Origin of the sequence: Streptomyces sp. NPDC059897 (genome assembly GCF_042730865.1) — a bacterium.
In the GTDB taxonomy this organism is placed as follows: domain Bacteria; phylum Actinomycetota; class Actinomycetes; order Streptomycetales; family Streptomycetaceae; genus Streptomyces.
Genome location: NZ_JBHWKQ010000025.1, coordinates 54,295 through 110,144, shown reverse-complemented (window position 1 = coordinate 110,144; position 55,850 = coordinate 54,295). Strand labels below are relative to the sequence as shown.

The window sequence follows — 55,850 nt, the reverse complement described above, 5'->3', positions numbered from 1 at the left end:
GGCGGTGTCGCTCGCGTGGCGCGCGGCGACGGACGACCGGGGCATCGCCTCGTACGACATCTACCAGGGCGCCACGAAGATCCACAGCGTCGGCGGCAAGGAGACGCGGGCCCTGGTCACCGGGCTGCGGCCGGGCACCGCGTACGCGTTCAGCGTGCGCGCCCGGGACGCCGCCGACAACACCTCCGCCGCGAGCGGGACCCTGCGCCTGACGACCGCGCGGGGCAAGGGCGAGACGGGTCCTGGCACCGCCCCCGCGGACTTCGAGGCCTCGACGCGGCGCTCGAAGGGCGCGTACTACATCGACCTGGCGTGGACGCCGCCGCGGACCGGCGGCGAGGTCCCGGCGTACCAGGTGTTCCTGGACGGCCAGGAGGCGACGACGGTGATGTGGGGCGAGGGCGCGCCGGCCGACTCGGCGACGTACAGCTTCTACACCGGCAAGAAGCCGCGCGTGACGCACCGCGTGAAGCTGCGCGCGCAGCTGCCGGACGGGACGTGGGGCGCCTTCTCGGCGGAGCGGACCGTGGTCACGGGGCGGGACTGAGGTGCGCGGGCCTCAGTCCAGTTCGGCGATGGTGCGCTCCAGCCAGTCCACCCAGAACCGTTCGAGATCGATGCCTCCGCGCAGCACCGCGTGCTGGAGGCGGTCGGCCTCGCTGTTCTTCTCCGGCGGGAAGTCCCGCTTCTCGATGTCCCGGTACATCGCCAACTGCTCCCGGTGCAGCGCGAGATGACGTGTCAGGTCCTCGGCGATGCCCGCCGTGCCGACCACCGCGGCCGAGCGCAGGCGCAGCAGCAGGGGATCGCGCAGCGGCCTGGGGTCCTGGGGCGTGGCGGTCCAGCGGGCGAGTTCGGCGCGGCCCTGGGGCAGGACCTCGTACTCCTTCTTCTGGCCGCGCGCGGGGGTCTCGGTGGGCAGCGCGCGGATCAGGCCCTCGCGTTCGAGTTTGCCGAGCTCCCGGTAGATCTGCTGGTGCGTGGCCGACCAGAAGTAGCCGATGGACTTGTCGAACCTGCGGGTCAGTTCGAGTCCCGACGACGGCTTCTCCAGGAGCGCCGTGAGGATCGCGTGCGGGAGTGACATGTGCCCAGAGTACGAGGAAGTGGGGAGGCAGGGAGGTGGTCACGTGTCCGGCGGGCCCGGACACGTGACCACCGGTCTCTACAGGGCCGCCGCGACCTCGGTGCCCTGCTTGATGGCCCGCTTGGCATCGAGCTCGGCCGCGACGTCGGCGCCGCCGATCAGGTGCGGGGTGCGTCCGGCGGCCACCAGGTCGTCGTAGAGCGAGCGGTGCGGTTCCTGGCCCGCGCACAGGACGACGGTGTCGACGGGGATGAGGGACTGCTCGCCCTCGACGGTGATGTGCAGGCCCGCGTCGTCGATCAGGTCGTACGTGGCGCCCGCGACCATGGTGACTCCGCGGTGGCGCAGTTCGGTGCGGTGGATCCAGCCGGTCGTCTTGCCGAGGCCCGCGCCGACCTTGGTGGCCTTGCGCTGGACGAGGTGCACCTGCCGGGGCGGGGTGGGGCGCTCGGGCTTGGCGAGGCCGCCGCGGTCGGCGTAGTCCATGTCGACACCCCACTGGCGGAAGTACGTCGGCGCGTCCAGGCTCGCCTTGTCGCCGCCGTCGGTGAGGTACTCGGCGACGTCGAAGCCGATGCCGCCCGCGCCGATGATCGCGACGCGGTCGCCGACGGGGGCGCCGCCGCGCAGGACGTCGAGGTAGCTGACGACGCTCGGGTGGTCGACGCCGTCGATCGCCGGGGTGCGCGGGGAGACACCGGTGGCGACGGCGACCTCGTCGTAGGAGTCGAGGTCGCCGGCCTCGACGCGGGTCTCCAACTTGACGGTCACACCGTGCAGTTCGAGCTGCGTGCGGAAGTAGCGCAGCGTCTCGTTGAACTCCTCCTTGCCGGGGACCTGGCGGGCGACGTTGAGCTGCCCGCCGATCTCGGCGGCGGCGTCGAAGAGGGTCACGTCGTGGCCGCGCTCGGCGGCGCTCACCGCGCAGGCGAGGCCGGCGGGGCCCGCGCCGACGACGGCGACGCGCTTGCGGATCCGGGTCGGCGACAGGACCAGTTCGGTCTCGTGGCAGGCGCGCGGGTTCACCAGGCAGGAGGTGATCTGGAGGCTGAAGATGTGGTCGAGGCAGGCCTGGTTGCAGCCGATGCAGGTGTTGATGGTGTCGGAGCGGTCGGCGGCGGCCTTGTTCACGAACTCCGGGTCGGCGAGCATCGGGCGCGCCATGGACACCATGTCCGCGGCACCGTCGGCGAGCAACTCCTCGGCGAGTTCCGGGGTGTTGATGCGGTTGGTGGTGACGAGCGGGACGTTCACCTCGCCCATGACCTTCTTGGTGACGAAGGTGTACGCGCCGCGCGGCACGGACGTGGCGATGGTGGGGATGCGCGCCTCGTGCCAGCCGATGCCGGTGTTGATGATGGTCGCGCCCGCCGCCTCGATCTCCTTGGCGAGCTGCACGACCTCCTCCAGGGTCGAGCCGCCGGGGACCAGGTCCAGCATGGACAGGCGGTAGATGAGGATGAAGTCGGGGCCGACCCGCTCGCGCACGCGCCGCACGATCTCGACGGCGAACCGGATCCGGTTCTCGTAGGAGCCGCCCCAGCGGTCCTCGCGGTGGTTGGTGGCGGAGACGATGAACTCGTTGATGAGGTAGCCCTCGGAGCCCATCACCTCGACGCCGTCGTACCCGGCGGACTTGGCGAGCTCGGCCGCGCGCGCGTAGTCCTCGATGGTCCGCTCGATCTCGTCGCCGGTGAGGGCGCGCGGGACGTGGGCGCTGATCGGCGCCTGTACGGCGCTGGGCGCGACGAGGCCCGCGTGGTGGGCGTACCGGCCGAAGTGCAGGATCTGCATGGCGATCTTGCCGCCCGCCGCGTGCACGGCGTCGGTGACCTCGCGGTGCTGCGCGGCCTCCGCCTCGTCCGTCATCTTGGCGCCGCCCTCGAAGGAGCAGCCCTCGGCGTTGGGCGCGATGCCACCGGTGACCATGAGGCCGACGCCGCCGCGGGCGCGGGTGGCGTAGAACTCGGCCATGCGCGCGAACCCGTTCGGGGCCTCCTCCAGGCCCACGTGCATCGAGCCCATCAGGACGCGGTTGGGGAGCGTCGTGAAACCGAGGTCGAGCGGGGCGAGAAGGTGCGGGAAGCGGCTCATGGGGCCCTCCGTGAGCGGTGAACGGTCGAAACAGTTGTAGAGGACACCGCAGGTGTTTTGCAACAAGTTGCAAAAGAGATCCGCGCCACGTCCGACCACCCCGGGGCCGGGCTGGGTTGTAGAGTGCAACGAGCATCCCGAAAGGAACCGCCGTGGCACAGCCAGATCATCCGGCCGCAGATCACCCGGCCGACCGCGAGGCGGCCGTGGAGACCATCCAGCGCGAGCTGACCTCGTTCGCCCGGCGCGCGCGGGCCACCGCCGCGCGGATGCACCCCGAGCTCTCGCTCGTCTCGTACTCGCTGCTCGCCCACCTCGACGAGCGGGGCGGCTGCCGCGCCACCGACCTGGCGGCGCACTACGCCCTCGACAAGTCCACGGTCAGCCGCCAGGTGGCCGCCCTGCAGCGGGCGGGCCTGGTGATCCGGCGCGTCGACCCGGACGACCACCGGGTGCAGGTCCTGCACCCGACCGAGGCCGGCGCGGACGTGCTGCGGCAGGTGACCGTCAACCGCCGCCAGATCTTCGGCGAGCGCCTGGCGGACTGGCCGGAGGAGGACCTGGAGCGGTTCGCCGACTATCTGGTGCGCTACAACCACGCGGCCCAGGAAGAGCCGGACGCGTAGGCCGCCACGGCCTATCGCGGCGCGCGCACCGTCCGGAAGCGGGTCGTGTCGCGCAGGTGGAAGCCCAGGGACTCGTAGAGCCGGATCGCGTTCTTGTTGCCCGCACCGGTGTGCAGGAACGGGGTCTCGCCGCGCTCCTGGACGACGGCCGCGACGGCCTTCACCAGCCGTCCGGCGAGGCCCTTGCCCCGGTGGTCCGGGTCGGTGCACACGGCGCTGACCTCGGTGTATCCGGGCAGGTGCAGGCGCTCCCCCGCCATGGCGATGAGCTTTCCGCCCTCGCGGATGCCCAGGTATGTGCCGAGTTCTATGGTGCGCGGCGTGAACGGGCCCGGCTGGGTGCGGGCCACCAGGTCGAGCATCTCGGGCACGTCGTCGGCGGTGAGCAGGACGGTCTCCGGGTCGGGGGTCGCGGCCACCGCGTCGCCGACCATGCGCACGCCCTCGTGGTCCACCGTCGTCTCCCAGCCCTCCGGCAGCTCGACGTCCGTGCCGAGCAACGGCAGGGTTCCGTCCGGGGCGGCGAAGGCGGCGAGGCCCGCCCAGTCCTCGGGACCGGGGTCGGGCGGCAGCGCGGTCCACGGCGTGACGGCGGCGGGGTAGCGCAGGGCCCGGCCGCTGCGCTCGGCGAAGTGCGCGTGCGGTCCTGTGAGCGCGGCGTACGCGGGGTGGTCGAGGGGGTGGAACCCGCGCTCGGTGTGCGGGGCGGGACCCGTGGTGCCCTCGTGTGCTGCGTACGTCTGCGTCTGCGCCTGCGTCATCCGTCGGAACCTTCGAACCTTCTCCTGTGCCACGGCCGGCCCATCCGTAGGGGACGACCACCAGGTCAGAACCGCAGGTAACGCCACCGCATTCCCGGACCCCGCACGACGCGTCCGTGATCACACTGGCATCCTGGCGCGATGCCGTTCACGTCACTGAGTGATCACGTCGAGTCCCTGCTCGCCACCGAGGGACCGCTCCCGATCGTCGCCGCGGGCGACCCCGTGCTGCGCCGCCCCGCCGAGCCCGTCGACGGGCAGCTCCCGGACGAACTGCTCGCCCGGCTGATCGCCGCGATGCGGGTCACGATGCACGCCGCCCCCGGTGTGGGCCTGGCCGCGCCGCAGATCGGCGTGCCGCTGCGGCTCGCGGTCATCGAGGACGCGGCGGCCGTGAGCGAAGACGTTCGGGCGGCGCGGGGACGGACGCCGCAGCCGTTCCGGGTGCTGCTCAACCCGTCGTACGAGGACGCGGGCGGGCGCCGGGTCGCCTTCTACGAGGGGTGCCTGAGCGTGCCGGGCTACCAGGCCGTGGTCGCCCGGCACGAGCGCGTGCGGCTGCGCGCCCTCGACGAACAAGGGCGCGCGGTCGACGAGGAGTTCACGGGCTGGCCCGCGCGGATCGTGCAGCACGAGACGGACCACCTGAACGGCATGCTCTACCTGGACCGGGCCGAGCTGCGGTCCCTTTCGTCCACGCAGACACCCGAAGCGGTGGAGCGCTGGGCGCAGCCGACACCCCAACTCGCCGCGCGCGAGCTGGGGTTCGACCTGCCGCCGTCCGACTGACCGTCAGCTCAGCTGCGGCATCTCGCCCTTGGCCGACGTCACGTCGATGACCGAGAACGCGGCCCCCTGCGGGTCACCCACCGCCGCGAACCGTCCGAAGGGGGTGTCGACCGGCCCGAAGTGCAGCTGGCCGCCCAGGCGTTGGACGGTGCCGACGGCCGCGTCGCAGTCCTCGACGACGAAGTACACGTTGACGTAGCTCGGCACCTGCGGCGGGAAGTCGTCCGTCATCTGCATGCGGCCCATGGCGGGTTCGCCGTTCAGCTCCCACACGTTGAAGTCGATCTTCTCGTCCTCCATCTTCTTCACGTCGTAGCCGAAGACGGCCGGGAAGAAGGAGTCGGTCCGCGCGGCGTTGCGGGTGTTGACCTCGGCCCAGCAGAACGCGCCGGGCTCGTTGACCTTCTCGAAGCCCTCGTGGGTGTCCGGCTGCCAGACGCTGAAGACCACGCCCGCGGGGTCCTGGGCGGTGAGCATCGTGCCGAACGACGCGACCTGCATCGGGTCCATCATGAGGCTGCCGCCCGCGCCCTTGATCCGCTCGGCGACCGACTCGATGTCCGCGGTGGCGAGGTACAGGTTCCAGGCGGGGTGCACGCCCTCCGCGCCGGGCATCTGCGGCACGAGCGCGGCCACGTGCTTGCCGTCGGGCGCCTTGGCCTGCGTGTAGTTGCCGAACTCGGCGCTGCCCTCGTCGTAGGTCCAGCCGAACAGCTCCGTGTAGAAGCTCTTCGCGGCCTCCAGGTCGGGGAACATGGCGTCGGCCCAGATTGGCGCGCCTTCAGGACGAGCGGACATGACGCGACACCCTTCCGTCGGTCACCGGGCACGACGCGGCCCGGCAGGTATGGGTCCACGCTAGGCGCGACGGGCGCGCGGCGCGATCCGGCGGAGCCGGTCGGGAGACGGAATTCCGGGCCCCGGGCGCGGGCACCGCATCAGCCGGCGAACGGCGCCGCGCCGGCCTGCTGAGCCCCGTTCAGCGGCGCGTGGCCACGACCAGCCTGCACCGCGGGCTGCCGTCGGGGCGCGCGCCGAGGTCGGGCAGCGCGTACAGGGTGACGTCGAATCCGGCGTGGTCCAGTGCGCGGCGGACGTCGGAGAGGCGGAACGGCCGGTAGTACATGACGAACGGGGGCCGCCACACCGCGTTGCGCACGCGCATCGCGCCGTCGAAGCCGAGCATCGCCCAGTAGGCCATCGAGCCGGGGCTCGCGGGCGCGGGCAGCGGGAACGCGAACTGCCCGCCGGGGCGCAGCACTTGGCACACTTCGGAGAACAGCCGCGGCCATTCGCGCGGCAGGAAGTGCCCGAACGCCCCGAAGCTCACCACCAGGTCGAAGGCCTCGTCGAAGGGCAGCGCGAGGGCGTCCGCGCGGACGTGGTGGGCGGCCGGTTCGGCGCGCCGCGCGACGTCCAGCATTCCGTCGCTGAAGTCCACGCCCACGGCCCGGCCGACGCCCGCCTCGCGCAGCACGCGCAGGCCCGCCCCGGTGCCGCAGCACAGGTCGAGCCCGGTGCCGTAAGGGCCGAGCGGGGCGAGCGCGCGGCCCACCGCGTCGAGCACGACATCCGGGGTGCGGAACGGCGTGTGGTCGAACTTCGGCGCCAGCAGGTCGTAGCCGCGCTCGACCGAGGACAGCGCCTGAACGGCCAGCTCGCGGAGGGTGGGACCCTGATCGGTGAACATGGCGGATCAGCATAGGGCGGACGCGAGCCGAAGCCGGGGCTTGCCGCGCGGCAGGTGTCGGGTGGTACGGTCTTAGCGGTACATGTGCTCGCCCGTTTCGAGGCGCCGGTACCGAATCTCTCTTTTCAGCGCACTTTCAGCGCACGCGGTTCGACCGTCTCTCTGTCACCGCACAGCGCACGTCATTCCTGGTCAGCGGCTTCTGGCGGGCTCTTCACCCGTTGCCGTGGCACCACGGTTCTCCCCGGCCGCGGGGCGCGCTCTGCCGCCCCCGCCCTTCGCCGGATCCCCTCCCTTCCCTGCCCTTGTACGCCTGCCGCTGGACGCCTGCCGCGTCCGGCCCGGCCCCGCGAAAGGACCTGTGATCGTCATGACCACGGCCACCACCACGAGCACCGTCACATCCGAAGAACCAGCACCCGTCCGCGCCGCCGGCGTCCTCGACATCGGCGGGAACGGGCACGGTTTCCTGCGGGCGGCCGACCTGGAACCCGCGTCGCACGACGTCCAGGTGCCCGCCCACCTCATCCGCCGACTCGGCCTGCGCAAGGGCGACTTCGTCGAGGGAACCTGCGGCAAGCCGCACAGCCTCGCGCACGTCGAGACCGTCGGCGGCGCGCCCGCCGACGCGAGCCGCGACCGCCCGCGCTTCGCCGACCTCACCCCGCTGCACCCCAGCGAGCGCTTCCGCCTGGAGCACCCGGCCGCCGGGCTCGCCGGACGCGTCGTCGACCTGTTCACCCCCATCGGCAAGGGGCAGCGGGGCCTGCTCGTCGCGCCGCCGAAGACCGGCAAGACGGTGCTGCTGCAACAGCTCGCCGCCGCGTTCGCCGCGAACCACCCCGAGGTCCACCTCATGGTGGTGCTCGTCGACGAACGCCCCGAGGAAGTCACCGACATGCGCCGCTCCGTGCGCGGCGAGGTGTACGCCTCGACGTTCGACCGCCCGGCGAAGGCGCACATCGCGCTCGCCGAACTCGCCGTCGAGCGCGCCAAGCGCCTCACCGAGCAGGGCCGCGACGTGGTGATCCTCCTCGACTCCCTCACCCGGCTGTGCCGGGCGCACAACAACGCGGCCTCCACCAGCGGCCGCACCCTGTCGGGCGGTGTCGACGCCGCCGCCCTGCACGGCCCGAAGCGCTTCTTCGGCGCGGCCCGCGACGCCGAGGAGGCCGGCTCGCTGACCATCCTCGCGACCGCCCTCGTCGACACCGGCTCCCGCGCCGACGACTACTACTTCGAGGAGCTCAAGAGCACCGGAAACATGGAGCTGCGCCTCGACCGCGTCCTCGCGCAGCGCCGCGTCCACCCCGCCGTCGAGCTCACACCCTCCGGCACCCGCCGCGAGGAACTCCTGCTCCCCGCCGCCGAGTTGACCGTCGTACGCGGACTGCGGCGCGCCCTGCAGAGCCGTGACCCGGCCGCCTCCTACGAGGCCCTCCTCGACAAGCTGCGCCAGACCCCGGACAACGCCGCGTTCCTGCGCCAGGCGCACTCCACGGTGCCCGTCGCCTGACCCGCACCGCCCGACCCGCACCGCCCGACCGCACCCCCGAGTGCGTAATACTCGACCTATGAACGCGAGCATTACGCGCCGTGGTGGCCCCCCGGCCGTCACCGTCCGGCGGGCCACCGCGCGGGACGCCCGGCGCCTCACCCGCCTCGTACGCGGCTCCAGCGCCTACCGGGACCCGTACGCCTCCATGGTCGCGGGCTACCGGGTGGGCCCCGACTACATCGAGGCGCACCACGTCTACGTGGCCGTGGATCCGGCCGACGAGCGGGTGCTGGGCTTCTACGCGCTGCTCGCCGAGCCGCCGGAGCTGGACCTGATGTTCGTCGCCGACGAGGCGCAGGGCCGGGGCATCGGGCGGCTGCTCGTCGACCACATGCGGGAGCGGGCCCTGGCGGCGGGCCTCGACCATGTCCGGGTCGTCGCGCACCCGCCCGCCGAGGGCTTCTACCGGGGCATGGGAGCCCACCGCACCGGCACGGTGCCCGCGCGTCCGCCGGTCGCCTGGGACCGGCCCGAACTCGAATTCCCCATTCCCCCGGCCGCCTGAGGGGTTCCGCCCTCGGCCCGTACGGCGCACACTCGTGGGCGTCGGAATGCGGCAAGGAGGCCACATTGGGCAGCAGTCAGGCACGCGCCGAGGCGTTCGACGTGATCGTGGAGATCCCGCAGGGGTCCCGGAACAAATACGAGATGGACCACGATCTCGGCCGGATCCGGCTCGACCGGATGCTGTTCACGTCGACGCAGTACCCCGCGGACTACGGCTACATCACCGGCACGCTCGGCGGCGACGGCGACCCGCTGGACGCGCTCGTCCTGACCGGCGACGCGACGTTCCCCGGCTGCGCCATCGAGTGCCGGGCGATCGGCATGTTCGTGATGAGCGACGAGAAGGGCCCGGACGAGAAGGTCCTGTGCGTTCCCGCGCACGATCCGCGGCACGACGCGACCCGGGACATCGAGGACATCCCCGAGTTCGACCGCCTGGAGATCACCCACTTCTTCGAGGTCTACAAGGATCTGGAGCCGGGCAAATCGGTCGACGGCTCCCACTGGGAGGGCCGGGAGAAGGCCTACGAGGAGATCCGCCGGGCCCGCGAGCGCGCTACGGGCAGGTAGTAGGGTGGTCGGGCCGTGGTGCTCGGGAAGACCGGTGACGGCCCCTCAGGGGCCCATTCCGGAGCGGCCCTCGCCACTGTGATCGGGTTCCGGACAGCGACGTCCGGAGCGCGCCGTTCCATCCTGTACGCCACTGGCGGCCGTCGGCCGCTGGGAAGGCCGGAGCGGCGGGCACGCCCGTAAGCCAGGAGACCGGCCGCGGCATCTCACGAAGTGATCCACGAGGTGCTGGAGCGTGATCGACGCATGACCCTGCCCGGGAACTCCCCGACCCCTGCCCTGAACTCCCCTCCCCCTGCCTTTCGTTGGCGCCGCGAGGACACGCTGCGCACGGCCGGACTGATCGCGGTGATCGCCGCGCTGCACGTCGTCGCGTTCGGCGTGCTGTTCCTGCTCGTCGTCCCCGAGCACTACGAAGTGGGCAACAAGGCCTTCGGTATCGGCCTCGGCATCACCGCGTACACGCTCGGCATGCGGCATGCCTTCGACGCCGACCACATCGCGGCCATCGACAACACCACCCGCAAGCTGATGGCGGACGGCAAGCGGCCGGTGTCGGTCGGCTTCTGGTTCGCGCTCGGCCACTCCAGCGTGGTGGTGGCCATGGCGGCGCTCGTCGCGGGCGGCGCGGCGCTCGCCGGCACCCTCATGAACGACAACTCGGCCACCCACCAGGTGCTCGGCGTCGTCGGCACGACCGTCTCCGGCACGTTCCTGTACCTCATCGCGGCGCTCAACCTCGTCGCTCTGATGGGCATCCTCAAGGTCTTCAAGGCGATGCGCGCGGGCTCGTACGACGAGCGGAAGCTCGAGGAGCACCTGGATTCACGGGGGTTCATGAACCGGATCCTCGGCCGCTTCACCAGGTCCATCACCCGGCCCGGCCAGATGTTCCCGCTGGGCTTCCTCTTCGGTCTCGGCTTCGACACCGCGACCGAGGTGACGCTGATGGTGATGGCGGGCAGCGGCGCCGCGGCGGGCCTGCCGTGGTACGCGATCCTGTGCCTGCCGCTGCTGTTCGCCGCGGGCATGAGCCTGTTCGACACCCTCGACGGCACGTTCATGAACTTCGCCTACCAGTGGGCCTTCTCCAACCCGGTCCGCAAGGTGTTCTACAACCTCACCATCACGGGTCTGTCGATCGCGGTCGCGTTCTTCATCGGGACGATCGAACTCGTGGGCGTGCTCCACGACAAGCTCGACCTCAGCGACGCGGTCACCGGGTGGATCGCCGGGCTCGACCTCGACAACGTCGGGTACGTCATCGTCGGCCTGTTCGTGGTCGTGTGGGCGGCGGCCATCGCCTACTGGCGGCTCGCGCGGGTCGAGCAGCGATGGTCGGCGCGGGTGGCCGACGGGGCGTAGCCCGCCCGTAGCGAATAAATCGGTTGCCGGGGTGCGCGGCGCGCTGCTGCACTGGTCCCTGTGCGGCAGTTGCCGCGCATGCCGAGCGTGAGGACCGATTCATGCGCACTGCAGTCCAGTTCCTTCCGAGGGCCACCGCGGATTCCGCCGCCGTGGCATTCCCTTCCCTCAAGGACCCGACTGCCAGTGGCATTGCTGAATCTTGGAATTCTCGCGCACGTCGACGCCGGTAAGACCAGCCTGACCGAGCGGCTCCTGCACTCGGCCGGTGTGATCGACGAACTCGGCCGCGTCGACGACGGGAGCACCCGCACCGACTCCCTCGACCTGGAGCGGCGGCGCGGCATCACCATCAAGTCGGCCGTGGTGTCGTTCCCGGTCGGCGGCACGGACGTGAACCTCGTGGACACGCCCGGCCACCCCGACTTCATCGCCGAGGTCGAGCGCGTGCTCGGTGTGCTCGACGGGGCGGTGCTCGTCGTCTCCGCCGTGGAGGGCGTGCAGGCGCAGACCCGCGTCCTGATGCGCACCCTGCGCCGACTGCGCATCCCCACCGCGGTGTTCGTGAACAAGGTCGACCGCGGCGGCGCCCGCGAGCCGGAGCTCCTCGACGATCTGCGGCTCAAACTCGCGCCCGCCGTGATCCCGATGAACACGGTCGCGCACGGCCTCGGCGGCCGGGACGCACACTGCGTTCCCTACGCCGCCGGGGACACGGCCCATCGCGCCCGCCTGGTCGACGTGCTCTCGGCCCGTGACGACGCGCTTCTGGAGGCGTACGTCAAGGACGAGGAGTCGGTCACGTACGGCCGGCTGGGCGACGTGCTCGCCGAACAGACGTCGCGCGCCGAGGCGCATCCGGTGTACTTCGGCTCGGCGATGACGGGCGCGGGAGTCGACGCGCTCGTGGACGGCATCACACGGCTCCTCCCGACGGCCGACGAGCGGCCCCAACTGCCCTTGTCTGCCCGCGTGTTCAAGGTGGAGCGCGGTCCGGCCGGCGAGAAGGTCGCGTACGCCCGCGTGTTCACGGGGACGCTGCGGGTCCGTGAGCGGCTCGCGCTGCCCGGCGGCGGGGAGGACCGCGTGACGTCGGTGCGTGTCTTCGCGGACGGGGCGGACACACCGTGTACGGAAGCGGGTCCCGGGCAGGTGGCGCGGCTGTGGGGGCTCGGTGGCGTGCGCGTCGGGGACGATCTGGGAGAGCCCCAAGTCCCGGTCAAAGAGCACCACTTCGCGCCGCCGACCCTGGAGACGGTCGTCGACCCCGACCGGCCGGGGCGGCGCGGCGCGCTGCTCGCCGCGCTCACCCAGCTCGCCGAGCAGGACCCGCTGATCGGACTGCGGCAGGACGACATCCGCCAGGAGGTCTTCCTGTCGCTCTACGGCGAGGTGCAGAAGGAGGTCGTGCAGGCAACCCTCGCCGAGGAGTTCGGGCTCGACGTGACGTTCCGGGAGTCGACGCCGCTGTGCGTCGAGCGGCCGACGGGCTCCGGCGCGGCGGGCGAGGCCATGAAGGACGAGGGCAACCCGTTCCTGGCGACCATCGGCCTGCGGGTCGACCCGGCGCCGGTCGGCTCGGGCGTCTCGTTCCGGCTCGGGATCGAGCTCGGCTCCCTGCCCCTGGCCTTCATCAAGGCCATCGAGGAGACCGTGCACAGGACGCTGCGCCAGGGACTGCTCGGCTGGCAGGTCACCGACTGCACGGTGACGCTTGCGCGCTCCGGCTACGCCCCACGGCAGAGCCACGCGCACGCGATCTTCGACAAGTCGATGTCGAGCACGGGGGCCGACTTCCGCGGCCTCACCCCGCTGGTCCTGATGAGCGCCCTCGCCCGCGCGGGCACGACGGTGTGCGAGCCGATGCACCGGTTCCGCCTGGACATCCCGGCGGATCTGTACGGGGCGGTGCTGCCGGTACTGACCCGGCTGCGGGCCGTACCGACGGGACAGCGCACGGACGGCGGGCCGTGGACCACGGTCGAAGGGCTGATCCCCGCGGCCCGGGTGCGTGCCCTGGAGCAGCAACTGCCGTCCCTCACCCGGGGCGAAGGCGTTCTGGAGGCCTCGTTCGACCACTACGCCCCGGTCCATGAGGCGGCGCCGCGCCGCTCGCGCACGGACCACGACCCGCTGCACCGCAAGGAGTACCTGCTGCGGGTGGTGCGCGGGGCGGGGGCGCGGCCGGCGTAGGAGCGGGGGGGCTCGCGCCCGGCGGTTGAATCCGGGCCGTTCGGCCCACCACGAGGGCCCCTTGGCCCCGTCCGTCGTGGGGCCGCGCACTGAGATGCTGCGGTATCGAGCCTCCCGTGCCCTCGCCCTCCCGCCGCGGCGCATGGTCGAGGCCGAGGGCCGGGCCCGCTGTTCGCAGAAGGGGGAGCCGCGAATGGCGGGCCCGTCCGTGCCCCGGCCAGGACGGGCCACCGCGGCTTCGTACACGTGTCCGGCGCGCCGCTGTGGCAACTCGCGCGCAAAACGGCCCAATCGGAGCGATAAAGTGGCTCGTCAACCCACACGTGCCCGATCACTCAGGAGTGCTTACGTGTCCGTAGCCATCGACTCGTCCGACGCCGCTGTCCAGTCCGGCGCCGAGGCCACCGCGGAGCCCGTGCCCGCTCCGGCCGTCGCCCCGGACGGCGCCGTCGCCGTGCCCGCGAACGAGGAGACGGCCGAGCCCGGGGACACCGCGAACATGTGGACCCCGCCGACCACCACCGAGACCCCGGACGCCGCCGCCACGGAAGACACCGCCCCGGCCGCCGAAAGCGCGCAGGACAGCTCGTCCGACAGCTTCTGGACGCCGCCCACCGAGGTCCCCTTCGCGGAGAGCTCCGAGGCCGACGCCGACGCGGAGGCCGACGACGACCCCGCCCCCGGCGACGTACCGGAGGCCATCACCCGCGACGCCCACGAGTTCGGCGTCTACGCCCGCACCGGCGGCTGGGCCTTCGCCCTGAAGGTGGCCCGCAGCGTGCGGCCCGGCGGGCAGGCGTCCGGCGAGTCGTCCAAGGTCTCGGCGCGGAGGTTCGCCGAGCTCGCGGGCTGCTCCGCCGACCGCGTCATGCGCTTCTACAAGGCGTGGGACAGCGCGGCGGACGACGGCCTGGTTCCCCAGTTCGAGGCCCTCACGCCCGGCGCCGACGTCGAACTCCCGGACGCCGACGTATGGTTGTCGTACTACGTGTCCCGCAACAGCGCGACCTCGGTGCGCGGTCAGGCGATCACCGCGGCCGCCGAGTCCGAGGGCATCCGCCCGACGAAGGCCCTGGAGGTCGCCGAGAACCCGACCGCGCTGCGGGCCGCGATCCTCGCCGACCCCGGCACCGCCGAGGCCGCCCGCAAGGCGCTGATGGACCGCCTCGACGAGGACCCGGTGCTGCGCACGGGCATGGCGCGCGACATCGTGCGCACGGACGACCTGAAGAAGGCCGTCGCGGAGGAGACGAAGACCGGCGGCCAGCTCGAGTACGTGCGCAGGATCGCGGAAGAGGGCCAGGTCAAGACCCCGGCGGGCCAGAAGATCGAGGCCTCCCCCGCGCTGCGCGAGGAGGCCGAGCGGCACCTGTCCCTCATCGACGAGCTGGACGAGGACGAGGAGGCGGGCGAGTGGGCCCGCGAGGCGTACGACACCGTGCGCACGCTCGTCGCCGAGACCGTCGAGAAGGACCCCGAGCTGCGGGTGCAGGAGCGGCGCGCGAAGTTCTACAGCAGCCTCCAGAAGGCGACGAAGGCCTTCGAGGAGCTGACGTTCGACGACGTCGACGCCGAGGAGATCGACGACATCGTCGAGGACGACATGCTGCAGCGCCTCGAGGAGCTGCAGTCGGCGATCGCCATGTGCATCACGGCGCTGCAGTCGGCGCAGAAGAAGGACTGACCCGGCTCACGGCCGGACCGATGCCACCGCGGGACTTCCCGCGGTGGCATCGTTGCGTCATGTCACAGACCCCCGGCACCCCGAAGTCCACCGGCCGCCCGGCCCACCAGAACATGACGTTCGACAGCCACGGCAGCACGGCCCACGGCTATCTGGCGCTGCCCGCCTCCGGGCGCGGCCCCGGCGTCCTCGTCATCCAGGAGTGGTGGGGGCTGACCGACCACATCGCCGACATCGCCGACCGCCTCGCCGCGGAGGGCTTCGTGGCGCTCGCCCCCGACCTGTACGGCGGGAACGTGGCGCACGACTCCCAGGAGGCGTTCGCCATGATGCGGGACCTGCCGGTGGAGCGCGGCGTCGAACTCCTGTCGGGGGCGGTCGACTGCCTCCTGGCCCTCCCCCAGGTCACCTCCGACACCGTCGGCGCCGTCGGCTTCTGCATGGGCGGCGGCTTCGTCCTGTACCTGGCCGCCGAGGACGAGCGGGTGAGCGCGGCGGTCCCGTTCTACGGCGTGGTCCAGGGCGCGGTCCCGGACTTCTCCCGCCTGAAGGCGCGGATCCTCGGCCACTACGGCGAGCGCGACGAGGCGATCCCACCGGCCACGCTCAACGGCCTGCGCGCCGCGATCAGGTCCCAGTCAGGGGTGGACCCCGACTTCCGCATGTACCCGGCCGACCACGCCTTCTTCAACGACGGCCGCCCCGAGGTCTACGACGAAATCGCGTCCCGCGAGGCGTGGACGTCAACGATCGACTTCCTGAAGTCGGCTTTCAGGAAGTCCTGAGCCGGACGACCGCAACCGTCCGGCCCACCCAAGGATCACGTCACCAGATCCGCACCCGCTCCGCCGGCTCGACCCACAGCCCGTCCCCGACCACCGTCGAGAACGCCTCATGGAACTCGTCCAGGTTCCGCACGATGTTCGCCCGGAACTCCGGCGGCGAGTGCGGGTCGATGGTGAGGTACTGCTGCTCCTGCTCCTTGCGCCGCTTCGTGCGCCAGCAGTACGCCCAGTTCATGAACAGCCGCTGGGTACCGCTGAGTTCACCGTCGGTCGGCACCGGCTCGTCACCGAGCGCGATCTTGTAGGCGGTGTGCCCGATGGTGAGCCCGCCGAGGTCACCGATGTTCTCGCCGACGGTCAGCGACCCGTTGACGAACTCCCCCGGCAGGTTCCGCGGCGAGAACCCGTCGTACTGCTTGACGAGCGCCTTCGACTTCGCCTCGAAGGCGGCCTTGTCGTCGGCGGTCCACCAGTCGTTGAGGTTCCCCGCGCCGTCGTACTGCGCGCCCTGATCGTCGAAGCCGTGGCCGATCTCGTGGCCGATGACGGCGCCGATGCCGCCGTAGTTCTCCGCGGCGTCGGCGTCCGGCGAGAAGAACGGCTTCTGCAGGATGCCGGCCGGGAAGCAGATCTCGTTCGTGCCCGGGTTGTAGTAGGCGTTCACGGTCTGCGGCAGCATGAACCACTCGTCGCGGTCGACCGGCGCGCCGATCTTCGCCATCTGCCGGTCGTGCTCGAAGGCGTCGGCGGCGTACGCGTTGGCCAGCAGGTCGTCGGGGACGACGGCGAGCCCCGAGTAGTCACGGAACGCGTCCGGGTAGCCGATCTTCGGCCGGAACGTGGCGAGCTTCTCGTACGCCCGCTCCTTCGTCTCGTCCGTCATCCAGTCGAGGCGGGAGATGGACTGGCGGTACGCCTCCAGGAGGTTCGCGACCAGTTCGTCCATGAGCGCCTTGGAGCGCGGCGGGAAGTGCCGGGCCACGTACTCCTTGCCGACGGACTCACCGATGGCGCCCTCGACGAACGCGACGCCGCGCTTCCAGCGGGCGCGCAGCTCCGGCGTCCCGTTCAGCGTGCGTCCGTAGAACTCGAAGTTGACGCGCACGAACGGCGTCGACAGGTACGGCGCGGCGGAGCGCAGCACACGCGCGAGCAGCCAGTCGCGCCACTGCTCGACCGGCACCTCGGTGAGGACCGCGGAGAGGTGGGTGAGGTAGGAGGGCTGGCGCACGCACGACTCGGCGAGGGTCTCGTCCTTGCCGCCGAGCCCGGTGACGTAGCCTCGCCAGTCGAACGCCGGGGCGAGCGCGGTGAGTTCGTCGAAGGTGGTGAGGTTGTACGTCTTCTGTACGTCGCGGGTCTCGGCGCGCTCCCAGTGGCCCTCGGCGAGGCGGGTCTCCAGGGCGAGGACGGTGCGGGCCGCGGCGGCCGGGTCGGTGTGCTCGCCGAGGGTGAACAGCTCGGTCAGGTACGCCTCGTACTTCTCGCGGATCTCGGCGAACTTCTCTTCGCGGTAGTACGACTCGTCGGGCAGGCCGAGGCCGCCCTGGAGGATGTTGAAGAGGTAGCGGTCGGAGTTCCGGTCGTCGCTGTCGATGTAGGCGCCGAACAGGCCGGAGCCGCCCTTGCGCTCGAAACGGCCGAGGAAACCGGCGAGCTGCCGTACGTCACTGAGCCCCGCCACCTCCTCGATCAGCGGCCGCACCGGGTCGAGCCCGCGGGCCTCGACGGCCTCCTCGTCCATGAACGACGCGTACAGGTCGGCGATCTTGCGCGCCTCGTCCGCGTCCAGGCTTGTGGGGCCGCCGGCCGCGATCTCCTGAATGATCTCCTTGACCCGCTGCTCGGCCACGTCCACGAGCTCCACGAAGGGGCCCCAGCTGGAGCGGTCGTCGGGGATGGGCTCGGTCGCCAGCCACTGGCCGTTGACATGCCCGAAGAGGTCGTCCTGCGGTCGGATCGCCGGGTCCATGCCCGGGCGTGCGTCATCCAGAGTGCTCATCGCTGCACCCTACCCAGGTCAGGGCGTATGAACTACGTCAAATGGGGCGCCTTCCGCGCAGCGTGAACAACACCGCCCCGGCCGGCACGGGGCCGACCGGGGCGGTGTGCGTGCCGCGCGGATCAGGCGAGCGAGGCCAGCGCCTCGTTCAGCGTCTGCGACGGGCGCATGACCTTGTCGGCCTTGGCCGAGTCGGGCTGGAAGTAGCCGCCGATGTCGGCCGGGGAGCCCTGGACGGCGATCAGCTCGTCCACGATCTTCTGCTCGTTCGTGGCGAGCTTCTCGGCGAGCGGCGCGAAGGCCTTGGCCAGCTCGGCGTCCTCGGTCTGCTTGGCCAGCTCCTGGGCCCAGTACAGGGCGACGTAGAAGTGGCTGCCGCGGTTGTCGATGCCGCCGAGGCGACGGGTCGGCGACTTGTCCTCGTTGAGGAAGGTGCCGGTGGCGCGGTCCAGCGTCTCGCCGAGGACCTTCGCACGGGCGTTGTCCGTGGTGGTGGCGAGGTGCTCGAAGGAGACGGCCAGGGCGAGGAACTCACCGAGGGAGTCCCAGCGCAGGTAGTTCTCCTTGACGAGCTGCTGGACGTGCTTCGGGGCGGAGCCGCCGGCGCCCGTCTCGAAGAGGCCGCCGCCGTTCATCAGCGGGACGACGGAGAGCATCTTGGCGCTGGTGCCCAGCTCCAGGATCGGGAAGAGGTCGGTCAGGTAGTCGCGCAGCACGTTGCCGGTGACCGAGATGGTGTTCAGGCCCTGGCGGATGCGCTCGACGGAGAGCTTGGTGGCGTCCTCCGGGTTGAGGATCCGGATGTCCAGGCCCTCGGGGCCGAACTCCGGCAGGTACTGCTCGACCTTCTTGATCAGCTGGGCGTCGTGGGCGCGGCCCTCGTCCAGCCAGAAGACGGCCGGGTCGCCGGTGGCGCGGGCGCGCGTGACGGCGAGCTTGACCCAGTCCTTGATCGGGGCGTCCTTGGTCTGGCAGGCGCGGAAGATGTCGCCCTCGGAGACCTGCTGCTCCAGGACGACGTCGCCGGCCTGGTTGACCACGCGGACGGTGCCGGAGTTCTTGATCTCGAAGGTCTTGTCGTGCGAGCCGTACTCCTCGGCCTTCTGCGCCATGAGGCCGACGTTCGGGACGGTGCCCATGGTCGACGGGTCGAAGGCGCCGTTGGCGCGGCAGTCGTCGATGACGGCCTGGTAGACACCGGCGTACGAGGAGTCCGGGATCACCGCGAGGGTGTCCTGCTCCTGGTCGTCCTTGTTCCACATGTGGCCGGACGTGCGGATCATCGCCGGCATGGAGGCGTCGATGATGACGTCGGACGGCACGTGCAGGTTGGTGATGCCGCGGTGCGAGTCGACCATGGCCAGGTCGGGACCGGCGGCCAGCTCGGCGTCGAAGGACGCCTTGATCTCGGCGCCGTTCGCGAGGGTCTCGAGGCCCTTGTAGATGCCGCCGAGGCCGTCGTTCGGGGTCAGACCGGCGGCGGCCAGGTCGGCGCCGAAGCGGGCGAAGGTCTCCGGGAAGAAGGCGCGCACGACGTGGCCGAAGATGATCGGGTCGGAGACCTTCATCATGGTGGCCTTGAGGTGCGCGGAGAACAGCACACCCTCTTCCTTGGCGCGGGCGATCTGCTGGTTAAGGAACTCGCGCAGCGGCGCGACGTGCAGCACGGAGGCGTCGACGACCTCACCGGCGAGGACCGGTACGGACTCGCGCAGCACGGTGGTGGTGCCGTTGTCGGCGACGAGCTCGATCTTCAGCTTGTCGTCGGCCGGGATGACGGTGGACTTCTCGGTCGAGCGGAAGTCGTTCTCACCCATGGTCGCGACGTTCGTCTTCGACTCGGGGGTCCACTTGCCCATGCGGTGCGGGTGGGCCTTGGCGTAGTTCTTCACCGAGGCGGGGGCGCGGCGGTCGGAGTTGCCCTCGCGCAGGACCGGGTTGACGGCGGAGCCCTTGACCTTGTCGTAGCGGGCGCCGACCTCGCGCTCCTCGTCGGTCTTCGGCTCGTCCGGGTAGTCCGGCAGCGCGTATCCGTGCTCGCGCAGCTCTTCGATGGCGGCCTTGAGCTGCGAGACCGAGGCCGAGATGTTCGGCAGCTTGATGATGTTGGCCTGCGGCGTCTTGGCCAGCTCGCCGAGCTCGGCGAGGGCGTCCGGGACGCGCTGCTCCTCGGTCAGGTACTCCGGGAACTGGGCGAGGATGCGCCCGGCCAGGGAGATGTCACGGGTCTCGACGCCGACACCGGCGGTGGACGCGTAGGCCTCGATGACCGGCAGGAAGGAGTACGTCGCGAGGGCCGGGGCCTCGTCTGTGTGCGTGTAAATGATGGTCGAGTCAGTCACCGGGTGCTCCGCTTCCACGTCTTCCACGTCATCTGAAGTCTTGTATCGGATTGCTCGACATCAAGATATCTCCTCCTCGGCCAGGATTCGAAAGGGGTCTGCCCGCCAAGATCGCGGGTGGCGTGGCCGGCGGCTCACCCCGGGACGCAGACGGTGAGCCATTCCGCGTCGCGGGGCCGGTAGCCATGGCGCTCCCGCAGTCCCGTCACGATCGCCGGTATGTGCCCGGCCCCGTAGACGACGGCGACCCGCAGCGGTTCGGTGCGGTGCTCGGCGTTGTGTTTGGCGTTGTGTTTGGCGTGGATCTCGTCGAGCGCGTCGAGCAGCCGTCGGTCGCGGCGGTCCGTCATGGCGTGCGCCACCGGGTCGTCGGCCAGCAGTTCCGCCCGCAGGGTCGTCGGCAGATCGTCGACCGCCAGGTCCTCGTCGAGGAAGGCGCGCGGCCCGCGCAGCGCGAAGACCAGCCCCATCACGGGTGCCGCGAGCAGCATCAGCGGATACGTCCACCGTGACAGGGCCTTCAGGTCCGCGATCGCCTCCGCCGCGCTCACGTCCGCGTGGACCACCGGGATGCCGTCGGGCAGCAGCAGCTCGTCGCTCTGCTCCTGCAGCCCGTTACGGCTCCTGCGCGGGGCGAAGCGGTACGCGAGCGTGAGGGTGCTCGCCGCGGCCGACCTGCCGCGGATGCCCTCCATGACGACGAGGTCGCACGTCCGCAGCCGGAGCCTGACCTGCGCGTAGAACGTCGGCGCCGCGACGTGCAGCATGGGGAAGAGCACGAATTCCAGCGGTGTGCCGCTGCTCCGCATGGTGATCACGGCGGACCGGACGGCGAAACCTGTGACCTCGATGATCTGCATGACGCACCCCAGTGGGTACACGAGGCCGCCGGGGCATCCGGTTCCGACGCTTAAGCCCCTGCGGCGATTGAGCAGCGGGGTCCGGGGCAGTGCCCCGAATCTTTTGCGCCGGTGGGCGGGGCGGGGCCCTATGCGGGGCTCGCCCCGCCCCCGGCCCACCCGAGCAACTCCTCCGCCGACCACGTGGTCACCACCCGCTCCGCAGGAACCCCGCACTGCTCGGCCCGCGCACATCCGAACAGCTGCCAGTCGAGCTGACCGGGGGCGTGGGCGTCGGTGTCGATGGCGAAGAGCGTGCCGGCCGCCACGGCCTTGCGCAGCAGACGGCGCGGCGGGTCGAGCCGTTCGGGCCGGCTGTTGATCTCCACGGCGGTACCGGCCTCCGCACACGCCGCGAACACCTCGTCCGCGTCGAACTGCGACTCCGGCCGCCCCTTGCCGGTGACCAGGCGTCCGGTGCAGTGGCCGAGGATGTCGGCGTGCGGGTTGCCGACGGCGGTGACCAGGCGGCGGGTCATCGCGGTGGCGTCCATCCGCAGCTTGGAGTGGACCGACACGACGACCACGTCCAGGCGCTCCAGCAGTTCGGGTTCCTGGTCGAGCGAGCCGTCGTCGAGGATGTCGCACTCGATGCCGGTCAACAGCCGGAACGGCGCCCAGCTCGCATTCAGCTCCGCCACCACGTCCAACTGCTCCCGCAGCCGCTCCGGCGACAGGCCGCGGGCCACCTTCAGGCGCGGCGAGTGGTCGGTGAGCACCGCCCACTCGTGGCCGAGGTCCCGGGCGGCGCGGCCCATCTCCTCGATGGGGCTGCCGCCGTCCGACCAGTCGGAGTGCAGGTGGCAGTCGCCGCGCAGCAGGGAGCGCAGTTCCACGCCCGCCTCCCCCTCCAGCGGCACCGTGCGGGCGAGCTCCTCCTCGAGGTGCGTGAGGTAGTCGGGGACCTGCCCCGCGGCCGCCTCCCGGATCACGGCGGCGGTCTTGGGGCCGATGCCCTTGAGCGACTCCAGCGAGCCCGCCTCGACGTGCCGCGCGACCTCGGCGTCGCCCAGGCCGGCGATCACCTCCGCGGCGGTCCGGAACGCCCGCACCCGGTAGGTGGGCGCGCCGTCCCGCTCCAGCAGGAACGCGATCCGTTCCAGCGCCCGCACGGGCTCCATCGCCACCTCCGGCCACCTCGGCGTACGCCTCCAGCGTGCCGTACGACCTGGTGGCCGGCATCCGTGGACGCCGCCCAGGTGGCCGGGCAGACCTCAGAGGCGCTTGTCGATGGCCTGCTGGGCCTGCGCGGGCAGCGCGCGCACGTGGTCGGCGGTATCCCGCACGCTCTTGGCCGCCCCACTGGTCGCACCCCGGACAGTGCCGGCGGCATCGCGCGTCGCGCCGCGGGCCCGGTAGGCGGCCGACGGCTTGCCGTGGGTGTCGGCCGCCGTGATGAGCAGGCCGCCCATCAGGGACAGGTTCTTCAGGAACTGGGTGCGCTGCTGGGCACGTTGTTCGGAATCTTCCTCCTTCCACCAGGCGTGACCGGCCAGTGTCGTCGGCACGAGCGTCCCGGCGAGCGCCAGCGCGGCAAGCCGCGGGACCACCCCGGCGGCGAGCAGCAGCCCGGCCCCGATGTGCACGGCGCCGTTGATCCGGACCAGTTGCTCGGGGTTCTCCGGCAGCCGTGGTACGCGGGAGGCCACGGGAACGGCCACCGGTTCCGCGGCGGGCGCCACGCGCTCAGGGGCACGGACGGTGGACAGCCCACCGGCCACGAACGCGGAGGCGAGCATCGGACGTGCGCATTTCCTCAGTACAGCCATACATCGCCGCGTTCCCCGAGTCCGCGCACTCAGTCCGGGACCGCGCGGATGCGCCGCACACCGCGTACGACGTCCTACGGACGCCGTCCGGCACGGCGGCCGACGGCGTACGAAGCGGCACCGACGGCTGTGACCCCGGCCCCGACGCCCATGGCCAGCATCTTCCGGTGAGCCAGGGCGGTCCAGGCCGTCCGGGCCGCGGTGGTGACCTGCCCGGTCGCCTGCTGCGCGACCGCGGCCGCCTCACCGACCTTGGCCCCGGTCTTCTCAGCGGCGTCGCTCACGGGCGCCGTCGCCTTGTCGGCGCTGTCACGCGCCCGGGAAGCGGTCGTCCGCTTCATGGTCTCGTTCTGCTGATCCGTTCCCTTGCTCGGTTCACTCATGGCATCCGGGTTAGCCACTGGCGGTCATCACAAACCCGAACCGTTCCCCCAACTCGTCGTTTTCGGACCGGACTTCCGTGTCGGACGGCCACAGTCGGCCCCGAAAGTATGGTGTCCCACCACATGTGCCGCTGACCTGCGTGTTCCTACCTTGTGCCAGCAGATACACGTCCCCATCAACGCCTGGAAGTGGTGCACATGGCCTCCGCAGCAACCGCTCCACCAACGCCCGGAAACCTCAAGCGCATTGTCGCGGCGAGTCTCATAGGCACCACGATCGAGTGGTACGACTTCTTCCTCTACGGCAGCGCCGCGGCGCTGGTGTTCAACAAGCTCTTCTTCCCCGACTCCGATCCCCTGGTCGGCACCCTCCTCTCCTTCCTCACCTACGCCGTCGGCTTCGCCGCCCGCCCGCTGGGCGCGCTCGTCTTCGGGCACTACGGCGACCGGCTCGGCCGCAAGAAGCTCCTGGTGGTGAGCCTGCTCATGATGGGCGGCGCCACCTTCGCCATCGGCCTGCTCCCGACCCACGCGACCATCGGCACCGCCGCCCCCGTGCTGCTCACCGTGCTCCGCCTCGTCCAGGGCTTCGCCCTCGGCGGCGAGTGGGGCGGCGCGGTGCTCCTCGTGTCCGAGCACGGTGACGCCCGGCGCCGCGGCTTCTGGGCATCCTGGCCGCAGACCGGCGCCCCCGCGGGACAGCTCCTGGCGACCGGCGTGCTCTCGGCCCTGACCGCCCTGATCTCGGATGCCGCGTTCACCGACTGGGGCTGGCGGATCCCGTTCCTCCTCTCCGGCGTGCTCGTGCTCGTGGGTCTGTGGATACGTCTGTCCGTCGATGAATCCCCCGTCTTCAAGGAGGCGTTGGCCCGCGCCGACGCCCGCAAGGCGGCCGCCGACACCGTGGAGAAGCTGCCGCTGGTCGCGGTCCTGCGGCACCACTGGCGCGATGTCCTGGTCGCCATCGGCGCCCGCATGGCCGAGAACATCAGCTACTACGTCATCACCGCCTTCATCCTCGTGTACGCCACCACGTCGGCCGGTGTCTCGAAGCAGACCGCGCTGAACGCCGTGCTCATCGCGTCCGCCGTGCACTTCGCCGTGATCCCCGCCTGGGGCGCCCTCTCCGACCGGATCGGCCGCAGGCCCGTGTATCTGCTGGGCGCGGCCGGCGTCGGCCTGTGGATGTTCCCGTTCTTCTCCCTCATCGACTCCGCGAGCTTCGGTGGCCTGCTCCTCGCCGTGACCGTCGGCCTGGTCCTGCACGGCGCCATGTACGCCCCGCAGGCCGCGTTCTTCTCCGAGATGTTCGCGACGCGGATGCGCTACTCCGGGGCGTCCATCGGCGCGCAGTTCGCCTCGGTGGCGGCGGGCGCGCCCGCACCGCTCATCGCGACGGCGCTGCTGTCCGAGTACGACTCCTCGACGCCGATCTCCCTGTACGTCATCGCGGCCGCGCTCCTCACCCTGATCGCCGTCGGCGTGGCGAAGGAGACCCGGCACCGCGACCTGGCCGACATCGGCGCCGGGCACGGCGCGCACACCGGCAGTGCGGCCGACAACGACCGGCGTGCCAAGGTCCACCGCGTCTGACCAGGACTTCTGACCCGGGCTTCTGACCGGAGCTTCTGGCCGGGTTTTCTGCCTACCTGACCCCGTCCGCCCCCGCGGACGGGGTCAGGCTATGTCCGGGGCCGCCAACCGGTGCAGCCGCAGCGCCAGTTGGATCTCCAGTGCGCGCTCCGGTGTCTGCCAGTCCTCGCCGAGGAGCCGGCCGACCCGCTCAAGGCGCTGCGCGACCGTGTTCACGTGCACATGCAGCGCGTCCTTCGTACGGGCCGGGCTCATGCCGGACGCGAAGTAGGCGTCGAGGGTGCGGAGCAGGTCGGTACCCCTGCGCTCGTCGTACGTGACGACCTCGCCGATGGTGCGGGTGACGAATCCCCCGACGTCCCTGCTGTCGGCGAGCAGCAGCCCGAGGAACCCGAAGTCCTCGGCCGCGGCTCCCTGCCCGGACCTGCCGAGCAGCCGCAGCGCGTCGAGGCAGCGCTGCGCCTCCACGTACGCGGCGGCGGCTCTCTCGGTCCGCCCCGCCAGGCCGGCGACGGGGGCCGACGCGCCCACGGTGACGCTCTCGTGGATCGCCTCGGCCAGCCGGCCCGCGACGTGCGACGCCAGCTGCGAGGCGTCGGTGGTGTCCGCCGGGAGCAGCAGGACGGTGCCGCCGTCCCGCGCGGCGGCCAGGCCGTGCCGGGTGGCCGCGAGGTGGTTGGCCGCGGACCACAAGCGGCGGCGCGCGGCCGCCTCCCGCTCGGCGTCACCGGTGCTCTCCAGGCGGGCGGCGAGCACCACATGGGTCGCGTCGAGGTCGGCGTGCAGCCGCTCCGCTCGCTCGCGCAGCAGCCGGGGGTCCCGGTCGCGCCCGTCGAGCAGGTCGTCGAGGAGCTCGCCGCGCACCCGCTGTTCGGCCTCGGCCGCGGAGCGCCGGGCGAGCAGCAGCAGCGAGGTGACCATGGCGGCGCGCTCCAGGGTCCGCTGGTCGACCGGGTCGAGTCCCGGGTGACCGCGCAGCACGAGGGCGCCGAGCAGCTCGCCGCCGGCGGCGACGGCCGCGACCCAGTCGTCCCGGTGCCGCACCGCGTGCCCGTCGGCCCGGGAGGCTTCGAGGGCGTGGCCGGGCGCCGCCTCCGGATCGGTGAACTCCACGGCGCCGTCCAGGACTTGGGAGACGGCCGCCGCCACGTCGTGCACTCCGCCGCCGCGCAGCACCAGCTCGGCGAGTCTGTCGTGCACGTCGGACGCGCGCTCGATGACGCCGCTGCGGTCGCGGATGATCTCGTTGGCGCGCTCCAGCTCGTTCAGCGCCTGCCGTGTCTCCGTGAGCAGGTTCGCGGTGTCGATGGCGGCCGCGGCGAGCGCCGCGAAGGAGCCGAGGAGCGCGATCTCCTCGCGCTCGAAGACCCGCGCGCGGCGGTCGGAGGCGAACAGCACGCCGATCACCTGCGCGCCCAGCATGAGCGGTACGCCGAGGATGGCGACGAGCCCCTCGTCCCCGACGCCCGCGTCGATGCTGCGGGTGTGCTGGAAGCGCACGTCGTGCCCGTAGTCGTCGGTGACGTACGGTCGCGCGGTCTGCGCGACGAGGCCGCCGAGGCCCTCCCCCATGCCGAGGCGCAACTGCTGGAAGCGCGCCGCGACCGAGCCCTCGGTGACCCGCATGTAGGTGTCGCCCCTGGCCGGGTCGTTCAGCGTCAGATAGGCGACGTCGGTGCCGAGCAGCGAGCGGGCCCGCTGGACGATGGCCTGCAGCACCGCGTCCAGGTCGCGCAGGCCCGCGAGGTCGTGCGCGGTCTCGAACAGCGCGGACAGCTCCGCCTCGCGGCGCCGCCTGCCCTCCATCTCCGCGCGCACCCGCAGCGCGAGCGCCTTGGCCGCCTCGAGTGCCGCTATCCGCTCAGGCGCCGCGCCCTCCGCCCGGGCGAGCAGCACCGGCTGTTCGTAGGCATCGGCGGAGGCGCCCCTGGCGAGCAGTTCCAGGAACGGGGCCTGTGGGTCCTCGGTGGTCACCGGGCCGGAGGCGCTGGCTGAGTGCGGTTGGTGGCGCGACATGCGGACAAGGATTACCCGTCGAGCGGTGGGGCCTGCCAGCCCTGTGGACAACTCGGGTCGTCACGGAATCGTGGTCACCCGGCCGAGGGACCGCGTTCCGTGCGAAACCACCCGGAAACCGGCGAATGCCCGGGCGGGTTCAGTGGGCGGACCAGCCGCCGTCGAGCACGAGGGACGTGCCGGTCATGAACGAGGCCTGCGGCGTGCACAGGTACGCGACGGCCTCGGCGACCTCGGACGGTTCGATGAGCCGCTTGATCGCGCTGTCCTGCAGCATCACCTCGCCGAGCACCCGCTCCTCGGGGATGCCGTGCGCGGCGGCCTGGTCGGCGACCTGGCGCTCGACGAGCGGCGTGCGCACATAGCCGGGGTTCACACAGTTCGACGTGACGCCGTGCGCCGCCCCTTCCAGCGCGGCCGTCTTCGACAGCCCCTCGAGCCCGTGCTTCGCGGCCACGTACGCGGACTTGTACGCGGAGGCCCGCAGCCCGTGCACCGACGACACGTTCACGACGCGGCCCCAGCCCTGCCCGTACATGTGCGGCAGCGCGCCGCGCAGCAGCCGGAACGGGGCCTCCAGCATCACGGTGAGCACGGTGTGGAAGACCTCGGGCGGGAACTCCTCGATGGGCCGGACCAGTTGGATGCCGGCGTTGTTCACGAGGACGTCGGTGCCCGCCGCCGCTTCCTCCGCGGCGTCGAGGTCGGTCAAGTCCAGGACGTACGGCTCCACGCCGTCGGCCTCGTCGGCCAGCGCCTCGAGCCCTGCCGCGTCCCGGTCCACCGCTCTCACCTTGGCGCCCGCCGCGGCGAGGCGCAGGGCGCAGGCCCGGCCGATGCCACTGGCGGCGCCGGTGACGAGTGCGGTGCGGCCGCCGAGTTCGAGCTCGGGGGCGGCGGGTGCGATCAGCGGGGTGCGCGGCGTCATGCCTCGCACCCTAGGCAGCTGATCGGCGCCGCCCGATGTGGGCAGCACCCATACTTCAGCGCTCAGCCATGGTCTCGAACCATGTGGGTGCCTCCGACTGGGCCTGCTTGATCCGGAACAGCGAGAACTCCTCGAGCGGCGGCAGCGCGTCCAGGTCGAACCAGGCGACGTCCAGCGACTCGTCGTCGTTGACGCGCGCCTCGCCGCCGGTGGCCCGGCAGCGGAAGGACGTGTCCATGAACTGGCACTGGTCGCCGTTGGGATACGTGATCGGCTGAAGGGCCTGCACCAGCACGACGCGCTCGACGACACACTCGATGCCGGTCTCCTCGAACACCTCGCGCACGGCGACGTCCGCGGGCTGCTCTCCGGGCTCCGGGATTCCGCCGATGATCGACCACATTCCGGTGTCCGCGCGCCGCCCGAGCAGCACCCGGCCGTCGTCGTCGAAGACGATGGCACTGACCCCCGGCAGAAGCAGCAGCTGGTGGCCGGCGGTGGCCCGGATCGTACGGATGAATTCAGGAGTCGCCATGCCGACGAGCGTACCTGTACGCCCCAACGAACCGGCAGGCCACAGGCCCCGTCAGGCGTCCGAGCGACGCCCCGCGCGGGTCCGCGCGAACGCCCAGCCGAGACCCCCGACGCCGATCGCGACGAGCAGCGCCTCGGGCCACGCGCCCGCGCGCGTGGCGAGCGTCTGCGACGTGCGCTTCGGGACGTCGGCGAGCAGCGTGGCGGGCTCGAACATGCCGGTGCGCTGCGCGATCGAGCCGTCGGCGCGGATCACGGCGCTGACCCCGCTGGTGACCGGGACCATCACGGCCCGGCCGTGCTCGACGGCCCGCACCCGGTCCATGGCGAGCTGCTGGTACGTCATCTGGCTGCGCTCGAACGTCGCGTTGTTGCTCGGCACGGACAGGATCTGCGCGCCCTCGCGGACCTGGTCACGCACCGTGTCGTCGAACGCGGCCTCGTAGCAGGTGACGTTGCCGATCTTGGTGCCCGCCATGTCGAAGACGACGGGCTTCTTGCCGGGCACGAAATTGCCCGCCCGGTCGACGTCCTTGCTGAAGATCCGGAAGAAGCCGCGGTACGGCATGTACTCGCCGAACGGCTGCAGGTGCCGCTTGTCGTAGACGGCCCCCGGGCCCGTCTTGGGGTCCCACTGGATGAGCCGGTTGCGGGGCGTGCCGTCCTCGGCCGTCACCACGGCACCCACCGAGATCGGCACCCCCACGGCCTGCGCGGCCTTGGTGATCTCGTCGTAGGCGTCCTGGTTGACGTACGGGTCGATGTCCGAGGAGTTCTCCGGCCACAGCACGAGGTCGGGTCGCTCGACCTGCCCCGACTTGATCTTCGCGGCGAGCTTCATGGTCTCGCGCACGTGGTAGTCGAGAACGGCGCGACGCTGGGCGTTGAAGTCGAGGCCCATGCGCGGAACGTTGCCCTGGATGAGCGCCACGCGCGCGGTGCCCGCCTCGGCGCCGGTCGCCACGAGGGGCATCGCGAGCGCTCCGGCGACGACCGGGGCGATGGTGAACGCGGCGGCGGTGGCGGCCCCCTTGTCCTTGACGAGGCCCTTCAGGAAGGACGGCTTCCCCACCGGCGACGCATCCTCGGACGGCGCCCCGCGCACCTTCCTGACCCGCAGGACCAGGGCCCCGAGCCCGAAGCCGCACAGGACCACGCCGAAGCCGAGCAGCGGGGTGCCGCCCAGCGAGGCGAGCGGCAGGAACACCCCGCTGGGCTGTCCGAACGCGACCTTCCCCCAGGGGAAGCCACCGAACGGGGCACGCGCGCGCAGCGCCTCGGACGCGATCCAGACGCCGCCGGCCCACAGCGGCCACAGCGGAAGCCGCGACACGTAGGCGATGCCCAGGCCCGCGAGCGACACAAGGAGTGCCTCCGCGGCGGCGAGCGCCAGCCATGGCAGCGGACCGACGTCGACGCCGGTCCAGGAGAGCAGCGGCACCAAGTAGGCGAGCCCGAAGGCCAGGCCGAGTCCGAAGCCCGCTCTCAGCCGCCGCCCGTACACGGCCACACCGAACAGCGCGAAGGAGATCGGCGCGAGCCACGGGAGCTCGCGCGGCGGAAAGCTCACGTACAGGAGCAGCCCGGCGATCACCGCGAGCGCGAGCGGCACGAACCGTCGCAGGCGGGAGCCGACCCTCGACAGCGCCGACTGCTCTTCGGGCTCGTCAGACGGGGCTACGGGAGGTGCGGTGGCGGTCACCCGGGGAGTGTACGGCGCGGCGCTGTCAGCCCGACATGCCGGTCGGCACGCCCCAGGCCCGCCTTGAGGCGCATCGTTCCTGCGCAACACCGGGCCGCCGCGGCCAACCAGCGGTTACCGTGTGGCCCGGTTCCCTACAGCGCGGCCGCGTCCGGCCTCGCGTCCGGGACCCGGCGACGTCGGGGGGCGACGGGTGGGTACGACGGGGTGGTCGGCGGATGCGGGGACGGACGGTGCGCTGCGCGAGCACCGCGGCGCCTCGGACGCGATGGGGGTCGCGGTTCTCGGATGTTGTGCCGCGTGGTCGCTGATCAGCGCGACCGCGCGGGCGGGCAGACCGGAAGGGGCGCTCCTCGCGGTGTTCGCCGTGATCGCGGGGTACGCGTGCGGGCGCATCGGTGGGGCGCTGGTCCCGGTCGGCGCGTCCTGTGCGGTGGGGCTCGGTGGCCTGTGCCTCGCGCTCACCGACCCGTACGCGGCTCCCGCACCGGATGTCGTGACGCCGCTCGGCCGGGTCGGTGCGACCGCGGCGCTGCTCGCCCTGTCGGCGGGAGCGCTGTGCTGCGCCGCCTGGGCGGCGCGGCAGCGGGCGCTGCGGTCCGTGCTGCACGTCCTGGCGGTGGGCAGCGTGGCGGTGGCGGCCGTCGTCGACTCGCCGGCCGGGGTCACGGTGTGCGCGGGTGTCGTCCTGTGCTCGCTCGCCGCGGCCCGGCTGCGCAACCGGGCGCTCGGTCTGGCGGGCCTCGGCCTCGCCACGGCGGTGGTGGCCGGCCTCGGTGTGGCGCTCGCCAAGGGCGCGCTGCCGGCCGGCCCGACGGACTCCCTGGAGACCTGGCTCTCGCCCCGGCGGATCCTGCTGTGGCGCGACGCCGTGCATCTCGCCGAGGCGCATCCCGTCCTGGGCACGGGACCGGGGCGCTTCGAGGACCTCAGCCCGACGCTCGCGCAGTCCCCGCTCTCCGACGGCAAGCCTCACTCAGCCGTCCTCCAGGTGGCGGCCGAACAGGGGCTCGTCGGCGTGCTGCTGCTCGCGGCGGCCTACTGCTGGCTGCTGTACGTCCTGTGGCGCTCCGCGCGGTCGACGCAGGTCGTGCTGGCGGCGGGCGCCGCCCTGACCGCGGTGGCCGCGATGGCGACGGTCGGCAACGCGCTCAGTTTCACGACGGTGACCGTGGGCGTGGGGCTGCTCGCCGGGATCGCCACGGCGGAACCCCTCACGGACGGGCCGCCCGACGACGACGCGGCCGCCCCGGAGCTGCTCCGGGACGGCCGCGACTGAGTGTGTCGGTCGGGGGCGGGCTCAGAGGGCCCCGCCCGCGGCGGTGGGGTTCAGACGGTCGCGGATGTGCCGCACCGCGCTCTCCGCGTCGTCCACGGTCACCGTGAACCTGCGGCCGTCGCCGAGGCGCAGCACCACGCCCTCACCGCGCCGCACCACGACGGCCGTGCCGATCTCCGGGCGCCAGCGGTAGCCCCAGCCGCCCCACTGCCGGGGCGTGACGCGGGGCGCGAAGTCGGCCTCGACCACATGGGCGAGCGGGATACGGCGGCGCGGCAGGCCGACGTGGCCGCAGCGCACTTCGAGGTGGTCCTTGTCGACCTTCACCGCTACGTGGAGGAAGGCGAGGGTGCCGAACAGGATGAGCAGGCCCACGGCGATCAGGCCGACCACGGACATGGCCAGGGCGAGTATCCCGGTGGCCCAGGAGTTGTCCACGGCCAGCTCGATGCCCAGGGCAAGGCAGGCGAGCCCGCCGCAGGCAAGGAACCACTGCACGCGGTTGTGCGCGCGGCCGGTCCAGATGTCGCTCGCGGGGGCGGAAGATCGTCGCCCTGAGTGCTCGTCGGGGGCGTGTTCCCTCATGCAATCGAGACTACTCAAGTTCCGCGGGTCCGGCACCGGCTTGCGCAGCCCTGTGGGCCGGGCCGGGCCGATCCGGGTGGGCAGCCCTGTGGTCCGGGCCGGTGCCGCTGCTCAGCCCGCGTGGCTCAGCGCCTGCAGGTCGCGGCCCTCCGCGTAGGCCAGCGCCTCCTTGGGCAGCGCTTCCTCCCGGCCGCCCAGCAGCACCGTGAGCCGCCCGCGCGCCTCGGACGCGGCCTGAGGGCCCTCACCGATCCGGCGCAGCGCCTGTGCGGCGACGGCGCCCGCGCTGCTGTGCAGGACGAGCGTTTCGGCGTCCGGCTGCTGCACCGCGGCGCGGATACGCTCCGCGACCAGCTCGTAATGGGTGCAGCCCAGGACGACGGCCCTTACATCACGGGGAGTGAGGGCGGCCGCGGCCTCGATGGCCCGGTCGATGCCCTCCTCGTCGGCCCACTGCACCGCGTCGGCGAGGCCGGGGCAGGGCACCTCGGTGACCTGGGCGCCGCCCCCGAAGTCCCGGATCAGCGTCTGCTGGTAGGGGCTTCCGGTGGTCGCGGGCGTGGCCCAGATGGCGACCGGGCCACCGGCCGCGGCGGCGGGCTTGATCGCGGGGACGGTGCCGATGACGGGGATCCGCGGTTCGAGCCGCGCGCGCACCGCGGGCAGCGCGTGCACGGACGCGGTGTTGCAGGCGATGATCAGCGCGTCCGGGCCCTGCGCGGCGGCGGCCTCGGCGACGGCGAGCGCCCGCTCGGTGACGTCCTCGGGGGTACGCGGCCCCCACGGCATGGTCTCCGGGGCGGAGGAGAGCACGAGGTCCGCATCGGGGCGCAGGCGCCGTACCGCGGCGGCGGCCGCGAGCAGTCCGATTCCCGAGTCCATCAGCGCGATCTTCACCCGGAAACCATAGACGATCGGTCCGACAATGCCCCTGCCGGTGGGGTCCGGTGGGGCAGACTGCGGCGGATGGACGTCGTTGTGTGGATCACCGCGGCTTCGCTCGCCGCATGGCTGTGGCTCCTGCTGTGCCAGGGCTTCTTCTGGCGTACGGACCTGCGTCTGCCGCCGCGCACCGAGCCGGGGAGCTGGCCGGACGTGTGCGTGGTGGTGCCGGCCCGCGACGAGGCGGAGGTGCTGCCGGACAGCCTGCCGTCCCTGCTGGCCCAGGACTATCCGGGGCGGGCGGAGATCTTCCTGGTGGACGACGGCAGTTCGGACGGTACGGGCGAGGTCGCACGGACGCTGTCGGAGCGGTTCGGCGGACTACCCCTCACCGTCGACTCACCGGGCGAGCCGCCCGCGGGCTGGACCGGGAAGCTGTGGGCGGTGCGGCACGGCATCGGCCTGGCACGCGCGCGTGCCCCCGAGTTCCTGCTGCTGACCGACGCCGACATCGCGCACGAGCCGGACAGCCTGCGCGAGTTGGTGGCGGCGGCGCGCACGGGCGGCTTCGACCTGGTGTCGCAGATGGCGCGGCTGCGGGTGGAGAGCGTGTGGGAGCGGCTGGTCGTGCCCGCGTTCGTGTACTTCTTCGCGCAGCTCTACCCGTTCCGGTGGATCGCGCGGCAGGGCGCGCGCACGGCCGCGGCGGCGGGCGGCTGCGTCCTGCTGCGCACCGAGGCGGCCGAGCGGGCGCGGATCCCGGACGCGATCCGGCAGGCGGTCATCGACGACGTGTCGCTCGCGCGGGCCGTGAAGCGGTCGGGCGGGCGCATCTGGCTGGGCCTGGCCGAGCGCGTCGACAGCGTGCGGCCGTATCCGCGTCTGGCCGATCTGTGGCACATGGTGTCGCGCAGCGCGTACGCGCAACTGCGGCACAACCCGCTGGTGCTGCTCGCCACGGTGTTGGGCCTCGCCCTGGTCTACCTGGTGCCGCCGGTAGCGCTGATCGTCGGTCTGGCCCTGGGCAGCGCGCCGACCGTGCTGCTCGGAGCGCTCGCCTGGGCGGTGATGGCGGGAACGTACGTCCCCATACTGCGCTACTACCGGCAGACGCTGTGGCTGGCGCCGTTGCTGCCGTTCACCGCGCTGCTGTACCTCCTGATGACGGTGGATTCCGCCGTGCAGCACTACAGGGGGCGGGGCGCGGCCTGGAAGGGGCGCACGTACGCCGCGCCCGAGCGGGGGTGAACGGCTCGCCGCGGCACGCCACTTGCGGCCCCGCGTCCAGTTCATGACGTACCGCCCTGCTTCGCCAGGGAGACGGTGGGAGAGGCCTTCGTGAGTCCTGGCCCACGGCCCGGAACTTCCAGGCTTCCTGACGACGGTACAGTTCACCGAGGACGAAGGCTGTCTCCACCGTCGCGTCCGCGCTTTCGTAGCGGGCGAGTTCGGACCCGTCCGCTGCGTCGACGTCGGGTACACCGGGGCCTGAACGCCGGCCCAATTCGATGCGTACGGCCGAAGCCGGTCCCCCGACATTCACTCCTTTAGGCATTGTCATGTCCGCCCCAAACACCCGCCCCCCGGGGTTACCGGCCAACATATTCCCTGGAGCCTTCGGACCTCCAGAGGCCGGTTCGAAGATCACTGGCCAACCGCCGGTAACCCCCTGAAATCTTGGGCCCTACAGGAAAACCGCCCCGGGCGACGACCGTTTTCCCCAAGTTCGCTCGCATTGAGGACGCGCGGTCACACACGACACGCAAAAGAACCCTCTTATCGGTCTACCCCAACGACCACATCGTGGGCTTAACTTATGTGTCATGACCTCCCCCCGCTCCACATATGGCGGCGGTTACTACTCCGCGCCGTCCTTCCCGGACACTCCGATCTACGACTCACTCGTCGCGGAACGGGGTACGCCGCAGATCGCCCCGATCCGGGTCCCCTCCGCGTACGACAGCAACAGCCACCTGCCGGCGCTGCCTGCCGCGCTGCCCGCCCTGCCCTCGGCGCACTCCGCGCCCGCGCCGCAGTACGGCTATCCGCATCAGCAGAGCGCCCCGATGCAGGCGGCTCCGGCCGCGTACATCCCGCAGCAGGCGAGCGCCCCGCGCGGCTATCCGGGCCAGCAGGCCCAGCAGCCGCAGCGCCCCGCGCCGGGCCCCGCGACCGGCTACGAGGCGATGCGCCCGGCCACACCGCGGCCCGCCCCCGCGCCGTACGAGGATCCGTACAACCGCCAGCAGTACCGCGGTTACTGACTCAACACGGCCGGAACGCCCCGGCCCACCACAGCAGCCACGGACGATGTCCGTGGCTGCTGGCACAATCACCGGCATGTCGCAGCCAGCACTCAGTTCGATCCATGTCCACCCGCTCAAGGCGGTCCGGGGGCACGCTCCGCGCGAGGCCGTCGTGGAGCCGTGGGGCCTTGCCGGAGACCGGCGTTGGGTGCTGGTGGGCACGGACGACAAGATCGTCACCCAACGGCCGCACCCGCGCCTGGCATTGGCCGCCGCCGAGCAGTTGCCCGGCGGCGGCGTTCGCGTGTCGGCCCCCGGGATGGACCCGCTGACCGTCGCGGTGCCCGAGCCGCAGGAGACGACCACGATCGAGGTCTGGTCGGACAAGGTCGAGGCGGTCCCCGCCGACCGCACGGCCCACGCGTGGTGGAGCGCGTACCTCGGCACCGGGATACGCCTGATGCACCTGGACGACCCGGCGACCAGACGCCCCATCGACCCGGAGTACGCGCGCCCGGGCGAGACGGTGAGTTTCGCCGACGGTTACCCGCTGCTCCTGACGACGCTCTCCTCGCTCGACGCCCTCAACTCCTTGATCGCTCAGGGTGACCACGCCGACGAGGGCCCGCTGCCCATGAACCGGTTCCGGCCGAATGTCGTGGTCGCCGGCACGCCTCCGTGGGCGGAGGACGACTGGTCGCGCATCGCGATCGGCGGGGTCCCGTTCCGCGTCGCCAAGAAGAGCGGCCGCTGCGTGGTCACGACGACGAACCAGCAGACCGCGGAGCGTGGCAAGGAGCCCTTGCGCACGCTGGCCCGGCACCGCCGGTTCGGCGACCAGCTGTGCTTCGGCACGAACCTGGTACCCGAATCGACGGGCACCATGCGTATCGGTGATCCCTTGACCATCCTCGAATAACCGTCACCCGGTCGGGGAACCCGGCGCCGCGGCATGCTCGTTGAGAGACAATGGCAGTGTCGGAAGCGTCGGTGGGCAGGGGCGAGCAAGCCAGGTGACGTCGCTCTCTCTTCTCTCCTCCGGCATGCGGGCGCTGCCGTTCGGGGTTATGACAGACCCGGAAGGGGGTGCAGACCGTGCGAGCGTTGATCGGGCTCTGGCGCTGGCGCCACAATCCGGTGTGCCGCGGGACCGACCTGGCAGAGGCCTGGGTCGCCCTGGTCGCACTGTTCCTCATCGTCGTCGCCGCGCCGGTGGTCGGCGTGATCGCGGGATCCGTGTCGCGTGACGCTCTGTACCGCTCCGTGGAGGAGCAGCGCAGTATGCGTCACGAGGTGACGGCGACCGTGGTGCACAAGGTGGCACAGCCGCCGCTGGACCCCGACCCGGAGACCTCCACGGCGCGTGACGCACACACCCGTGTGGTGGCGACCTGGAAGGCGCCGGACGGCACCGTCCGGCAGGACCGCGTCGTCGCCGCGCTCACGACGCCGCACCGCGGCGACAAGTTCTCCGTATGGACGGACGACGAGGGCCGCGCCGTCGGCCGGCCCCTCGACCGGCCCACCGCCGCCACGCACGCGGCGCTCGCCGGATTCGGTGCGGCCGTCGCCGTCGTCGGCCTGGTGGAAGGCGGTCGGCGCCTGGTCCTGTGGCGCATGATGCGCCGTCGGTACGCGCGCTGGGACAGCGCCTGGGACATCGCCGGACCCGACTGGGGCCGGACCGGCACGGGCAGCTGACCGCGCTCCACAGGCTCGCGGCTCTGGTCAACTCCCGTGCTCCGCGCACGCTACGGTGGAGCCACCTTTTGGCAGGCAGAGCGCAGGAGAAAGCCAGGAACGGTGCCCCGCGAGGCGCGCCCACTTCCTGCGTACGACGAGGTGGGGGCAGATCAGCGCCATGGCACAGGGCTCGGTCCAGGTGACGCACGCCGGTACTTCGCGGTGGCGGCGCCGCACGGGTGAGTACGCGTCACTCGCGGCCGCCCTGGAGGCGGCGACCGACGGGGACGTGCTGACCGTCGCCCCCGGTACGTACCGCGAGAACCTGGTGCTGCGGCGCGCGATCACGCTGCGTGGCCCCGAGGGCTCCCCCGGTTCCGTGCGGATCGCCCCCGCGGACGGCGTCCCCGTGACCGTACGGGCCTCCGCGACCGTCCGTGACCTGCACGTCGAGGGGCAGGACGCGGCGGCGCCCGCGCTGCTCGTCGAGGAGGGCGCCCCGGAGATCGTCGGCGTCCGCGTGGTGACCCGGTCCGCGACCGGCGTCGAGGTGCGCGGCGGCGCCCGGCCCACGGTCCGCCGGTGCACCGTCGACAACCCCGGCGGCATCGGCATCGCCGTGCTCGACGGCGGGGGCGGCGTGTTCGAGGAGTGCGAGGTCGTCGCCGCCGGACAGGCGGGCGTCGCGGTGCGCGGCGGCGCGCACCCGCGGCTCGAGCGCTGCCGCGTGCACCACACGTCGGGCGCGGGCCTGTCCGCGTCCGGTGAGCACACCGGCCTGGAGGCCGTGGGCTGCGAGGTGTACGAGGTCAAGGGTTCCGGTGTGCAGATCACCGGGCGGGCCGCCGCACACCTGACCGACTGCGATGTGCACCGCACCACGGGGGACGGCGTCACGCTCGACACGGACGCCGTGCTCACCCTCGCCGACTGCCGCGTGCACGACGTTCCGGAGAACGCGATCGACCTGCGCTCCCGGTCGGTGCTCACGCTGACGCGCTCGACCGTCCGCCAGTTCGGGCGCAACGGCCTGTCGGTGTGGGATCCCGGCACGCGCGTGGACGCCAACCAGTGCGAGATCCACGACAGTACGGGCGACTATCCGGCCGTCTGGGTCAGCGACGGCGCGACGGCCGTGCTCGAGTCCTGCCGGGTGCACGACGTGCCGGACGCGCTGTTCGTGCTCGACCGCGGCTCGCGCGTGGACGTCGTGGACAGCGACCTCTCCCAAGTGCGCAACACGGCCGTGTCGGTGAGCGACGGGGCGACCGCCCAGCTCGACGACTGCCGCATCCGCGAGGCCGCGACGGGCGCCTGGTTCCGCGACCACGGCAGCGGCGGGACGCTCGCCAACTGCACCGTGGACGCGACGCAGACCGGCGTGATCGTCACGAAGGGCGCGGACCCCACCATCGAGCGCTGCACGGTCACCTCGCCCGCCGAGGCCGGCTTCTACGTGTCCGCGGGCGGCCGGGGCAGCTTCCACGGCTGCCGGGTCGCGGACAGCGGCGGCTTCGGCTTCCACGTCATCGACGGCTGCCGTACGAGCCTCAAGAAGTGCCGGACGGAGCGGTGTTCGCGCGGCGGCTACGAGTTCGCCGAGGACGGGCCGCTGATCGAGGACTGCACGAGCGACGAGAGCGGCGGCGTGCGCGCCGGGGCGACGGCGGCCCCTCAGGCGGCGGCGCAGGCGACCGTGCAGACCGCGACGCAGACCGTCGGCCTGCTCAGCGCGGTGCCCGACCAGCGGCCCGTGGCGGCCCCTCAGGCGCCCGAGAAGGAGTCCCGCACCTCCAAGCTCGTGCTCGGCGAACTCGACGCTCTGGTGGGCCTGGAGAGCGTCAAGCGCGAGGTGCGCGCGCTCACCGACATGATCGAGGTGGGCCGCAGGCGCCAGGAGGCGGGCCTCAAGGCGGCCTCCGTGCGGCGGCACTTGGTGTTCACGGGCTCCCCGGGCACCGGCAAGACGACGGTGGCGCGGCTGTACGGCGAGATCCTCGCGACGCTCGGCGTCCTCGGCCAGGGGCACCTCGTGGAGGTGTCGCGTGTGGATCTGGTCGGCGAGCACATCGGCTCCACCGCGATCCGCACCCAGGAGGCCTTCCAGCGGGCCCACGGCGGCGTCCTGTTCATCGACGAGGCGTACGCCCTGTCCCCCGAGGACTCCGGGCGTGACTTCGGCCGCGAGGCGATCGACACGCTCGTGAAGCTCATGGAGGACCACCGCGACGAGGTCGTCGTGATCGTCGCGGGCTACACCGCGGAGATGGAGCGCTTCCTGTCCACCAACCCCGGTGTGGCGTCCCGCTTCTCACGGACCATCACGTTCTCCGACTACGTGCCCGAGGAGCTGCTGCGCATCGTGGAGCAGCAGGCCGACGAGCACGAGTACCGACTCGCCGACGGGACGCCGGAAGCACTGCTCAAGTACTTCACGGCGCTCCCGAAGGGGCCCGCGTTCGGCAACGGCCGCACCGCGCGACAGACGTTCGAGTCGATGGTGGAGCGGCACGCCGGCCGGGTCGCCCAGCTCGACGCCCTGGACACCGACGCGCTCACGCTCCTCTACCCGGAGGACCTGCCGGAGCTGCCCTGAACCTCGGCCCGCCCCGGGTCTCCCTCGGGTCGCTGCTGCGGCACGCCCTGCTTGAGGCGGGCGAGCAGCCGGGCACGCTCCTCGGCGAAGACCGGGTCGGCCTGGTAGTCGCTGTGACCCAGGATCGGTGCGGGCAGCGGGTGTTCGGCGGTGCGCCCGTACGCGAGCGGGTCCAGGAGCGCCTCGTGGTCGACCTGGGGGCCGCATTCGCCGGACAGCTTGATGGGCCCGCCGATGGGGTCGGTCTCGCGGTGCAGATTGCGCCAGCAGTCGACCTGGCGGTGCAGTGAGGCCAGTGCCTCGGGGCCGAACTGGGCCGGGAACCAGCGCCCGTACAGCCGCTCGAGGGGCGATCCGTAGGTGAGCAGTCCGACGCGCTTCCTTACGGAGGGGTGCAGTTGCCAGGCGGCCGCGGCCGCGAGGACGCTGCCCTGGGAGTGCCCCGACAGGATGAGCCGGCCGCCGGTGGCCTGCGTCCAGGTGGCCATCCGCCAGGTCAGGTCGGGGACGGCGCGCTCGGCGTAGCAAGGGGGCGCGAAGGGGTGCGCGGCGCGCGGCCAGAAGGTGCCCACGTCCCACAGGATGCCGATGGTGCGGCGTGCGGAGGCGTCCTTGTAGGCGCGGCGTCCCCAGGTGACGAAGAGTATGAAGCCCAGGCCGATGAGCCAGGAGCCCAGCGCCTGCGCGGTCTGTGCCGCCCCCTCCACGATCGCGTACGAGCCCCGGAACGCCGTCGCCGGCACCTTCCCGGTGGTCCAGGCCCCGACCACGGCGAGTGCGCCGAGCAGCAGCGTCACCGAGGAGACGACGCCGATCATCACCGGTGCCTTGTCGGTGAGGGCGGCACGCGCGCGTGTGCCCGCGATGCGTGCCGTGCGGTGCGCGTCCGGGGGTTCGGCGGTGTCGCCCGGCTTGGCGTCGAGGTCGTACTCGGCCGCCACCTGCGCCGTCTCGCGCTTCTTGATACGGGCCGTGCGCAGGGCCAGTGCCCCGCCCAGGACGGCGAGCACGATCAGCAGTGGCGGGATGACGGAGGCCTGCCAGGACAGCAGCACCGGCGGGCCCTTGATCAGGCCGCTGGTGCCGTCCAGCCAGTCGGCCACGCGCTGCGCCACGCCACCGGTCATCACGCCGCCCAGCGCGCACGCGAGCATCGCGGTCGCCGGACCGCCGAGGCCCCGCAGCGCGGTGCGCGGGTCGCGGGCCGTTCGGTAGATGGCGTGCGCGACACAGGCCAGGGCGAGCACGAGCGCGCCCTGGACGAGGGCGATGCCGCCGAAGCTCAGGTCTCCGGGCAGCCGCCCGCCGGACTGCCAGCCGGGGCGCGACCACGCGGCGTACACCATGGTCACGACGAGCAACGCCAGCGCCCCGTAGGGCAGGACGCGCACCACCGTGCGGTCCAGGGTGTCGTCGACGCGGCTCTCGCTGCGGCCGCGGTGCACGACGACACCGATGACGGCGAGCGTGCCGAGGACCAGCGCGCCGACGATCACCCAGCCAAGGACCGCGAGCAGGGCGGGCCCGCCGGGTGCCCGGTCGAAGCGGGCCGCGGACGTGCCGACGGCCGCGGCGACCGTGAGCAGCGCGGCCGCGGTGTGCGCGGAGCGCAGCCGGGCCACCAGGCGGCGTCCGTACCAGAAGCCGGGCCGGCCAAGGGCGTTGTCGATCTCGCCGTCGGTGGGCTCGGGCATGTGTGGCAGCGGGCGCTGCGTCTCGTACGCGCTCCAGGTGCGGTGCGAGAGGTACCAGAGCAGGATCGCCAGGGCGCTCGGGACGAGCGAGGCGAGCGCGAGACGGCGGCCGGGCTGGCTCCACCAGCCGTCGGCAAGGAAGCCCAGCCAGGAGTGCCGCGCGGCGCAGGCCGATGTGCCCGCGCACTGCCAGGCCGCCAGGTCGAGGGCGACCTCGCAGGCGGCGCCGACCAGCAGCACTGTCAGGGTGAGCGAGAGGAGGCGCACGAGCAGGCCGTACAGCCGTACGGTGCGCGTCCAGCGGCGGGCGTTGGGGCGCATCCAGTGCGACAGGTTCACCACCATGAAGGGCAGCAGCAACAGCCACAGCGCCCGCGAACCGTTGCCCGAAGTGAGGTTGCACCACACGTACGCCTCGGGGACGGGCTTGCCCCGGTAGTCGTCGGGGCGTGTCTCCGCGTCGGCGTCCTCGCCCCGCCGGAAGACGGCCGCCGTGTCGTCGCCCGACACCCGTACCGGTTTCGGGTCGTCGAGCATCTCTTGCGGAGTGGTGCCGCCGACTCCGTGGACGAGGAGTTCCAGGGCGGTCTCGTCCGTGGCCGTGGACGGCTTCGCGGATGATGTCGGTGCCGGTTCCGCCGCGGTGCCGTGCTGTTGTTCGTGCTCGTGCGTCGTGCTCATGTGTCCCCCGTTTCTGAACACGACCAGGATCCCGGCCCGGCGCCCCCTCGGGCACCCCCCGTCACGGAATCTCCCCGAGGTGCCCCGCCCCATTCACCCCGTCTCGCACCGCCCCGGCGCAGGTCGGCAGCGCGGGCGGTGGTCCCGGTGTCGGTGGCGCGTGCGAGGATGACGAGAAAGCGCTGGCCGGTACGGCGGTGGTGGCAGGCGGGACGAGCCGAAGGGATTCGACGGACGTGAGCGAGAATCAGAACCTCCTCGCGGAGCAGCGCCGCGCCCTGATCATCGACGAGGTCCGTCGGCGCGGCGGCGTCCGGGTCAACGAGCTGACCAGGAAGCTCGGTGTCTCCGACATGACGGTCCGGCGCGACCTCGACGCGCTCGCCCGGCAAGGTGTCGTGGAGAAGGTGCACGGCGGCGCGGTCCCGGTCGTCGAGGCGAGCACGCACGAGCCCGGCTTCGAGGCCAAGTCGGGCCTGGAGCTGACCGCCAAGGAGGACATCGCGCGCGCCGCGGCGCCGCTGGCCGCGCCCGGCACGGCGATCGCGCTCTCCGGTGGTACGACGACGTTCGCGCTGGCCCAGCAGCTGCTCGACGTCCCGGAACTCACGGTGGTGACCAACTCGGTGCGGGTGGCCGATGTGTTCCACGCGTCGCAGCGCGGCGCGGCGTCCCGGCAGGGCGCGGCGACGGTGGTCCTGACCGGTGGTGTGCGCACGCCCTCGGACTCCCTGGTGGGGCCCGTCGCCGACCAGGCGATCGCGGCGCTCCATTTCGACGTGCTGTTCCTCGGGGTGCACGGCATAAGCCCGGAGGCGGGCCTGTCCACGCCGAACCTGGCGGAGGCGGAGACCAATCGGCGGCTCGTGCAGTCCGCGCGGCGGGTCGTCGTGGTGGCCGACCACACCAAGTGGGGGACGGTGGGGCTGAGTTCGTTCGCCTCGCTCGACCAGGTGGACACGTTGGTGACGGACGGCGGGCTGCAGGTCGAGGCGCGGGCGGAGGTCGCCGAGCACATGCGGCTCGTGGTGGCCGGGGAGCCCGAGGAGCCCGAGGACGGTGCAGACATCTGACGGTGTGCCAGTTATGGTGGCCGGGACCGGCCGACTGGAGCACCACGACGTCAACTCACCTATGAGCGAAGCCCGTTGACCACACCGGGCGCCGCGTACGCCGATTCAACCTTGGGGGCTGAACCTTCATGGCACGCCGACTTCTCCCCGTCGAGCTCGACTTCGTCGACACCGCACCGTTGCGGCTCGTGTTCGCCCGTGAGGTGTCGGCGTCGCCGGACGCCGTGTACCGGGCACTCGCCGAGGACGTCGTCGGGTGGCCGCAGTGGTTCTCCGCGGTGACGCTGGCGCGGCCGATGGACGGCGGGGCGCGGCGAGAAGTCCGACTCAAGGGCGGGACGCGATTCCTGGAGACGATCATCGCCGCGGAGCCGGGCGAGGTGTACGCGTACCGGGTCGACGAGACGAATGTGCCGGGGCTCCGGGCGATGGTCGAGGAGTGGCGGGTCGAGGGGACTCCCAGTGGGGGGACCCGGGTGCGGTGGACGTTCGCCGTGGACGCGCCTGCCGGGGTGCGGGCCGGGATGAAGGTCGGGCGGGCCGGGATGGGGCGGGCGTTCCGGGGTGCCGTTGAAGCGCTCGACCGGCGGCTGGCCGCTGCGCGGGCTTGAGCCGTGCGCGATCGTCGCGCCGCGGCGTGGTGGACGTCTCGGGGCTCCGCCCCCGGACCCCGCTGCTCAATCGCCGCAGGGGCTTGAATACCCGAGGCGCCTGCGTGCCCAGTCCGCCCGGACGATCAAGCCGCGGGCCACTCCCCCGTCTCCAGCAGGCGCGCGATGGTCTGCGCGTACGGTGTGATGTCCAGGCCCTGCTCCGCGAGCCACGCATCCGAGTAGTACTTGTCCAGGTAGCGCTCGCCCGGGTCGCACAGGAGCGTGACCACGCTGCCCTTGCGGCCCTCCGCCACCATCTCCGCGACGATCTTGAGGGCGCTCCACAGTCCCGTACCCGTCGACCCGCCCGCCCTGCGGCCGATGGCCGACTCCAGGGCGCGGACCGCCGCGACGCTCGCCGCGTCGGGGACCTTCATCATGCGGTCGATGGCACCGGGCACGAAGCTCGGCTCCATGCGGGGGCGGCCGATGCCCTCGATGCGGGAGCCGCAGTCGCTCGTCGCGTCCGGGTTGTCGGTCGTCCAGCCCTCGAAGAAGCAGGAGTTCTCGGGGTCCGCGACGCAGATGCGGGTGTCGTGCTGCATGTAGTGGACGTAGCGCGCGAGTGTCGCCGAGGTGCCGCCGGTGCCGGCCGTGGCGACGATCCAGGCGGGCTCCGGGTAGCGCTCCAGGGCCAGTTGGCGATAGATCGACTCGGCGATGTTGTTGTTTCCGCGCCAGTCCGTGGCCCGCTCGGCGTAGGTGAACTGGTCCATGTAGTGGCCGCCGGTGCGGGACGCGAGGGCCGCGGACTCCGCGTACATGGTGCGGGGGTCGTCGACGAAGTGGCACCGGCCGCCGTGGAATTCGATCAGTCGGCACTTCTCGGCGCTGGTCGTACGCGGCATCACCGCGATGAAGGGGACCCCGATCAGCTTCGCGAAGTACGCCTCCGAGACCGCCGTCGAACCGCTCGACGCCTCGATGACGGGGCGGTCGGGACGGATCCAGCCATTGCACAGGCCGTAGAGGAAGAGCGAGCGGGCCAGGCGGTGCTTGAGGCTGCCCGTGGGGTGGGTCGACTCGTCCTTGAGGTAGAGGTCGATGCCCCACTGCTCGGGGAGCGGGAACAGCAGCAGGTGCGTGTCGGCCGAGCGGTTGTTGTCCGCCTGCACCTTGCGTACCGCCTCTTTGAGCCACTCACGGTAGCCGGGGTCCGTGTGGTCGACGTCGAGCGTCGGCAGGGGGCCGGACGCCGCGCCCTCGCCCGTGGGCCGACCTTGTTCCGTGGTGCTCACCGCTTGGCTCCTTCGCGTCGTGTCCGGGCGTCGCTTCGCGCGCCGGATCCAAGGCGCCGACGGTGGGCCGGACACCCCGATCATAAGCACCTTGCGCACGCTTCTCACCTGCATAAATGCATCTTTGAGCGTCTCAAAGGAACGCCTGGGAAGGCGGCGGAACACGCGCACGGCACGCAGGGAAGATCCGGGAACGTGCGTGCGGGGGCGCGCGCCGAAGCTGCCCCCAGTGCTTCACAGCGCGTCCACATGTGCACTGGTGCTCCTGGCCAGGTGCGTGCAGACTGCACCGCAGACACGCACTCGAGGGGGCGAAACAGCATGGCGGAGCCGGAGTTCACGGCGACGGGCGTGCGCATCGGCCGGCGCCTGCGGTCCCTGACCCGCGCGGGACAGGTCCGGATCACGGGCGGCAGGCTGGAGCTGCTCACGAGCTACGGGAGCGAGATCGACAGCGCCCCACTGGGTGAAGTGCGCGCGGGCAGGCCATGGTTCGGCGCCGAGGACCGGGCGATGGCCGACGTGGACGGGCGGCGCTATCTGCTGCGCCTCGGCGGCAGGAGCGGCGACGCGGAACCGCCCATGGCCCGCCGGTTCATCGAGGCCGTGCGGGCCGCCACCCCACGGACCGGATAGCGCCCCGCCCCGCAGCGGACAGCCGGCGAAGTTGCACGCCAACGCCCCCTGGGTCACGCTGGTCACACATCACTACTCAGGGTTTACCGGCGATAACGCTGCGAACCAGCCCGCCGGACACGGAACGGGCAGTTCTGTCGCAGCGCGGTCGCACCGCTCGATCCGTTTTCGTCTTCTTCCGGACTCACTTTCGGGGAGTCGTAGCCGTGATCAGCCAGCCGAACAGGCATTGCACGGTGGAGCTCCAAGCCCTGCCGTCGCGGATAGGTCAGGTCCGCAGAATCGTATCGGCGCAGTTGCGCTACTGGCATCTCGATCCGTTGATCGAGATGGCCGCGCTCGGTGTCACCGAGCTTCTGACGAACGTCCACCGGCACGCCGGGCCGGACAAACTCTGCACCGTGGACATCGAGCTGCTCAGCGGCATGCTCACGGTCTCGGTGCACGACCACGACCCGAGGCTCCCCGAGGTGCGGGACGCCGACAACCTCGCCACCTGCGGCCGGGGCCTCGCGATGATCGCCGCGGTCAGCGAGAGCTGGGGCGTGCGGCCGCACAGGGAAGGCGGCAAGGTCGTCTGGTTCGCCCTGTCGGCCCCCGCACCCACGATGGCCATCGCGCCCTACCCGGTGTACGCGACACATCCCGCGCGCCGCACGGACACGCGCGAGCGCCCGGTGTCCCCGCATGCTCCCGCCCGGTCGGCCGTCGCAGGCTGACCGGGCGGTGATCACCGTAGGCACGCCGCTCACTCGGTGGCGATGGCCCGCAGTACGTCCAGGCGTGCCGCCCTGCGCGCCGGGCGCAGTCCCGCGAGGGCGCCGGCGGCGAGCCCGACGAGGGCCACGACCGCCAGCTGGGCCGGTGGCAGCGCGAACGCGAAGGCGCTGTCGCTCGCCCCGTCGGACGCCTTCACCAGCACCCAGCCGAGGAAGCCGCCGAGCACGAGCCCGCCGGCCGTGCCGAACGCGGCGACGAGCACCGACTCCCAGCGGACCATCGCCCGCAGTTGCCCGCGGGTCTGGCCGACGGCGCGCAGCAGACCCAGTTCGCGGGTCCGTTCGTGCACGGCCAGGGTGAGCGTGTTGGCGATGCCGAGCAGCGCGATGACGACGGCCAGGGCGAGCAGCGCGTAGACGAGCGTGAGCATCATGTCGATGCCGGACGCCGAGGACTGCGCGTAGGCGTCGCGGGTCTGCACATCCGGATCGCCGTACGCCGCCGCGACCTTCTCGACCGCCTTCGTGCCGTCGGCCGTGGAGACACCGTCCTTGAAGGTGACGGAGATCAGCCGGTCGGCGTCCTGTGTACGGTGCGGTGCCCAGGCCTCGCGCGAGATCACGTAGTCGCCGGCGAGCTCGGACTGTCCGTACACGGCGCGGACCGTGAAGGGTTCCCTCGTGCCGTCGGTGAACGTGAGCCGTGCCGTGTCGCCGACCGCGAGGTGCCGCTTGTCGGCCTCCGCGCGGGTGATCGCGATGCCGTTCTTGCCGAGCCCGCGCATCGAGCCGTCGACCGTGCCGAGGTCGAACGACTTCGCGATCGCGGCCGGGGCGGCGACGGTGAGGGCGCGCCCCTTGCCGTCGACGTCGGCGACGCCGCTGCCGAGGCCGACCGCCGCGGCCACCTCGGGCCGCTCGGCGATCGCCGGCGCGAGCTTCGGGCTGAGTCCGCTGCCGCCCGCGCCGAACGAGGGGGTGGAGACGGCGACGTCGCCCGCGAAGGAACGGTTCACGGTCTGGTCCATGGTCGCCTTCAGCGAGGCGCCGAAGACGGTGAACAGGGAGACCACCGCGACCCCGATCATCAGGGCGCTCGCCGTGGCGGCGGTGCGCTTCGGGCTGCGCAGGGCGTTGCGCCGCGCGAGCCCGCCGGTAACGCCGCGCAGCCGGTCGAGCGGCGCGCCCAGGGCCCGTACGGCGGACGTGGACGCGACGGGGCCGAGCACGACGAACGACGCGAGGACCAGTACGGCGCCGATGCCCGCCAGCGTGATCGACGGGGACACCAGGACCCCCACGAGGGTCGCCGCGACCGCCGCCGCGCCCAGCACACCGCCGATGACGGCGCGGCGCCGCGAGGCACCCGAGTCGTCGACGGCGCTCTCGCGCAGGGCGGCCAGCGGCGCGGTGCGTCCGGCTCGCATGGCGGGCAGCAGGGCGGAGCCGACGCACACCACGATGCCGACGGCCAGCGGCAGCAGCATGGACAGCGGGCTGATCACCAAGTCCCCTTCGGGGAACGGGAATCCGATGGCGGGGAACAGCGCCTGGAGTCCGGCCGCGATGCCGATGCCGCCCGCGAGTCCGGCGGCGGACGCCACCACGGCGACCGCGCCGGCCTCGACGAGGGTCGCCCCCGCGATCTGTCGGCGGGCCGCGCCGAGCGCCCGCAACAGGGCGTTCTCGCGGGAGCGTTGGGCCACCACGATGGCGAAGGTGTTGTGGATGGAAAAGGTCGCGACGAGCAGCGCGACGCCGGAGAAGACGAGCAGGAACGTCGTGAACAGGGTGAGGAACTGGCCGGAGATCATGTCGGTGTTCTCCTGCGCCGACTCCTCACCGGTGATCGCCTCGACTCCCTTGGGAAGGCTGCCGCTCAGCGAGTCGACGAGCTCCTGCTGGCCGACACCGGGCCCCGCCCGCACCTGGATGGTGGACGCCTGACCCGGCTTCGGGGTGAGGTACTTCTCGGCGTCGGCGCGGGTCATGCCGGTGAAGGTGGTCTGCGCCATGCCGTCCTCGCCCCCGAAGGTGGCCAGGCCCACGATGGTGACCTGCACGGGGTCGGGCGTGCGCAGCGTCGTCGTGTCACCGACCTTCAGGTCACCGGTCTTCGCCGCGCCGCGGTTGACGACGACTTCGCCGCTCCTGCTCGGGGTGCGCCCCTCGGCGAGCTGGTACGCGTTGAGCTTCGGGTCGTCGATCCAGTTCCCGGCGAGGGTGGGCGGGCCCTGGCCGCCGATGGGTTCGCCGTGGGCGTCGACGAGTTGGCCCGCACCCTGGATGTTCGGCGCCGCCGCGGCGACGCCCGGGGCCTTCGCCAGCTCGTCGGCGAGCGAGGCGTCCACCGGGCGGCGGGTGCCCTGGCTCTCGCCGGGGGTGGTGATGACGCTGCCGGAGCGCACGACGGCATCCGTGCCGCTGCTGGCGCCCGCGAACATCGAGTCGAAGCTCGCGCGCAGGGTGTCACCCATGACGAGGGTGCCGGCGAGGAACGCGACGCCGAGCAGGACGGCGCTGAACGTTCCGGCGAAGCGCCGCTTGTGGGCGCGCAGCGAGGTGCGGCTGAGGCGGAGGGAGGCGTTCATGACGGCCCGCCTCCCTCGGCCGCCGCGGGTCCGTCGAAGGCCTTCATCCGGTCGAGGACCCGGTCCGCGGTCGGCCGTTCCATCCGGTCGACGAGGCGGCCGTCGGCGAGGAAGACGACCTCGTCGGCGTGGGCCGCGGCGACCGGGTCGTGGGTGACCATGACGACGGTGCGCGCGGACTGGCGGGCCGCGTCGCCGAGGAGGCGGAGCACCTCGCCGCCGGAGCGTGAGTCGAGGTTGCCGGTGGGCTCGTCGGCGAAGACGACATCGGGCCGGCCCGCGAACGCCCGTGCCACGGCGACGCGTTGCTGCTGGCCGCCGGAGAGTTCGGCGGGCCGGTGGTGCAGCCGGTCGCGCAGCCCGACGACATCGACGAGCGCGTCGAGCCACTCGCGGTCGGGGCGTTCGCCCGCCAGGTCGATCGGCAGCGTGATGTTCTCGGCGACGGTCAGCGTCGGGACGAGGTTGAACGCCTGGAACACGAATCCCACGCGGTCGCGCCGCAGCAGGGTAAGGCGTCGGTCGTCGAGGGAGCCGAGGTCGGTGTCACCGATGTACGCGGCGCCCTCGGTGAGGGTGTCGAGCCCCGCCGCGCAGTGCATCAGGGTCGACTTCCCGGAACCGGACGGGCCCATGATCGCGGTGAACCGTCCGGCGCGGAAGCCGACGCTCACGCCGTCGAGGGCACGGACAGCGGTGTCACCGGAGCCGTACACCTTGACGGCGTCGTCCACGCGTGCCGCGAGAGCGGTGGGGGTGAGCGTCGTGGCGGTGCTCATGACGCGCCGCCCTTCGCCTTGCCGTCGGCGCCGTACCCACCGTAGGTGCCGTAGTGGCCGAACTCCTCGTTCAGCACGGTCAGTCGGCGCCAGTACTCGTCCTCGTCGATCTCTCCGGCGGCGAAGCGGCGGCCGAGCACGGCGATCGGCGAGTTCTCGTCGGGGCGGGGGCCGCCCGGGCGCCACGGTCCGCGGCGGCCGCGCCAGACGGTGCGGCGCAGCAGGGTGACGACGCCTACGATGACAGCCGCCCAGATCAGCGGGAAGAACAGGATCCAGGGGCCGGGTCCGTTGCCGGGCCCGAATTCCGCGAGGGTCTGCATCCGACTCATCTCCTCTTGCTCCGGTGGCGCCCTGGCGGTGTGCCGGGGAGTCCACGTGTGGTGATGACTCGAGCGTCCCGCCGGGAGGGGGTCCGGGTCGTCGTACGGCCAGCGGCACCGCGCGTACCTCCCCGGGAGTACGCGGGAGGGGCGGGGCTGCTCCCGGCCGGTCGGCAGACCCAGGTATGTGTCAGGGGCAGCGTCAGGGACGAGTCCGGGTGAGCCCGCATGTGTACGGGTCCCGGCCGGGCGGAGGATCAGTCCGTGACCACTCCACGACGAGACACCTTCAGCCGACGGCCCGCCCTCAGCCGACGGCTCGCCTTCAGCCGACCCGGTGCGCCCGGCCGGCTGCTCGCTCCGGCGGTGTGGGCCGCCGTGGTCGTGGCCATGCTGGCGGCGCTGCTGGCTCCCCGGGACACCGACCCGGGGCTCAGCCAACTCTCCCTCACGGTCAGCGACTTCGCGGCGCTGGACCGCGGCGGCCCGATCGAGACCGCGATGGCCGCGCTCGGCCTCGTCTCGCTGGCCCTCCTCGCGGTGGCGAGGAGACGGCTCCCGGCGATGCGCGGGCTGCCGTCCGTGCTGCTGGCGATATGGGGCGCGGGTCTGGTCCTGGCGGCCGTGGTCCCGACGGATCCGCTCACGACGCAGCTGACCGGTTCCGCGTATGTGCACCGCTACGCGTCCGTCGCGGCGTTCGCCGCCCTGCCGGCGGCCGGTCTCGTGCTGGCGGGGCGACTCGGCTCCACGGCGGGGCGCACCGTGTGGTGGCTGCGTGTGCTCTCCCTGCTCGCGGTGGCCGGGGCCGGGGTGATGGCGTACTCGGCGGGGCCGGGTGGGCGGGAGCTGATCGGGCTGGTGGAGCGGGTGATGCTCGGATGCGAGGTGATCATGCTGGGGGTGCTCGGGCGGTACGTACAGCGCATGGCCCCCAGGGGCGGATCCCGAGGAGAGGCATTGAATCTGTAACTACTGGTATGTACGGTGACACCATGGCCACCACCCAGGATCGACTGATCGAGACCACCCGCGAGCTCCTGTGGGAGCGCGGCTACGTGGGCACCAGCCCGAAGGCGATCCTGCAGCGCGCGGGGGTCGGCCAGGGCAGCATGTACCACCACTTCACCGGCAAGCAGGACCTGGCGCTCGCCGCGATCCGGCGCACCGGGGAGGAGATGCGGACCCTGGTCGACCGGGTGCTCGGCGGGGGCGGTTCGGCGCGCGAGCGGATCGAGGCGTACCTGCTGCGCGAGCGCGATGTGCTGCGCGGCTGCCCCGTCGGCCGGCTGACGATGGACCCGGACGTGATCACCAGCGACGAGCTGCGGGAGCCCGTCGCCGAGACGATCGCCTACGTCGAGGGCCGGATCGCCGACGCCGTCCAAGAGGGTGTGGAGAGCGGCGAGTTGGCGGCACGCCTGGTGCCGCGGGAGGTCGCGGCGACGGTGGTGGCGACCGTACAGGGGGGCTACGTCCTGGCGCGGGCGTCGGGCGACACGACAGCGTTCGACGCGGGTGTACGCGGCCTGCTCGCACTCCTCTCCCCCGCCCCGCCCGCCACCGCGCCCGCCGCCGTCGCCGCCGACCACTGAGGACGCGCTCCATGCACGCGATGCAGTACGAGATCACGTTGCCCGCCGACTACGACATGAACATCATCCGCAGCCGCGTGGAGACCAGGGGTCACGCGCTCGACGACTTCCCCGGCCTCGGCGCCAAGGCGTATCTGATGCGGGTGCGCGGCGTGGCCGGTTCGCCGGTGAACCAGTACGCCCCGTTCTACCTGTGGAACGCGCCGACCGGCATGAACGCCTTCCTGTGGGGCCCCGGATTCCAGGGCATCGTCGCCGACTTCGGGCGCCCCGTCGTGCAGCACTGGACGGGCATCGCCTACGAGGAGGGGGCGGCGGCCACGACGCGACCGCGGACGGCCGTGCGGCAGCGGACGCCGATCGAGCCGGGGGCCGACCTCCCGAAACTGACCGCCGAGGCGGTCGACGGGACCGCACAACTCGCCCAGGAATCGGGCGTGTTGTTCGCCGCGTCGGCCATCGACCCGCGCACCTGGGAGCTACTGACCTTCTCGGTGTGGGAACACGACACACCCAAGGCCCCCGGCGACCGGTACCAGGTGTTGCACCTCTCGCAGCCCGAGCGCGCGGGCCTGACGCACGGGCGGCAGTGGTGAGCGGGGCCGCCCCGGCCCGGCCCGACCTGACCCAGCCCGACCTGACCTCGGATCCGGTATTGCACCGAGCGATCCAAAACAGGTAGCGTTCCCGTATGGCCCGACCGAGGATGTTCGACGAGGAGCGGGCCCTGGACGCGGCGATGCACGCCTTCTGGGAGAACGGCTATGAGGCCACTTCCACCCAGGACCTGTGCACCGCCACCGGACTGGGGCGCAGCAGCATCTACAACACGTTCGCCAGCAAGCACGACCTGTTCACGCGCTCGCTGAACCGGTACATCGAGCGGATGACCGCGGCCCAGATGGAGATCCTGGAGGATGCGGAGCGAGCGCCGCTCGACCGGATCCGGGCCTTTCTCGCGAGGACGGTCGACACCGAGGCCGGGACTCGTAAGGACGGGCACAGCCGTGGGTGCCTCACGGTGAACACGACCGTGGAGCTGGCGGGGCGCGATCCGGAGGCGGCGCGCCTGGTCGAGCGGGACCTCGCCGTCCGGCTCGCGGCCTTGAGGTCCGTGATCGCGGCCGGGCAGACGGATGGCTCGATCGCCTCGAAGCGGGCTCCGGAGGAACTGGCACGTTTCCTCAACACCGTGATCGGCGGGATGCGTGTCGCCGGGCAGGGGGGCGCCGACCGCGCCACCCTCGAGGCCACCGCACGCATCGCACTGGACACCCTCACCGGTTAGCCCACCCCACGCGCGCGTAAGCACACGCACGTAAGCACGCGCGCGTAGACACACGCACGTAAGCACGCGCGCGTAGACACACGCACGTACGCACGAAGGTCGGGCACTCCGGCCCGATCAGTCATGCCCCACTTTTGTACTGCTCCATCCAAAACTCCAAAACTAGCCACTCCCGTGGAGGGACACACCCATGCCACGCGCCGTATACGTCCTCGCCCTCGGCATCTTCGCCATGGTCACCAGCGAGTTCGTCGTCGCCGGTCTGATGCCGCAGATGGCGGACGGACTTGACGCGACGATCCCGCAGATCGGGTATCTCATCACCGCCTTCGCCACGGCCATGGCGTTCGGCGGGCCGTTCCTCACCGTCGCGCTTCTGAAAGTGCCTCAGAAGCGGGCACTGATGGTGCTGTTCGCCGTGTTCCTCGCCGGCAATGTGCTGGCCGCGACCGCGTCGACGTACCCGGTGATGCTGGTGGCGCGGGTCGTCACCGGCGTCGCCTCGCAGGCCTTCTTCGGGATCGGGCTCGGCATGTGCGCGCAGCTCACCCGGCCCGAGGTGCGCGGCCGCGCCGTCTCCGTGGCGCTGAACGGGCTGATGCTCGGCACGCTGCTCGGGCTTCCGCTGGCCACGTTCATCGGTGACCGGTTCGGCTGGCGCGCCGCGTTCTGGGTGATCTCGGGGATCGCGGTGCTCGCCGCGGCGGCGACGCTCGTCGGGGTGCCGGATGTGGCGAAGGGCGAGGGGGCCGGTCAACTGCGGGAGGAGTTCGGCGTGTTCCGGTCCGCTCGGCTGTGGTTCACGCTGTCGACCAGCACGCTCGTGATCGGTGCGACGTTCGCCGCGTTCAGCTATCTCGGCCCGATCCTCACCGAGGTCTCCGGGTTCGGCGCGGGCACCGTGCCGCTCCTGCTCGTCGCCTACGGGGCGGCGACCGTCATCGGCAACACGGTGACGGGTCGGCTCGCCGACCGGCACACCCTGACCGTGCTGCTGGCCGGGCTCGCCCTCAACTCCCTCTTCCTGCTGGGCTTCGCGCTGTTCGCGCAGGTGAGTGCGGCCGCCGTGGTGTGCATGCTGGGCATCGGCCTCGTGGGTGTCACCATGAACCCCGCGATGGTGGTCCGCGTACAGCGCAGGGGGAACGCGGGGGCGCTGGTGAACACCGTGCACTCCTCGTTCATCACGCTCGGCATCGTCATCGCCACCTCGGTGGGCGGTGTCGTCATCGACGCGTACGGGCTCCGGGCCCCGCTGTGGGTCGGTGTCGCGCTCGCACTCGCCGGGATCGCCTCGCTGGTACCGGATCTGATGGCCCGTAGGAACCAGGCCCCTGCCCCGCAGCAGGAGCCGGTCGTGGAGGCCGTCGGCGTCAGCCCCCGCTGAGGGCTCCCAGCGGGTCGTCCAGCACCGGCTGCCAGGCCAGTTCCGCCGCGCCCACCAGGCTGTTGTGGTCGAGCGTCGACGCCAGGATCGGGACGCTGCCGCTGCGCCCCCACAGGCTGCGGTCCGCCACGACGGCCCGCAGCCGCTCGGGGTCGGCGTCGAGGAGGGTACGGTGCAGGCCGCCGAGGACGATGCGGTCCGGGTTGAGGATGTTGACCAGTCCGGCGAGTCCGAGGCCGAGGCGGTCGATGAGGAGCGCGGTCGCCGCGCGGACGTCGGGGTCGTCCTTCGCCATCGCCATCAGGCCGCGCGCCTGGGAGAGCAGCGAGCCGCCGGGGTCGGGGGCGCGGCCCGCCGCGGTGAGGAAGGCAAGGGGGTCGGCCTCGACGTCCAGGCAGCCGCGGCTCCCGCAGTGGCAGGGGCGGCCCTCGGGGTTCACCGTGAGGTGGCCGACCTCCAGGGCGAGGCCCGAACTGCCGGTGTGCAGATGGCCGTCGAGGACGAGGGCGCCGCCCACTCCGCGGTGTCCGGTCGCCACCAGCAACAGGTCGCGGGCGCCGCGTCCCGCGCCGTGCCGGTGCTCGGCGAGCGCGCCCAGGTTGACGTCATTGGCCGCGAACGCGGGGATGTCCAGGCCCGCTTCCCGTACGCAGTCGGTGAAGATCTGCCGCACCGGCGCGCCCACCGGCCAGGCCAGGTGGAGCGGATTGAGGGCCGTGCCGTCGGGTTCGGCGACCGCGGAGGGGACGGCGAGGCCCGCGCCCACGCAGCGTCGGCCCGTGGTTTCGAGGAGCCGGACGCCCGCCTCGACGACCGAACGCAGGACGTCCGCCGGGTCCGGGTCGATGATCTCGCAGCCAGGCGTGGTGGCGACGATGCCGCCGCCGAGGCCGACGAGCGCCGCCCGGTAGCCGTCGGAGTGCACCTGTGCCGCAAGCGCGACCGGGCCCTCGTCCGCGACGGAGAGGCGGTGCGAGGGGCGGCCCTGCGAGCCGGATGCCGCGCTGGGCTTCGCGTCGATGCGGATGAGGCCGAGCGCCTCCAGCTCCGCGGCGACGGCGCCCGCGGTCGCGCGGGTCACACCGAGTTCGGCGGTGAGCACGGCGCGGGTGGGCGCCCGCCCGGTGTGGACGAGTTCGAGCGCGGGTCCGAGCGCGCTGCGCCCCCGCTCCAGACGTGGCGGCCGCCCGGCCGTGTCGCCCACCCTGTGGCCCCCGGTCCCGGAGGCCGCCTTGCCGCCGCCCATCAGCAACTCCTCGCCCTGATCACGCTCAGGAATGGTAGCCGCTGAACGCCCCGCGGCCGATCCGCGCGCCCACCTTCCCCAGCGGCCGGTCCGCGCGCCCACCTTCCCTACAGGCCGCTGACCCGGAGCGTGATGTTGAGCCGCCCGCTCAGGCCGAGCCCCGGCGGCGCCGTCCCCGGCTCGGTCCTCGGCACCCCGTGGTACGCGAACCGCGCGTCGCCGCCGAACACGAACAGGTCCCCGCTGCGCAGCTCGACGTCCGTGTACGGCTTCGTACGGGTCTCGGTGTTGCCGAACCGGAAGACGCAGGTGTCACCGAGGCTGAGGGACACCACCGGCGCCGCCGACTTCTCGTCGCGGTCCTTGTGCATGCCCATGTGGGCGTCGGTGTCGTAGTAGTTGATCAGGGCGATGTCGTACGGGTCTGTGGTGTGTCCGGCGCCGTAGGCCGCCGCGACGGCGCGCCGGCCGAGCGTCTCCAGCTCCTCCGGCATGGGCTTCACCGCCTCCCCGTCGCCGTCGACGGCGGTGCGCGCGTACCCGTACGGGAACCAGTGCCAGCCGAGACCGAACTGCCGCACGCTCATCCGGCCCCCGCCCGGCAGCCGCACGTCGCGCAGGCCCGCGGGCGGGCGCGCCCACGTCCGGCACAGTTCGACCAGGTGCCGCTGTTCGCCCGCGTCGAGCCAGTCGGGGACGTGGACGGCGCCGGGGGCGATCTCCGTGCGGTCGCGGGCGAACAGTTCGTTCATGGGTTCCAGTGTTCCCGATGACACCTGGACCGGTCGTGGCGGTCACC

At 72.2% G+C, this 55,850-nt stretch carries 51 protein-coding genes and 1 riboswitch (1 of these 52 running past the window's edge); of the genes, 26 read left to right on the top strand and 25 right to left on the bottom strand.

Annotated elements, in window-relative coordinates:
* Positions 1-547, top strand: partial view of a fibronectin type III domain-containing protein gene (locus ACFV9W_RS25810; RefSeq protein WP_385764900.1) — the 3' portion only. 452 nt of this gene lie to the left of the window's left edge; the window shows 547 of its 999 coding nt (coding positions 453-999); its start codon lies off the left edge, out of view; it ends in the stop codon at positions 545-547.
* A gap of 12 nt (positions 548-559) precedes the next feature.
* Here the strand turns inward: ACFV9W_RS25810 and ACFV9W_RS25805 are convergent, their stop codons facing one another.
* Both ACFV9W_RS25805 and ACFV9W_RS25800 read right to left on the bottom strand, forming a co-directional pair.
* Positions 560-1,087 carry a PadR family transcriptional regulator gene (locus ACFV9W_RS25805; protein WP_385764898.1) on the bottom strand — a complete coding sequence of 176 codons (528 nt, stop codon included), beginning with the start codon at positions 1,085-1,087 and terminating at the stop codon, positions 560-562.
* A 78-nt stretch (positions 1,088-1,165) separates the two neighbouring features.
* Positions 1,166-3,181, bottom strand: coding sequence for an FAD-dependent oxidoreductase (locus ACFV9W_RS25800; RefSeq protein WP_385764896.1), 2,016 nt, complete (start codon positions 3,179-3,181; stop codon positions 1,166-1,168).
* A gap of 152 nt (positions 3,182-3,333) precedes the next feature.
* Here ACFV9W_RS25800 and ACFV9W_RS25795 point away from each other — a divergent pair, with 152 nt between their 5' ends.
* Entirely contained in the window at positions 3,334-3,807 is a 474-nt protein-coding gene (locus ACFV9W_RS25795) for a MarR family winged helix-turn-helix transcriptional regulator (RefSeq protein WP_385764894.1), read from the top strand.
* 11 nt (positions 3,808-3,818) lie between these two features.
* On the opposite strand, the gene ACFV9W_RS25790 is transcribed toward ACFV9W_RS25795, so the two are convergent.
* Positions 3,819-4,568, bottom strand: coding sequence for a GNAT family N-acetyltransferase (locus ACFV9W_RS25790; RefSeq protein WP_385764892.1), 750 nt, complete (start codon positions 4,566-4,568; stop codon positions 3,819-3,821).
* A 141-nt stretch (positions 4,569-4,709) separates the two neighbouring features.
* Between ACFV9W_RS25790 and def the strand changes: the two genes are divergently transcribed.
* Positions 4,710-5,357 (top strand): peptide deformylase, encoded by a 648-nt coding sequence (gene def, locus ACFV9W_RS25785; RefSeq protein ID WP_385764889.1) that lies wholly within the window; start codon positions 4,710-4,712, stop codon positions 5,355-5,357.
* 3 nt (positions 5,358-5,360) lie between these two features.
* Here the strand turns inward: def and ACFV9W_RS25780 are convergent, their stop codons facing one another.
* Together ACFV9W_RS25780 and ACFV9W_RS25775 are read right to left on the bottom strand one after the other, a co-directional pair.
* Positions 5,361-6,155 (bottom strand): VOC family protein, encoded by a 795-nt coding sequence (locus tag ACFV9W_RS25780; RefSeq protein WP_385764887.1) that lies wholly within the window; start codon positions 6,153-6,155, stop codon positions 5,361-5,363.
* Positions 6,156-6,336: 181 nt separating this feature from the next.
* The gene (locus tag ACFV9W_RS25775) at positions 6,337-7,047 is read right to left on the bottom strand and encodes a class I SAM-dependent methyltransferase (protein ID WP_385764885.1); all 711 of its coding nucleotides are present in this window, start codon (positions 7,045-7,047) and stop codon (positions 6,337-6,339) included.
* A gap of 370 nt (positions 7,048-7,417) precedes the next feature.
* Here ACFV9W_RS25775 and rho point away from each other — a divergent pair, with 370 nt between their 5' ends.
* The 7 genes from rho (at position 7,418) to ACFV9W_RS25740 (ending at position 15,709) form a co-directional block, all read left to right on the top strand.
* Positions 7,418-8,563: a transcription termination factor Rho gene (rho, locus tag ACFV9W_RS25770; RefSeq protein ID WP_385764883.1), complete on the top strand. Its 1,146-nt coding sequence runs from the start codon at positions 7,418-7,420 to the stop codon at positions 8,561-8,563.
* 58 nt (positions 8,564-8,621) lie between these two features.
* Entirely contained in the window at positions 8,622-9,110 is a 489-nt protein-coding gene (locus ACFV9W_RS25765; protein ID WP_385764881.1) for a GNAT family N-acetyltransferase, read from the top strand.
* 65 nt (positions 9,111-9,175) lie between these two features.
* Positions 9,176-9,682 carry an inorganic diphosphatase gene (locus ACFV9W_RS25760; protein ID WP_385764879.1) on the top strand — a complete coding sequence of 169 codons (507 nt, stop codon included), beginning with the start codon at positions 9,176-9,178 and terminating at the stop codon, positions 9,680-9,682.
* Positions 9,682-9,898: riboswitch (cobalamin riboswitch) on the top strand. (Overlaps the previous gene by 1 nt.)
* A 30-nt stretch (positions 9,899-9,928) precedes the next feature.
* Positions 9,929-11,047 (top strand): HoxN/HupN/NixA family nickel/cobalt transporter, encoded by a 1,119-nt coding sequence (locus ACFV9W_RS25755; protein ID WP_385764877.1) that lies wholly within the window; start codon positions 9,929-9,931, stop codon positions 11,045-11,047.
* 186 nt (positions 11,048-11,233) lie between these two features.
* A complete protein-coding gene (locus tag ACFV9W_RS25750; protein ID WP_385764875.1) occupies positions 11,234-13,240 on the top strand; it encodes a GTP-binding protein in 2,007 nt (668 codons plus the stop codon).
* 349 nt (positions 13,241-13,589) lie between these two features.
* Positions 13,590-14,924 carry a hypothetical protein gene (locus ACFV9W_RS25745; RefSeq protein ID WP_385764873.1) on the top strand — a complete coding sequence of 445 codons (1,335 nt, stop codon included), beginning with the start codon at positions 13,590-13,592 and terminating at the stop codon, positions 14,922-14,924.
* A 59-nt stretch (positions 14,925-14,983) separates the two neighbouring features.
* Positions 14,984-15,709, top strand: a complete 726-nt coding sequence (locus ACFV9W_RS25740) for a dienelactone hydrolase family protein (RefSeq protein ID WP_385764871.1) — start codon at positions 14,984-14,986, stop codon at positions 15,707-15,709.
* Positions 15,710-15,749: 40 nt separating this feature from the next.
* Here the strand turns inward: ACFV9W_RS25740 and ACFV9W_RS25735 are convergent, their stop codons facing one another.
* From ACFV9W_RS25735 to ACFV9W_RS25710, 6 genes are all read right to left on the bottom strand, one after another.
* Positions 15,750-17,711, bottom strand: coding sequence for a M13 family metallopeptidase (locus ACFV9W_RS25735; RefSeq protein ID WP_385764869.1), 1,962 nt, complete (start codon positions 17,709-17,711; stop codon positions 15,750-15,752).
* Between the two features lie 122 nt (positions 17,712-17,833).
* Complete coding sequence (locus ACFV9W_RS25730) at positions 17,834-20,053, bottom strand: NADP-dependent isocitrate dehydrogenase (RefSeq protein ID WP_385764867.1); 2,220 nt, start codon at positions 20,051-20,053, stop codon at positions 17,834-17,836.
* A gap of 134 nt (positions 20,054-20,187) precedes the next feature.
* Positions 20,188-20,913, bottom strand: coding sequence for a hypothetical protein (locus ACFV9W_RS25725; protein WP_385764865.1), 726 nt, complete (start codon positions 20,911-20,913; stop codon positions 20,188-20,190).
* A 128-nt stretch (positions 20,914-21,041) separates the two neighbouring features.
* Complete coding sequence (locus tag ACFV9W_RS25720; protein ID WP_385764926.1) at positions 21,042-22,073, bottom strand: PHP domain-containing protein; 1,032 nt, start codon at positions 22,071-22,073, stop codon at positions 21,042-21,044.
* 93 nt (positions 22,074-22,166) lie between these two features.
* Entirely contained in the window at positions 22,167-22,721 is a 555-nt protein-coding gene (locus tag ACFV9W_RS25715) for a DoxX family protein (RefSeq protein ID WP_385764863.1), read from the bottom strand.
* 74 nt (positions 22,722-22,795) lie between these two features.
* On the bottom strand, positions 22,796-23,104 hold the full coding sequence (locus ACFV9W_RS25710) for a hypothetical protein (RefSeq protein WP_385764861.1): 309 nt from the start codon (positions 23,102-23,104) through the stop codon (positions 22,796-22,798).
* A gap of 198 nt (positions 23,105-23,302) precedes the next feature.
* Here ACFV9W_RS25710 and ACFV9W_RS25705 point away from each other — a divergent pair, with 198 nt between their 5' ends.
* The gene (locus tag ACFV9W_RS25705) at positions 23,303-24,697 is read left to right on the top strand and encodes an MFS transporter (protein ID WP_385764859.1); all 1,395 of its coding nucleotides are present in this window, start codon (positions 23,303-23,305) and stop codon (positions 24,695-24,697) included.
* Positions 24,698-24,781: 84 nt separating this feature from the next.
* Here ACFV9W_RS25705 and ACFV9W_RS25700 read toward each other — a convergent pair whose 3' ends face one another.
* The 4 genes from ACFV9W_RS25700 to lnt all read right to left on the bottom strand — a co-directional run bounded on the left by ACFV9W_RS25700 (position 24,782) and on the right by lnt (position 29,877).
* Complete coding sequence (locus tag ACFV9W_RS25700; RefSeq protein WP_385764857.1) at positions 24,782-26,713, bottom strand: helix-turn-helix domain-containing protein; 1,932 nt, start codon at positions 26,711-26,713, stop codon at positions 24,782-24,784.
* Positions 26,714-26,852: 139 nt separating this feature from the next.
* On the bottom strand, positions 26,853-27,641 hold the full coding sequence (locus ACFV9W_RS25695; protein ID WP_385764855.1) for a 3-hydroxybutyrate dehydrogenase: 789 nt from the start codon (positions 27,639-27,641) through the stop codon (positions 26,853-26,855).
* A 55-nt stretch (positions 27,642-27,696) separates the two neighbouring features.
* Entirely contained in the window at positions 27,697-28,176 is a 480-nt protein-coding gene (locus ACFV9W_RS25690; protein ID WP_385764854.1) for an NUDIX domain-containing protein, read from the bottom strand.
* A gap of 51 nt (positions 28,177-28,227) precedes the next feature.
* Complete coding sequence (lnt, locus tag ACFV9W_RS25685) at positions 28,228-29,877, bottom strand: apolipoprotein N-acyltransferase (protein ID WP_385764852.1); 1,650 nt, start codon at positions 29,875-29,877, stop codon at positions 28,228-28,230.
* A gap of 193 nt (positions 29,878-30,070) precedes the next feature.
* Here lnt and ACFV9W_RS25680 point away from each other — a divergent pair, with 193 nt between their 5' ends.
* Entirely contained in the window at positions 30,071-31,156 is a 1,086-nt protein-coding gene (locus ACFV9W_RS25680; RefSeq protein WP_385764850.1) for an O-antigen ligase family protein, read from the top strand.
* Between the two features lie 21 nt (positions 31,157-31,177).
* Here ACFV9W_RS25680 and ACFV9W_RS25675 read toward each other — a convergent pair whose 3' ends face one another.
* Positions 31,178-31,741 carry a hypothetical protein gene (locus tag ACFV9W_RS25675; RefSeq protein WP_385764849.1) on the bottom strand — a complete coding sequence of 188 codons (564 nt, stop codon included), beginning with the start codon at positions 31,739-31,741 and terminating at the stop codon, positions 31,178-31,180.
* Positions 31,742-31,852: 111 nt separating this feature from the next.
* Positions 31,853-32,638, bottom strand: a complete 786-nt coding sequence (locus tag ACFV9W_RS25670; RefSeq protein ID WP_385764847.1) for a glutamate racemase — start codon at positions 32,636-32,638, stop codon at positions 31,853-31,855.
* Positions 32,639-32,707: 69 nt separating this feature from the next.
* Here ACFV9W_RS25670 and ACFV9W_RS25665 point away from each other — a divergent pair, with 69 nt between their 5' ends.
* Positions 32,708-33,871, top strand: coding sequence for a glycosyltransferase (locus tag ACFV9W_RS25665; RefSeq protein WP_385764845.1), 1,164 nt, complete (start codon positions 32,708-32,710; stop codon positions 33,869-33,871).
* Here ACFV9W_RS25665 and ACFV9W_RS25660 read toward each other — a convergent pair.
* Positions 33,762-34,178, bottom strand: coding sequence for a TerD family protein (locus ACFV9W_RS25660; protein ID WP_385764924.1), 417 nt, complete (start codon positions 34,176-34,178; stop codon positions 33,762-33,764). The genes ACFV9W_RS25665 and ACFV9W_RS25660 overlap by 110 nt on opposite strands.
* Before the next feature lie 268 nt (positions 34,179-34,446).
* Between ACFV9W_RS25660 and ACFV9W_RS25655 the strand changes: the two genes are divergently transcribed.
* From ACFV9W_RS25655 to ACFV9W_RS25640, 4 genes are all read left to right on the top strand, one after another.
* Positions 34,447-34,887, top strand: coding sequence for a DUF6643 family protein (locus ACFV9W_RS25655; protein ID WP_385764843.1), 441 nt, complete (start codon positions 34,447-34,449; stop codon positions 34,885-34,887).
* A gap of 76 nt (positions 34,888-34,963) precedes the next feature.
* A complete protein-coding gene (locus ACFV9W_RS25650; protein WP_385764841.1) occupies positions 34,964-35,788 on the top strand; it encodes an MOSC domain-containing protein in 825 nt (274 codons plus the stop codon).
* 176 nt (positions 35,789-35,964) lie between these two features.
* A complete protein-coding gene (locus tag ACFV9W_RS25645; protein ID WP_385764839.1) occupies positions 35,965-36,570 on the top strand; it encodes a hypothetical protein in 606 nt (201 codons plus the stop codon).
* Positions 36,571-36,730: 160 nt separating this feature from the next.
* Positions 36,731-39,148, top strand: coding sequence for a right-handed parallel beta-helix repeat-containing protein (locus ACFV9W_RS25640; RefSeq protein ID WP_385764837.1), 2,418 nt, complete (start codon positions 36,731-36,733; stop codon positions 39,146-39,148).
* On the opposite strand, the gene ACFV9W_RS25635 is transcribed toward ACFV9W_RS25640, so the two are convergent.
* A complete protein-coding gene (locus ACFV9W_RS25635) occupies positions 39,118-41,523 on the bottom strand; it encodes a hypothetical protein (RefSeq protein WP_385764835.1) in 2,406 nt (801 codons plus the stop codon). The two genes, ACFV9W_RS25640 and ACFV9W_RS25635, sit on opposite strands and share 31 nt — an antisense overlap.
* Before the next feature lie 236 nt (positions 41,524-41,759).
* On the opposite strand from ACFV9W_RS25635, the gene ACFV9W_RS25630 reads away from it, so the two are divergent.
* Both ACFV9W_RS25630 and ACFV9W_RS25625 read left to right on the top strand, forming a co-directional pair.
* On the top strand, positions 41,760-42,596 hold the full coding sequence (locus ACFV9W_RS25630) for a DeoR/GlpR family DNA-binding transcription regulator (protein ID WP_385764833.1): 837 nt from the start codon (positions 41,760-41,762) through the stop codon (positions 42,594-42,596).
* A gap of 128 nt (positions 42,597-42,724) precedes the next feature.
* Positions 42,725-43,207 carry an SRPBCC family protein gene (locus ACFV9W_RS25625; RefSeq protein WP_385764831.1) on the top strand — a complete coding sequence of 161 codons (483 nt, stop codon included), beginning with the start codon at positions 42,725-42,727 and terminating at the stop codon, positions 43,205-43,207.
* A gap of 125 nt (positions 43,208-43,332) precedes the next feature.
* Here the strand turns inward: ACFV9W_RS25625 and ACFV9W_RS25620 are convergent, their stop codons facing one another.
* Positions 43,333-44,487: a PLP-dependent cysteine synthase family protein gene (locus ACFV9W_RS25620; protein WP_385764829.1), complete on the bottom strand. Its 1,155-nt coding sequence runs from the start codon at positions 44,485-44,487 to the stop codon at positions 43,333-43,335.
* A 321-nt stretch (positions 44,488-44,808) separates the two neighbouring features.
* Here ACFV9W_RS25620 and ACFV9W_RS25615 point away from each other — a divergent pair, with 321 nt between their 5' ends.
* Both ACFV9W_RS25615 and ACFV9W_RS25610 read left to right on the top strand, forming a co-directional pair.
* Complete coding sequence (locus ACFV9W_RS25615) at positions 44,809-45,123, top strand: hypothetical protein (RefSeq protein WP_385764827.1); 315 nt, start codon at positions 44,809-44,811, stop codon at positions 45,121-45,123.
* A 206-nt stretch (positions 45,124-45,329) separates the two neighbouring features.
* On the top strand, positions 45,330-45,842 hold the full coding sequence (locus ACFV9W_RS25610) for an ATP-binding protein (RefSeq protein WP_385764825.1): 513 nt from the start codon (positions 45,330-45,332) through the stop codon (positions 45,840-45,842).
* 29 nt (positions 45,843-45,871) lie between these two features.
* Here the strand turns inward: ACFV9W_RS25610 and ACFV9W_RS25605 are convergent, their stop codons facing one another.
* The 3 genes from ACFV9W_RS25605 to ACFV9W_RS25595 are packed head-to-tail and all read right to left on the bottom strand — an operon-like array spanning position 45,872 to position 49,535.
* On the bottom strand, positions 45,872-48,433 hold the full coding sequence (locus tag ACFV9W_RS25605; RefSeq protein ID WP_385764823.1) for an ABC transporter permease: 2,562 nt from the start codon (positions 48,431-48,433) through the stop codon (positions 45,872-45,874).
* Positions 48,430-49,212 carry an ABC transporter ATP-binding protein gene (locus ACFV9W_RS25600; protein ID WP_385764820.1) on the bottom strand — a complete coding sequence of 261 codons (783 nt, stop codon included), beginning with the start codon at positions 49,210-49,212 and terminating at the stop codon, positions 48,430-48,432. The genes ACFV9W_RS25605 and ACFV9W_RS25600 overlap by 4 nt, the downstream gene beginning before the upstream one ends.
* On the bottom strand, positions 49,209-49,535 hold the full coding sequence (locus ACFV9W_RS25595) for an SHOCT domain-containing protein (protein WP_385764818.1): 327 nt from the start codon (positions 49,533-49,535) through the stop codon (positions 49,209-49,211). Before ACFV9W_RS25595 ends, ACFV9W_RS25600 begins: the two co-directional genes overlap by 4 nt.
* Before the next feature lie 264 nt (positions 49,536-49,799).
* Between ACFV9W_RS25595 and ACFV9W_RS25590 the strand changes: the two genes are divergently transcribed.
* The 5 genes from ACFV9W_RS25590 to ACFV9W_RS25570 all read left to right on the top strand — a co-directional run bounded on the left by ACFV9W_RS25590 (position 49,800) and on the right by ACFV9W_RS25570 (position 53,805).
* A complete protein-coding gene (locus ACFV9W_RS25590; RefSeq protein WP_385764816.1) occupies positions 49,800-50,507 on the top strand; it encodes a DUF998 domain-containing protein in 708 nt (235 codons plus the stop codon).
* A gap of 8 nt (positions 50,508-50,515) precedes the next feature.
* Positions 50,516-51,130, top strand: coding sequence for a TetR/AcrR family transcriptional regulator (locus tag ACFV9W_RS25585; protein ID WP_385764814.1), 615 nt, complete (start codon positions 50,516-50,518; stop codon positions 51,128-51,130).
* Between the two features lie 11 nt (positions 51,131-51,141).
* Positions 51,142-51,726 carry a DUF4865 family protein gene (locus ACFV9W_RS25580; protein ID WP_385764812.1) on the top strand — a complete coding sequence of 195 codons (585 nt, stop codon included), beginning with the start codon at positions 51,142-51,144 and terminating at the stop codon, positions 51,724-51,726.
* A 95-nt stretch (positions 51,727-51,821) separates the two neighbouring features.
* Complete coding sequence (locus tag ACFV9W_RS25575) at positions 51,822-52,418, top strand: TetR/AcrR family transcriptional regulator (protein ID WP_385764810.1); 597 nt, start codon at positions 51,822-51,824, stop codon at positions 52,416-52,418.
* Between the two features lie 190 nt (positions 52,419-52,608).
* Positions 52,609-53,805 (top strand): MFS transporter, encoded by a 1,197-nt coding sequence (locus tag ACFV9W_RS25570; RefSeq protein ID WP_385764808.1) that lies wholly within the window; start codon positions 52,609-52,611, stop codon positions 53,803-53,805.
* On the opposite strand, the gene ACFV9W_RS25565 is transcribed toward ACFV9W_RS25570, so the two are convergent.
* Both ACFV9W_RS25565 and ACFV9W_RS25560 read right to left on the bottom strand, forming a co-directional pair.
* Entirely contained in the window at positions 53,792-55,051 is a 1,260-nt protein-coding gene (locus ACFV9W_RS25565) for an ROK family protein (protein WP_385764806.1), read from the bottom strand. The genes ACFV9W_RS25570 and ACFV9W_RS25565 overlap by 14 nt on opposite strands.
* Before the next feature lie 107 nt (positions 55,052-55,158).
* Entirely contained in the window at positions 55,159-55,803 is a 645-nt protein-coding gene (locus tag ACFV9W_RS25560) for an alpha-ketoglutarate-dependent dioxygenase AlkB family protein (RefSeq protein ID WP_385764804.1), read from the bottom strand.
* Positions 55,804-55,850: the final 47 nt, after the last annotated feature.

Coding starts and splice junctions, on each gene's coding strand:
- ACFV9W_RS25805 (WP_385764898.1), bottom strand. CDS start 1,087: ATGTCACTCCCGCACGCGATCCTCACGGCGCTCCTGGAGAAGCCGTCG.
- ACFV9W_RS25800 (WP_385764896.1), bottom strand. CDS start 3,181: ATGAGCCGCTTCCCGCACCTTCTCGCCCCGCTCGACCTCGGTTTCACG.
- ACFV9W_RS25790 (WP_385764892.1), bottom strand. CDS start 4,568: ATGACGCAGGCGCAGACGCAGACGTACGCAGCACACGAGGGCACCACG.
- def (WP_385764889.1), top strand. CDS start 4,710: ATGCCGTTCACGTCACTGAGTGATCACGTCGAGTCCCTGCTCGCCACC.
- ACFV9W_RS25780 (WP_385764887.1), bottom strand. CDS start 6,155: ATGTCCGCTCGTCCTGAAGGCGCGCCAATCTGGGCCGACGCCATGTTC.
- ACFV9W_RS25775 (WP_385764885.1), bottom strand. CDS start 7,047: ATGTTCACCGATCAGGGTCCCACCCTCCGCGAGCTGGCCGTTCAGGCG.
- rho (WP_385764883.1), top strand. CDS start 7,418: ATGACCACGGCCACCACCACGAGCACCGTCACATCCGAAGAACCAGCA.
- ACFV9W_RS25765 (WP_385764881.1), top strand. CDS start 8,622: ATGAACGCGAGCATTACGCGCCGTGGTGGCCCCCCGGCCGTCACCGTC.
- ACFV9W_RS25755 (WP_385764877.1), top strand. CDS start 9,929: ATGACCCTGCCCGGGAACTCCCCGACCCCTGCCCTGAACTCCCCTCCC.
- ACFV9W_RS25740 (WP_385764871.1), top strand. CDS start 14,984: ATGTCACAGACCCCCGGCACCCCGAAGTCCACCGGCCGCCCGGCCCAC.
- ACFV9W_RS25735 (WP_385764869.1), bottom strand. CDS start 17,711: ATGAGCACTCTGGATGACGCACGCCCGGGCATGGACCCGGCGATCCGA.
- ACFV9W_RS25725 (WP_385764865.1), bottom strand. CDS start 20,913: ATGCAGATCATCGAGGTCACAGGTTTCGCCGTCCGGTCCGCCGTGATC.
- ACFV9W_RS25720 (WP_385764926.1), bottom strand. CDS start 22,073: ATGGAGCCCGTGCGGGCGCTGGAACGGATCGCGTTCCTGCTGGAGCGG.
- ACFV9W_RS25715 (WP_385764863.1), bottom strand. CDS start 22,721: ATGGCTGTACTGAGGAAATGCGCACGTCCGATGCTCGCCTCCGCGTTC.
- ACFV9W_RS25710 (WP_385764861.1), bottom strand. CDS start 23,104: ATGAGTGAACCGAGCAAGGGAACGGATCAGCAGAACGAGACCATGAAG.
- ACFV9W_RS25705 (WP_385764859.1), top strand. CDS start 23,303: ATGGCCTCCGCAGCAACCGCTCCACCAACGCCCGGAAACCTCAAGCGC.
- ACFV9W_RS25700 (WP_385764857.1), bottom strand. CDS start 26,713: ATGTCGCGCCACCAACCGCACTCAGCCAGCGCCTCCGGCCCGGTGACC.
- ACFV9W_RS25695 (WP_385764855.1), bottom strand. CDS start 27,641: ATGACGCCGCGCACCCCGCTGATCGCACCCGCCGCCCCCGAGCTCGAA.
- ACFV9W_RS25690 (WP_385764854.1), bottom strand. CDS start 28,176: ATGGCGACTCCTGAATTCATCCGTACGATCCGGGCCACCGCCGGCCAC.
- ACFV9W_RS25675 (WP_385764849.1), bottom strand. CDS start 31,741: ATGAGGGAACACGCCCCCGACGAGCACTCAGGGCGACGATCTTCCGCC.
- ACFV9W_RS25665 (WP_385764845.1), top strand. CDS start 32,708: ATGGACGTCGTTGTGTGGATCACCGCGGCTTCGCTCGCCGCATGGCTG.
- ACFV9W_RS25660 (WP_385764924.1), bottom strand. CDS start 34,178: ATGCCTAAAGGAGTGAATGTCGGGGGACCGGCTTCGGCCGTACGCATC.
- ACFV9W_RS25655 (WP_385764843.1), top strand. CDS start 34,447: ATGACCTCCCCCCGCTCCACATATGGCGGCGGTTACTACTCCGCGCCG.
- ACFV9W_RS25650 (WP_385764841.1), top strand. CDS start 34,964: ATGTCGCAGCCAGCACTCAGTTCGATCCATGTCCACCCGCTCAAGGCG.
- ACFV9W_RS25640 (WP_385764837.1), top strand. CDS start 36,731: ATGGCACAGGGCTCGGTCCAGGTGACGCACGCCGGTACTTCGCGGTGG.
- ACFV9W_RS25635 (WP_385764835.1), bottom strand. CDS start 41,523: ATGAGCACGACGCACGAGCACGAACAACAGCACGGCACCGCGGCGGAA.
- ACFV9W_RS25625 (WP_385764831.1), top strand. CDS start 42,725: ATGGCACGCCGACTTCTCCCCGTCGAGCTCGACTTCGTCGACACCGCA.
- ACFV9W_RS25615 (WP_385764827.1), top strand. CDS start 44,809: ATGGCGGAGCCGGAGTTCACGGCGACGGGCGTGCGCATCGGCCGGCGC.
- ACFV9W_RS25605 (WP_385764823.1), bottom strand. CDS start 48,433: ATGAACGCCTCCCTCCGCCTCAGCCGCACCTCGCTGCGCGCCCACAAG.
- ACFV9W_RS25600 (WP_385764820.1), bottom strand. CDS start 49,212: ATGAGCACCGCCACGACGCTCACCCCCACCGCTCTCGCGGCACGCGTG.
- ACFV9W_RS25595 (WP_385764818.1), bottom strand. CDS start 49,535: ATGCAGACCCTCGCGGAATTCGGGCCCGGCAACGGACCCGGCCCCTGG.
- ACFV9W_RS25585 (WP_385764814.1), top strand. CDS start 50,516: ATGTACGGTGACACCATGGCCACCACCCAGGATCGACTGATCGAGACC.
- ACFV9W_RS25580 (WP_385764812.1), top strand. CDS start 51,142: ATGCACGCGATGCAGTACGAGATCACGTTGCCCGCCGACTACGACATG.
- ACFV9W_RS25575 (WP_385764810.1), top strand. CDS start 51,822: ATGGCCCGACCGAGGATGTTCGACGAGGAGCGGGCCCTGGACGCGGCG.
- ACFV9W_RS25570 (WP_385764808.1), top strand. CDS start 52,609: ATGCCACGCGCCGTATACGTCCTCGCCCTCGGCATCTTCGCCATGGTC.
- ACFV9W_RS25565 (WP_385764806.1), bottom strand. CDS start 55,051: ATGGGCGGCGGCAAGGCGGCCTCCGGGACCGGGGGCCACAGGGTGGGC.
- ACFV9W_RS25560 (WP_385764804.1), bottom strand. CDS start 55,803: ATGAACGAACTGTTCGCCCGCGACCGCACGGAGATCGCCCCCGGCGCC.